Origin of the sequence: Streptomyces desertarenae, from assembly GCF_042681365.1 — a bacterium.
GTDB lineage: Bacteria > Actinomycetota > Actinomycetes > Streptomycetales > Streptomycetaceae > Streptomyces > Streptomyces desertarenae.
Window position 1 is genome coordinate 1 of record NZ_JBHUFU010000005.1, and the last position, 55,523, is coordinate 55,523.

Consider the following 55,523-nt stretch of genomic DNA (forward strand, 5'->3'; position numbering starts at 1 on the left):
TGCCCGAGCGGTTCGCCGGCCGGGACACCCCCGCCGCCCACCCCTCCGCCTGCCACTTCGCCGAAGAACGCGACGTGCTGACGGCCGGGGGGACGGCGTTGTGAGCGTGCGCCGGCCGGGTGTGCCGGGCAGCGGCGCACATGGTTTTTTCTGCGCTTATGTCGAGCGCCGGGAAAAGCTGTCAAGAGCTCAACAGGTCGTTTTCCGTGAATGACGTGGAGACGATATCGGCAATCAGTGGTCTAAACCAGTTTGACCTCTTGACCCGGGCCTCGGTCCATTGCGAAAGTCCCCGCATCCGAAAAGGTTTTCCGGCTGTCGGGGGGCGAGTACGAGATGGCCAGTGCGCAGCGCACCGTGCCGGCCGGCCGGTCGCCGGGGCAGTTGATGTGGCGGCGTTTCCGGCGTGATCGCACGGGTGTCGCGTCCGCCTGCGTCGTGGTGTTCTTCTTCGCCGTCGGACTGCTGGCGCCCGTCATCTCCCGGCTGTACGGCAAGGACCCGTACACCCGCTACGGGCAGGAGCGCGAGGGGCTGCTCAACGAGTACGGCTATCCGATCAAGCCCAACGGGGGCATCGACTCCGAGTTCTGGTTCGGTCTGGAGCCCGTCCTCGGCCGCGACGTGCTCACCCAGCTCGTGTACGGCATCCGCACCTCGCTCTTCATCGCCGTCGCGGTGACCGCGGCCACCGTCCTGACGGCCATGGTGCTGGGCGTGGTCGCCGGTTACCTCGGCGGCAAGGCGGACTACTTCATCGGCCGCACCATCGACCTGCTGATGGCCTTCCCCAACCAGTTGTTCTTCGTGGCGTTCATGCCCATCGTGGTGGCCCTCTTCGTCGACCCCACCGACGAGACGCCCACCTACATCAGAGTGGTGGCGCTGATCCTGGTGCTGTGGTTCCTCGGCTGGATGTCCCTGGCCAGAATCCTGCGCGGCGCCACCCTGGCGCTGCGCGAGCGGGAGTTCGTGGAGGCCGCCAAGGTCAGCGGGGCCTCGCCCTGGCGCATCGTCCGCAAGGAGCTGCTGCCCAACCTGATGACGCCCATCCTGGTGCAGGCGACCTACATGCTGCCCAACTTCGTCACCACGGCCGCAGCGCTCTCCTTCCTCGGCGTCGGCATCGTCGAGCCGACCCCCGACTGGGGCCGGATGTTCGCCACCGGCGCCGAGGTCTACCAGGACGACATCACCTACATGTTCTTCCCCGGGGGCGCGATGGTCCTGTTCATCGTGGCCTTCAACCTCCTGGGGGACTCGGTCCGGGACGCCTTCGACCCCCGGGCCGCACGTTGACCGCGCTCCGTCCGCGAGGCGGACAGGCAGGGGGCAGAGCCATGAGAAGCCATCGAATACGCGCACCGCGTGCCGTGGCCGCGGTGCTCGCCGCGGGAGCGCTGCTCCTGGGCGGCTGCAGCGCGGGCGGCGGCGGGGGCGGGGACGACCGCGGCGGGAACGAACCCGCCACGGAGCGGGCGGCGATCGGATTCGCCGACGCCGAGGCGTCCGCCGGCCCGGCCGAGGACGTCCCCGGCGCGCAAAAGGGCGGCACCCTGCGCGTCTACCAGCGCGACAGCTACTCCCACCTGGACCCGGCGCAGATCTACGTCCAGGACGAGATGGTGCTCGCCGCGTTGATCCACCGCAAGCTCACCCACGTCAAGCTCGCCAACGACGGCACCTACTCGGTGGTGGGCGACCTGGCCACCGACAGCGGCCGGCCCTCCGACGGCGGACGGACCTGGACCTACACGCTGAAGGACGGCATCAGGTTCGAGGACGGCTCGCCGATCACCTCCCGGGACATCCGGCACACCTTCGAGCGCCTCTTCGCCCCCTTCGTCACCCAGGGCCCGACCTTCGTCCAGCAGTGGATGGCGAACAAGACCGGCGCCGCCTACCGCGACCTGCTGCCCGAGGGGCCCTACGGGGGCGACCACCTGCCCGACTCCGTCCTGGAGACGCCGGACGAGAAGACGGTCGTCTTCCACTTCGCCGAGCCGCACAACGACCTGCCCTACGCCCTGGCCATGAGCGGCTACGCGGTGGTCTCCGCCGAGAAGGACACCCGGCAGAAGTACGACAAGGCCCCGCTCGCCAGCGGCCCGTACCGGATCGAGTCCTTCAAGTCCGGCAAGTCGATGAAACTGGTGCGCAACCCCGAGTGGGACCCGGAGACGGACGCCGCCCGCCACCAGTACGTCGACGGGTTCGACATCACCTTCAACCACCAGTACGAGGACTCCACCAAGCGGCTGCTCAACGACAGCGGCGAGGCGCGGACCGCCCTCAGCTTCAACAACGCCGTGGACGCCGGCAGCTACCAGCGGGTGATGCGCGAGGCGAAGGACCGCACCGTCTCCGGCTACCAGATCTTCGTCGCCCAGCTCGCGATCAACACCAGCCGCGTCGAGGACGTCAGGGTCCGGCAGGCCATCGCGTACGCCTTCCCCTCCAAGTCCTACCTGGCCCCGTACGGCGGTTCCTCCGGCGGCGAACTGGCCGGCGGCCTGATCAGCCCGCTGCTGCCCGGCTACGAGAAGGACTACGACCCGTTCGGCAAGCTGAAGAAGCCGGGCGGCGACCCCGAGAAGGCCCGCGAACTGCTGGAGGAGGCGGGCAAGGTGGGGACGAAGCTCACCTTCGCCTACCGGAACAACGACGAGGAGCAGAAGGCGTCCATCGCGGTCGCCGACGCCCTGGAGAAGGCCGGGTTCGACGTCCAGCGCAAGGAACTGCCCACGGACACCTACTACGACCTCATCGGCGACGTCGACAACGCCTACGACATCTACGTCAACAACTGGGGCCACGACTGGTCCAGCGCCTCCACCGTGATCCCGCCCCTGTTCGACGGCCGGGGGATCCAGGACGGCGGCTCCAACTACGCGCACGTCGACGACCCGGAGATCAACTCCAGGATCGACGAGATCCAGCGCATCGCGGACCCGGAGAAGGCCGCGAAGGAGTGGTTCGAGCTGGGCAAGTACATCCTGGAGGAGGTCACTCCGGCCGTCCCCGTCTACTACTTCAAGCAGACGCAGATCGCCGGCTCCAAGGTGGGCGGACTGGTCTACAACAACGACATGAGCAACCTCGACGTGACCAAGCTCTACGTCAAGCGGTAGTCGCGTCCCACCGCGGGGCGCGCCGGGTCCACGGGCCCGGCACGCCCCGCACCCCGCCGCACCGCCTCCCTGCTCCCCGCGTGAGGGCCGCAACCGACCATGCTGCGCTTCCTGGTGCGCCGGACACTCGGCGCCTCCGTCATCCTGCTGATCATCAGCGCCTGCACGTTCTTCCTCTTCTACGCCATCCCGCGCGATCCGGCGCTGCTCCACTGCGGAAAGACCTGCGACCCCGAGTCGCTGGAGATCATCCGCAGGAACCTCGGGCTCGACAAGCCGCTGACGGAGCAGTACTGGACGTACATGGCGGGCATCTTCGCCGGCCGGGACTTCGCCGTGGGCCCCTGTCCGGCGCCGTGCTTCGGCTACTCGTTCGCGAGCAACGAGCCGGTGTGGGGGACCATCGTCGACCGGCTGCCCACCACCGTCTCGCTCGCCCTGGGCGGCGCCGTGGTCTTCCTCGTCCTCGGTCTGGGCGCCGGGATGCTCGCCGCCTGGCGGCGCGGCGGGCTCACCGACAAGCTCCTCAGCTCGGTGTCGCTGGTCTTCAGCTCCCTGCAGATCTACTTCGTCGGCCCGCTGGCCATCGCCCTGCTGGTCTACCAGCTGGAGCTGTTCCGGCAGCCCGAGTACGTGCCGATCACCGAGAGCCCGGCCGACTGGTTCGCCGGGCTGCTCATCCCGTGGTTCGTGCTGTCGCTGATCTTCACCGCCCAGTACACCCGCATGTCCCGCTCGACCCTGATCGAGCAGCTCGCCGAGGACCACGTGCGGGCGGCCCGGGCCAAGGGCATGCCCGGCCGCACCGTCTTCTTCCGCTACGCCTGGCGCGGCTCGCTCATCCCCGTCGTGACCATCTTCGGCATCGACCTGGGCGCGCTGTTCGGCGGCGCGATGGTCACCGAGTTCACCTTCACCCTGCCCGGCCTCGGACGGCTGGCCGTGGAGTCGGTGCTCAACACCGACCTGCCCATGCTGATGGGCGTGATGCTGTTCGCCGCCACCATGATCATCGCCTTCAACATCCTGGTGGACGCGGTCTACGCGTTCATCGACCCGCGCGTACGACTGTCCTAGGAGGATCCCGCCGGTGACCACAGTGACCGAGACCGCGGGCCCCGGCGCCCCGCCGCCCGGCACGGACGCCTTCCTGTCCGTCCGCGACCTGCGCGTCCGCTTCTCCACCGAGGACGGCACCGTCCACGCCGTCGACGGGCTCTCCTTCGACCTGGCCCGCGGCCGGACCCTGGGCGTCGTCGGCGAGTCCGGTTCGGGCAAGTCCGTGACGGGCCTGTCCCTGCTCGGGCTGCACGACCGGCGCACCACGGAGGTCACCGGCCGGATCGTGCTGGACGGGCAGGAGGTGACCGGCGCCGGCGAGAAGGAGCTGCAGAGGCTGCGCGGCAACAAGGCGGCGATGGTCTTCCAGGACTCGCTGACCGCCCTGTCGCCCTACCACACCGTCGGGGACCAGATCGCCGAGCCGTACCGCCGGCACACCGGCGCCTCCCGGCGCGCGGCCCACCGGCGCGCGGTGGAGATGCTCGGCCGCGTCGGCATCCCCAACCCCCGGATGCGGGCCGGCGACTACCCGCACCAGTTCTCCGGCGGCATGCGCCAGCGGGCGATGATCGCCATGGCCCTCGTGTGCGACCCCGACCTGCTGATCGCCGACGAGCCCACCACCGCGCTCGACGTCACCGTGCAGGCGCAGATCCTGGACCTCCTGGCGGACCTGCAGGACGAGTTCGGCTCCGCGATCATCCTCATCACCCACGACCTGGGGGTCGTCGCCGAGACCGCCGACGAGGTGCTGGTGATGTACGCGGGCCGGGCCGTCGAGCGCGGCCGGGCCGACGAGGTCCTGCGCTCCCCGCGGCACCCCTACACCTGGGGGCTGCTGAGCTCGGTGCCGCGGCTGGACGGCGATGTGGAGGAGGACCTGGTACCCGTCCCGGGCTCCCCGCCGAGCCTGCTGGACCCGCCGTCCGGCTGCCCCTTCCACCCCCGGTGCGCCGTCACCGCGGAGGTCGGCGGCACGCGGTGCGCCGAGGAGCGGCCCGAGCCGCCCGACGTGCGCGGCGCCGCCTGCCACCTGACGGCGGACCGGCAGCGCACCCTCTTCGTCGAACGGACATCCCATGGACACGGCGCCGGCTGAGGTGAGGCAGCACATGACCGCGCAGACGGGACCCCTCCCGCACGAGGCCGCGCTCCCGGGCCCGGGCGTCCCGCCCGGGCGCGGCGAACCGCTGCTGGTCGCCGAGGGCCTGGCCAAGCACTTCCCGGTCATGGGGGGCTTCCCCTTCCGGCGGCAGGTCGGCACGGTCCGGGCGGTGGACGGGGTCGACCTCACCGTGCACGCGGGCGAGAGCCTGGGCCTGGTCGGCGAGTCCGGCTGCGGCAAGTCCACCACCGGACGCCTGCTGACCCGGCTCCTGGAGCCCACGGCCGGCCGGATCTCCTACCGGGGCCGGGACATCACCCACGCCGGGCGCAGGCAGCTGGCACCGGTCCGGACCGAGATCCAGATGATCTTCCAGGACCCCCACTCGTCGCTGAACCCCCGCCAGACGGTCGGCACGATCGTCGGCGGGCCCATGGAGGTCAACGGGATCGCTCCGCCGGGCGGCCGGGAGAAGCGGGTGCGGGAGCTGCTGGAGACCGTCGGCCTGAGCCCCGAGCACTACAACCGCTTCCCGCACGAGTTCTCCGGCGGCCAGCGCCAGCGCATCGGGATCGCCCGCGCGCTGGCGCTGGAACCCAGGCTGATCGTGGCCGACGAACCGGTCTCGGCGCTGGACGTCTCCATCCAGGCGCAGGTCGTCAACCTGCTGCGGCGGGTGCAGCGCGAGCTGGGCATCGCCTTCGTCTTCATCGCCCACGACCTGGCGGTGGTCCGGCACTTCTCCCAGCGCGTGGCGGTGATGTACCTCGGCAGGATCGTGGAGACCGGCGACCGCGAGTCGATCTACGCGCACCCGCGCCACCCCTACACCCGCGCCCTGCTCTCCGCGGTGCCCCGCGTGGCGCCGGCGGAGGGCGCCGGCGAGCGCATCCGCCTGACCGGCGACGTGCCCTCGCCGGTCGATCCGCCCTCGGGCTGCCGCTTCCGCACCCGCTGCTGGAAGGCGCGGGAACTGTGCGCCGAGGCGGAACCGCCGCTGGCGCGGCTGGACGGCGACCGGGAGGGGCACCTGACGGCCTGCCACTTCCCGGAGGGGGAGCCGGAGGGCGGGACCGGGGGCGCGCCCTCCGCCCCGGGGCCGCGGGAGGGCGGCGGCCGACCGGCCGGGTGACCGCAGGGCGGGCGCGGGGGCGCGCCCCCGCGCCCGCCGGACCCCTCAGGCCACGCCCAGCGACCGCTTGAGGAACGCCACCTGGAGCAGCAGCAGGTTCTCGGCCACCTGCTCCTGCGGGGTCATGTGCGTCACGCCCGACAGCGGCAGCACCTCGTGGGGGCGGCCCGCCGCCAGCAGCGCCGAGGACAGCCGCAGCGTGTGCGCGGCCACCACGTTGTCGTCCGCCAGGCCGTGGACGATCATCAGCGGCCGGTGCGGTCCGGCCGGTGCGGACAGCCCCTCGTCGGTGACCAGGGAGTTGGCCGCGTACACCGCCGGGTGCTCGTCGGGCAGGCCGAGGTAGCGCTCGGTGTAGTGGGTGTCGTACAGCCGCCAGTCCGTCACGGGGGCGCCCGCCACGGCCGCGTGGAAGACGTCCGGACGGCGCAGCACGGCCAGGGCCGCCAGGTAGCCCCCGTAGGACCAGCCGCGGATGCCGACCCGGTCCAGGTCCAGGGGGTGGCTTCCGGCCAGCGCGTGCAGCGCCTCCACCTGGTCCTCCAAGGTGGTGCCCGCCAGGTCCCCGGCGACCGCCTTCTCCCAGCCGGGGGAGTGGCCCGGGGTGCCGCGGCCGTCCGCGACCACCACGGCGAACCCCTGGTCGGCGAACCACTGCGAGGTCAGGTGCGCGTTGTGCGCGGCCACCACGCGCTGCCCGTGCGGACCGCCGTAGGGGTCCATCAGCACCGGCAGCGGCCCGTCGCCGTCCCGGTACCCGGTGGGCAGCAGCACGGCGGCGGGGATGCCGCGCCCGCCGGCCCGCAGCAGCCGGGGGCGGGCCGTCAGCACCGGCGTCTCCGCGTGGGAGGCGACCACCGCCAGCGGCTCCGGGGCGCCCTTGCCCGTCTCGGGCAGCCGCAGCGCCTCGGCGCGGGGTCCGGGACGGTCCGGGGCCGCGGTGGAGAGCACCACGGTGTCCCCGCCGCGGACGGCGGAGGCGACGTGCGCGCCGCCGGGGGAGACCCGCTCCCAGCCTCCCTGGTCGCCGCTGCCGCGGTACCAGACGCGGTGGACGGCGATCTCGCCCACCGGCGCCTCCCCGGGGGCCTCCGCCCCCGGGGAGGCGGAGAACAGCACGTCCTCCTCGCCGATGTCCAGCACCGCGCGGACGTGCAGCGCGGCCGAGGTCATCGGGCGGTCGCCGACGACCAGGACCCGGGCGCCGCCCTCGTCGGCGATCCGCACCAGGCGCCCGTCGGGCGTCCAGGCGGGCACCCCGGGGAACAGCTCCAGCCACGCCGGGTCCTCGTCGGCGTGGAGGGGCGTGGTGCGGCCGGTGGCGGTGTCCACGGCCAGGTACAGCTGGCTGCGCTGGTCGCGGGACTGGACCAGCAGCAGGGGCGGTCCGGCGGCCGACCAGTGGACGCGGGCCAGGTACGGGTAGCGGTCCCGGTCCCAGACGACCTCGGTGCGGCCGGCGCCGCCCTCTACGGCCCCTTCTCCGACGTCCACCAGATGGAGCGTCACGTCCGCGTTGGGGGTTCCGGCGGCCGGGTAGGGGACCTCGGCGGGCTCGCTGCCGGGGCGGGCGGGGTCGGCGATCCACCAGCGGTTCACGGGCGAGTCGTCCACCCGGGCGACCAGCATCCGGGTGCCGTCCGGCGACCACCAGAAGCCGCGCGAGCGGTCCATCTCCTCGGCCGCGACGAACTCCGCCAGCCCCCAGGTGACGCGGCCGCCGCCCGGGGACTCCTCGGGTCCGGCCAGCGCCCGGTCGGCCCCGCCGTCGGCGTCGGCCACCCGCAGGGCGCCGCCGGCGACGTAGGCGATCCGCCGCCCGTCCGGCGCGGGCCGGGGGTCCACCACCGGGCCGGGGACGGGCAGTTCGCGCACCGAGGCGGTCCGCAGGTCCGCGGTGAACAGCCGCCCCGACAGGGCGAACGCGGCCGTCTCCACGGCGGCGTCGGTGGCGTAGGCGACCACCCCGGCGGAGCCCTCGCGGCTCCGCTCGCGCCGGGCGCGCTCCTCCGCGGAGAGCTCCTCCCGCGCGCCGCCGAGCAGTGCGGCGGGGTCGGCCACCACGCGCTCCGCGGCCCCCTCCCCTCCCGCCCCGGGGCCGGAGGGGAGGTCCAGCACCCACAGCAGACCGGTCCGGTCGGTGCCCGAGCGGGAGCGGAGGAAGACGGCCCGCGAACCGTCCGGCGCCACGGTGAACGCGCGCGGCACCCCCAGGGAGAAGCGCTGCGTCCTGGCGTACTGGCGTGGAAACGACATGACCATGGGGCGAGCGTACGGCGTCGCCGCGGCCCCGGTCCGGTTCCTGTCCGGACCGGGTGCCGGACGGCCCGCCGCGCCCCGCAGGACCGGGACGTGGCCAAGGTCACACGGGTGTGCGCCCCTCTTCTGCACCCGTGCACCGACCCATGCCGTCTCACGGAAAGTTATGATCCGTTGCGCATGGTTCCAGGCTGGGTATGTAGCTCCCGACTGCCCAGTCGTACAAGCATCCTGATTCAGTGTCGACCGCGCGCTCTTGGAGGTGAACCGCCGTGGCACTCTCGATTTCGGCGGTGGTGCTGCTGGCGATCATCGTCTTCCTGCTGATCAAGAAATCAGGGCTGAAGACCGGCCACGCCGTGATCTGCATGCTCCTGGGCTTCTACATGGCCAGCTCGTCGATCGCCCCCACCATCAGCGAGCTCACCTCGAACGTCGCGGGCATGATCGGCAGCATCAAGTTCTGATGCCGGCGGCGTAGGCTCGGCCCCATGACCGAGCTTCCCGCGCGCCGCCTGATGCTGGTCCACGCGCACCCCGACGACGAGTCGATCACCAACGGCGTCACCATGGCGCGGTACGCCGCCCAGGGTGCGCTGGTCACCCTGGTGACCTGCACCCTGGGGGAGGAGGGCGAGGTCATTCCGCCGGCGCTGGCCCATCTGGCCGCCGACCGCGAGGACGCCCTCGGCCCCCACCGGATCGGCGAACTGCGGCACGCCATGCGGGAACTGGGCGCGGTCGACCACCGGTTCCTGGGCGGGCCCGGCCGCTACCGCGACTCCGGGATGTTCGGCACCCCCGCCAACGAGCGCGCGGACTGCTTCTGGCGGGCGGACGTCGACGAGGCCGCCGCGTACCTCGTGGCGGAGATCCGCCAGGTGCGTCCCCAGGTGCTGGTCACCTACGACCCGGACGGCGGCTACGGCCACCCCGACCACATCCAGGCCCACCGGGTGGCGATGCGCGCGGTGGAGCTGGCGGCCGACCCCGCCCACGCCCCGGGCGGCGGGGAGCCGCACCGGGTCGACCGCGTCTACTGGAACTGCGCGGCGCGCTCGGAGGTCGAGGCCGGCTTCGCCCGGCTGCGCGAGCCGGGCGGCACCCCCTTCCCCGACCTGGCCTTCCCCGGGGACGTTCCCGGAGTGGTGGACGACGACCGGGTGGCCGCCGTGATCGAGGGCAGCGACGCCGAGGCGTCGGCCAAGGCGGCGGCGATGCGCGCCCACGCCACCCAGATCGCGGTGGCCGACTCCTCCTCCGGACCGCCCTCCTCCTTCGCCCTCTCCAACGGGCTGGGCCAGCCGCTGCTGCGGACCGAGCACTTCCGGTTCGCCGACGGCACCGTCCCCCCCGAGCCGCTGCGCGACCTGTTCGAGGGACTGGTGTGCGCCCCGGACACCGCCGGAGGCGCCCGGTGAGCAGCAGGGGAGCGCGGATCGCGGCGTACGCCGGCCTGGCGGTGCTGGGCGGCGCGGTGGCCCTGGCCGGGGCGCTGGTCCAGGCGGGCTGGTTCCCGCTGGGCCTGCTGCTGGCCCTCGCCGGAGCCGTGGGCCTCTTCCTCGGAGGCGCCCGGCTGACCCGCACGAAGATCGGCGCGGCGGCCCCGGCGGGCGGATGGATGCTCGTGGTGGTGCTGCTGACCACCACGCGCCCCGAGGGCGACTTCCTGTTCGGCACCGGCGCGGGGGCGTACGTCTTCCTCTTCGGAGGGATGTTCGCCGCTGTGATGTGCGCCACGGTCGTACCGTCCGGGCACGTCCTCCAGCCGGACGCGAAGAGGCTGTGAAGATGCCGTGAAGCGGTCGGCGGCGATCGTCCGGCGGTCGACAACCGCCGTGGAATTGGCCCACAATCCGCGAGGCAGTATGCCGGTATGACCCCGTCATGGGCCGTGCCGGGGTGGTGATTCGGTACTCCCGGGGTCCATGGCGGCGACCCCAGATATGGTGGTGCGCGCCGGCTAGCCGCTCGTGCGAGCCGATCGGAACCATGGCGGGCGGCGAATCCAACCGGGAGATCCAGCTTTGAGCCGTGAAACTGACAGTCCGTCCTCCCATCCCCAGACGGGGGGCGGCGCCGCGTATCCGCAGGGAACCGAGCCTTACGGCACGCCGGCGGGCGGCGCGCCGGGAGAGTCCGCCGAGCGGTCCGGCGCGCAGTCGGGCGAGCCGAAGACCGAGACCACGCTGACCACCCGCATCCGGATCAACATCCCGGGCTCCCGGCCCATCCCGCCGGTCGTCGTGCGCAAGCCCGTGGGCGAGAGGGACGGTGACGCCGCGCAGCCCGGCGGTGTCCCCGGCGCCGCGCCGGACGCGCCGGGCGGCGGGGGCGGCGTCCCCCAAGGCCCGGGCACCCCGGCGGGGGGCGTCCCGCGCACGGCCGGGACGGCGAACGGCGCTTCCGCGGCGTCGGGCCCGTCCGCGGCGAACGGCACCTCCGCCAACGGCGGTGCCAAGCAGACCAGCTCCTGGTTCGCGCCCCGCAAGCCCCCCACGCCGAGCGGTGGTCCGGGCGCCTCCGGCGCCCCGGGCGGCGCGGCCGGTCCGGGCGGCCCGGGAGCGGGCGCCCGCGCCGGGCTGCCGGGGCAGCGCACCGACACCCCGCCGCACGGCTTCCCCGGCCCCACAGTCCCCACGGAGGGCACCGGTCCGCTCGGCGTGGTCCGGGACGGGCCGGCCGCGGGTCCGGGCGGTACTCCGCCGCACGGTTTCCCCGCCGCGGGTCCGGGCGGTACTCCGCCGCACGGTTTCCCCGCCGCGGCCCCGCCGCCCCCGGCGGCCGGCGGCCTCCGGGGCCCCGACGGTCCGACCGCCGGCCCGGCCGCCGGCGACTCGCTGCTGCCGCCCGGATTCCAGCAGCAGCCGGACGCACCCGGCCCCTCCGGCCACCCGGACACGGGGCAGCACCCCGTGCCCGGGGTCGGCACCGCGCCCGAGCCGCCGCAGGCCGGGGGCCCCTCGCTCGACCTCGGCGGTCCGGCCCCCGCCCACCGGGAGCACGTCTCCGGCGACACCCTGGTCAGCGGTATTCCGCGGGTCCCGGCCGACGCCGGCCGGCCCTCCGACCCCTCCGACCCCTCCGACCCCTTCGACGACCACGACGGCCGCGAGGAGCAGGCGGACCACGGGGACCGCGACGAACCCGAGCCCCGTCCCGCCCCCGCCCGGCGCGGCCGCTCCAAGCTGGTGCTGCTCGGCGTGGCCGCCGTCGGGGCGCTCGGCATCGCCTACGGGGCCGGGCTGCTGCTGGACCACGCCGACGTCCCCAACGGCACCACCGTGCTCGGGGTGGGGATCGGCGGCACCAGCAAGGAGGAGGCGGTGGACAAGCTCGAGTCCGTCCTCGGCGAGCGCGCCGAGCAGCCGCTGGTCCTCGACGTCGAGGGGAAGCGGACGACGCTCAAGCCGAGCGTGGCGGGCCTGGCCTTCGACACCGAGACCACCGTGGACGAGGCCGCCGGACGGGACTACAACCCCGTCTCCGTCATCGGCTCGCTCTTCGGCGGCACCCGCGTGGCGGAGCCGGCCCTCACCGTCGACGAGGAGAAGCTGGCGGCGGCGCTGAAGGGGCTGACCGCCCAGGGCTCCGGCGGAGTGCAGGAGGGCATGGTCACGTTCACGGACGGCAAGGCCGTCGGCGTCCCCGGCAAGCCCTACAAGCAGGTGGACGTCGCCAAGAGCACCGATCTGCTGGAGGACGCCTACCGCAAGCAGATCGCCACCGGCTCGGAGGCCGCCGTCACCCTGCCGGTCTCCCTGAAGCAGCCCCGGATCGGCCAGGAGGAGATCGACCGGGCCATCCGCGAGTTCGGCAGGCCCGCCATGTCCGGCCTGGTCACCGTCCGGGCGGGCGACCGGTCGATCCCGTTCAGCCCCGAGCGGTCGCTGCCGAAGTTCCTGTCGATGAAGCCGGTCGGCGACAAGCTCGTGGACACCTACGACCTGAAGGTGCTCGAACAGCTGTACGGCAGCACCTTCGACGGCGTCCTGGTCGCCCGCGGCAACGGCACCAAGACCCCGGTCACCCCGCAGGACGTCGCGGGCGCGCTGCGCGAGGCGCTCCGGCAGACCGACCCGGCCAAGCGGGTCGGCGTCATCGAACTCGACCCGCAGTAGCCCGGCCCGCAGGGCCCCGGCCGCTCCGCCAGGCGGCCGGGGAAGGCGCAGTGTGCGGCCCGCGTCCGGCTAGTTGAGCCGGGCGCGGGCCGCACGCGCCTCGCGGCGCACCGCCTCGGCGGCGTTGGGTTCCATCGCCGCCACCATGTCGGCGTACTGCTCCAGTTCCCGCGCGCCGCCCGCGAAGTCGCCCCGCTCGACCAGCAGCCGCGCCCGCTCGTGGCGCAGCCGGGCCGGGTGGTGGGGCAGCAGCAGCGACAGCTCCACCGCCCACAGCCGCACGTCCGTGTGCTCGGGACGGGCCGCCGCCCACGCGCGGATGTTGTTCAGCACGCGCAGCACGATCTCCAGCGGGCCGGCGGGCTGCAGCATCGCCTCCGTCGGCGCCGTGCCCGCCACCAGCAGTTCCACCTCCCCGTCGGACATCGGCAGCCCGCCCGCGAAGGGGTCGGCCAGCACGTGCTCACCGCGCGGATCGCCGAAGCCCACCACGAAGTGCCCCGGCAGCGCGACTCCGTACACCGGGGCACCGGCACGGCGCGCCACCTCCATCCACACCACCGACAGCAGGATCGGCAGCCCGCGCCGCCGCCGCAGCACCTCGCCCAGCAGCGAGGACTCCAGCCGGCGGTAGTCGGCGGGCGTGCCGTGGAAGCCGCACCGCTCGCCGAGGAGCTCCTCCAGGGCGCGCGCCCACTCCCGCGGGGAGCGCGCCGGACGGTACGGCAGCAGGCCCGTCAGCCGGTCCAGTTCGATCTGGGCCTCGTCCACGCCCTTCCCCGCCCAGGCCGGGTCGGCCTCGGCGTTGATCAGCAGGCACAGCAGCGCCAGATCGGGCCGCGCGGCCCGCGCCGCCTCGGCGAAACGCTCCCGCACCGCGCCGTCGTCGTCCGGAAACCCTCCGTCCATGGAATCCTCCCTACCCGCTGTGCCCGCGGTACCCGACGCCCGGGCCCCGCCCCCTTCCCCGCTCCCCGCCGCCCCGCTTCCCGCCCCGCCCGCGCCGCACCGGTCCGCGCCGGCGCGGACCGGACGTCAGCCGCGGGGGGCGCGGCGGTAGTGGTAGGCGTGGTGGTCGGCGAAGCCCAGCCGGTCGTAGAGCGCCAGCGCCGCGGTGTTGTCCGGTTCGACCTGGAGGTACGCCGCCGAGGCGCCCTCGGCCAGCGCCGCCCGGGCCAGCTCCGCCATCACCGCCGTCGCCAGCCCCTCGCGCCGCCGTCCGGGCGAGACCTCCACGGCGGCGAAGCCGGCCCACCGCCCGTCCACCACGCACCGCCCGATGGCCGCCGGGCCGTCCCCGGGACGCTCCCCGGGCACCCGGGCGAACCACACGGACGGGCCGCCGCCCAGCACCTCCAGCGCCGCCCCGGCCGAACCGGCCGAGGAGCCGCGGTGGTACGCGCCCAGCCAGTCCTCGTCGGGCCGCCGCGCGAGCCGCACCCGCGGGTCCGGCGCGCGGTCGGCCAGCGGGGCGAGCGCGCCCGTGCGCACGAGCGCGAAGCGCTCGGCCGTCCAGCCGCGCCGCTCCAGTTCGGCGGCGAGCAGCTCGTCGCTGTCCCCGCCGCCGGTGGTGACCTGGACCAGCGCGGGCAGTCCGCGCTCGGCGTACCAGCGCACGGTCCGGGCCAGCGCCTCGTCCAGTCCGCCCTCCGGGTCGCCCAGGGGGAGGACGGAGTTGGCGCGGCCGGTGAAGCCGCCGGACGCGCGCAGCGTCCAGCCGCCCAGCCGGGCCGTCTCCACCGCGGGCCAGCCGCGCGCCGCGACCTCCACCAGCTCCCGCACGTCCGCCGCCGGGCCCCTGCGGCGGGCCGGGGCGGCCGGCACGACCTTCCCCGCGACCAGGTCCGACGCCGCGATCCGCACGCCCTGCCCGCCGCGCCGGGTGACGGAGAGCACACCGTCCGTCCACGATGTGAGAACACCGACGGTGTCGGTGAAGGCCGGGCCCCCGTCCGCGGAACCGGTCAGACTGCGCACCGAGACGCGTTTTCCCACGTCGTCGGGGCCGATGCGCACCCTCAGCCGTCCGCCCACGGTGAACTCCACGGTTGTGACCACCCCTCCTGTTCGTCTCCTGCCCCGGAACGGAGATACTAGGTGCGGGCATCGACGACGCCGCGCTCCCGCGCGCCATGCGGCTCAGCCACAACCGGACCGGCTGCCGCGCCCTACCGAGGAGGAACGACAGCGTGACCTACGTCATCGCGCAGCCTTGTGTGGACCTGAAGGACAAGGCATGCATCGAGGAGTGCCCCGTCGACTGCATCTACGAGGGCCAGCGGTCCTTGTACATCCACCCGGACGAGTGCGTCGACTGCGGGGCCTGCGAGCCGGTCTGCCCGGTCGAGGCGATCTTCTACGAGGACGACGTCCCGGAGGAGTGGAAGGACTACTACAAGGCCAACGTCGAGTTCTTCGACGAGCTGGGCTCGCCCGGCGGTGCCAGCAAGCTCGGCCTGATCGAGCGCGACCACCCGTTCGTCGCCGCCCTCCCGCCGCAGGAGCACGACGAGTGACGCGGGAGTGACCCCGCGCCCCCAGCACTGATCCGGTCCCGCACGGCCCCGCGCCGTGCGGGACCGGGTCTTTCCCGGAAAGAGAGCGAGCAGCAGTGCCACCCCTGTCCTCCCGCCTGCCGGTCTTCCCGTGGGACCGGCTGGAGCCGTACAAGAAGACCGCGTCCGAACACCCGGACGGCATCGTGGACCTCTCCGTGGGCACTCCGGTCGACCCGGTGCCCGGCGTGGTCCGCGAGGCGCTCGCCGCCGCCGCCGACAGCCCCGGCTATCCGACGGTGTGGGGCACCACCGAACTGCGGGACGCGATCGTGGGCTGGAGCGAGCGGAGGCTGGGCGCGCGGGGGCTGGCGCACACCCACGTCCTGCCGGTCGTCGGCTCCAAGGAGCTGGTGGCCTGGCTGCCGGTCCAGCTCGGCATCGGCCCCGGCGACACGGTGGCGTACCCGCGGCTGGCGTACCCGACGTACGAGGTGGGGGCGCGGCTGGCGGGCGCCGAGCCGGTCGTCTACGACGCGCCGCGCGAGGTGGACCCCGAGGGCCTGCGGCTGCTGTGGCTGAACTCGCCCTCCAACCCCACCGGCCGGGTGCTGCCGAAGGAGGAGCTGAGGGCCACCGTCGCCTGGGCGCGCGAGCACGGGGTGCTCGTCTTCAGCGACGAGTGCTACCTGGAGCTGGGCTGGGACGCCGAGCCGGTCTCCGTCCTCCACCCGGACGTCTGCGGCGGAAGCCACGAGGGGATCGTCGCCGTCCACTCGCTCTCCAAGCGCTCCAACCTGGCCGGCTACCGCGCCGCCTTCCTGGTGGGGGACGAGGCGATCCTGGCCGAGCTGCTGAGGGTGCGCAAGCACGGCGGGATGATGGTGCCCGCCCCGGTGCAGGCCGCCACGGCGGCGGCGCTCGGCGACGACGCGCACGTGGCCGAGCAGCGCGAGCGCTACGCGGCACGGCGCTCGGCGCTGCGCACCGCCCTGGAGGCCGCCGGCTTCCGCATCGAGCACAGCGAGGCGTCGCTGTACCTGTGGGCGACGCGGGACGAACCCTGCTGGGACACGGTCGGCGAGCTGGCCCGGCGCGGCGTGCTGGTGGCGCCCGGCGACTTCTACGGCCCGGCGGGGGAGCGGCACGTGCGGGTCGCCTTCACGGCCACGGACGAGCGCGTCGGCGAGGCGGTGCGGCGGCTGACGGCCTGATCGGTCCGTGCCGCCCGCCCGCCCGCCCGCCCGCCTGCCCGCCCGTCCGCCCCGGCCGCCCACGGCCGGGGCGGACGCGGACACGGCGGGGGCCCGGGAACCGATGCGGTCCCCGGGCCCGGGCGCGCGGAGGGGTGCGGACGCCGCGCGGAGCCGCCTGCGGGCGTGCCGCGGCGGTGTGCCGGGCGGCCGGCCCCGGCCTGCGGGATCAGGCCAGCGGCAGGCCCTTGACCGGCAGCTGGCCGACGACCGGGAGGGATTCCGTCAGCGAGCCGGCGGACGCGGGCAGGCTCTTGGCGGCGGGCAGCTTGCCCTTGCCCTTGCCCTTGCTCTTGACCGTTTCGGCGGCGGGCTTGGCGGTCTCGCCCGCGAGGGAACCGGCGGTCCCCACCGCGTCGCCGGCGGTCTTCTGCACGGCCGGGACGGCGGTCCTGCCCGCCGAGCCCACGGTCTTGCCCGCGGCGGGAACGGTGTCCTGGACGGCCTTGCCGCCGGTCCTGGCGACCTGCTTGCTGGTGCTGCGCGAGGTGTCGTCGATGGTGTCGCCCAGGTGCGCGCCGTCCAGGTTGCTCACGCCGCCCAGGTGGTTCGCGGTGGGCAGGAGCTCGGCGGCGTTCGCGGAACCGGTCGCACCGACCGCGGAGGCGGCTCCCGCTGCGACCAGCAGCGCGGTCCGTGCGATCCGGCGCGAGAGGGGGAGGGACATGTTGCTCCTTCGACGGAGAAAGGCTTGCTGGGAAGTCCCCGCGGACGGTGGGTCGGCGGGGCGTCGTTGCGCATCCGGCCGGGGCGGCGCCCCTCGGACGCTGTGCCTATCGGGCCGGACACCCCGGAGGTTGCGGTCGCCCGGGTAAAGGATTGGCAATGCGCGGCCCGTTCCGGACGGTGCGCGGGGAGGCCCGCGGACCGGTGCGGGCCGGTGCGGCAAAGCGCCCGAACAGGGTGTGAGCTGGAAGTTCTCCGGAGGCGGTGAACGGTGCGCGCGGCGCGGCCCGCGGTGCGCGAGGCGTTTTGCCGGCGAACGGAATGCGCCCGTCCGAGTGACGTCCGAAGTGCGGCGTGATGACGCGGCCGCGGCGCCGGCGGTGCGGCGCCGCGGCGCCCTCGCTTGCGGGACGGCGCCTACCGGACGGTGGAGATGACGACCTCGTCGCGGGACGCGCCCTCGGCCGGCCGCCAGCCCTCGACCGCCCGTCCGGCCTCCCAGACCCGCCCGCCGTAGGAGACCCGCTCGATCCCCAGCTCCAGGGAGTGGGCCACGGCCCAGTGCGCGACCTCCCAGCCGCGGCGCCCGGCCTCCTCCGCGGTGCCGCGCGCCGGGGAGCGCACGGGCACCGAGACGACCGGGCCGGGCGCGCTGCGCCCGCCGCCCGTGCCGGCGGCGTCCGGCAGCACGTCCGCACCGAACTCGCGGACCAGCCGCTGCCGCACCTGTCCCGGACCGCCCGTGCCGTCGGCGGCCCGCTGCCCGGGCACGCAGTTCAGCGCGGCGGCGCGGCGGCCGGTGAGGGCGGCGGCCAGCATCGCCGCGCGGGACTCGTGCTTGGCGTAGGCGTCGGGGAACCCGCTGCGCTGCACCCGCTGCGCGGCGACGGTCAGCGGCAGCCGCGAGTAGCCGGGGATCTCCACCAGGTGGTCGTAGAACTTCCCGGCCGAGTACACCGGGTCCATGATCTGCTCCGCGGTGCCCCAGCCCTGGGAGGGCCGCTGCTGGAACAGCCCCACGGAGTCCCGGTCCCCGTAGTCGATGTTGCGCAGCGCCGATTCCTGCATGGCGGTGGCCAGGGCGATGGTCACGGCCCGCTCGGGCAGTCCCCGGGCGGAGGCCACGGCCTGGATGGTGGAGGCGTTGGCGGCCTGCTGGGGCTCGATGACGTACGGGTCGCCGCTCCCCTCGGGGGTCACGGTGCAGCGCGCCTGTCCGGTCCCGCCGGGGTCGTGACGCACGAACAGGTACCCGGCGAGCCCGAGCAGCACGGTGCACGCCGCGGCGAGGCGCAGGGCTCTGCGGCGGCGCGGGGTTCGCGGAGTCGGTGCACGCTCGGACACGCGACAAAGGTACCGGTGCCCGCCGCGTGCGCGTTCCGGCCGGGGGAGTGCGCGCGGTGGGGGAGCCCGGGCGGGGGTAGGGTCGGGCCCATGGAGCGTGCCCTGGAGACCACCACCGGAACCGAGGACGGCGCCGGTTCCGGAGCCGGCGACGGCGACGGCGGCCTCGACCTGACCCTGGACGCGGTGCGGCTGACCGCGCGGCTGGTCGACATCCCCTCGGTGAGCGGTGACGAGAAACGGCTCGCGGACGCGATCGAGGCCGCGCTGCGGACCCTGCCGCACCTGCGCGTGGACCGGTACGGCAACAACGTCGTGGCCCGCACCGCACTCGGCCGGGCCGAACGGGTCGTCCTCGCCGGGCACATCGACACCGTGCCGGTCGCCGGCAACCTGCCCTCCCGGCTGGAGGGCGGCGAGCTGTGGGGCTGCGGCACCTCCGACATGAAGGCCGGGGTCGCCGTCCAGCTGCGCATCGCCGCCACCGTGCCGGCCCCCAACCGCGACCTGACCTTCGTCTTCTACGACAACGAGGAGGTCGCCGCGGACCTCAACGGCCTCGGCCGGCTCGCGCAGGCCCATCCCGACTGGCTGGCCGGGGACTTCGCCGTGCTGCTGGAACCCTCCGAGGGACAGGTCGAGGGCGGCTGCCAGGGCACCTTGCGGGTCAGGCTGCACACCGCGGGGCAGCGCGCGCACTCCGCGCGGAGCTGGACGGGGGAGAACGCCATCCACGCCGCCGCGCCGATCCTCGCCCGGCTGGCCGGGTACGAGCCCAGGCGGCCGGTGGTGGACGGGCTGGAGTTCCGCGAGGGGCTCAACGCGGTCGGCATCGAGGGCGGTGTCGCGGGCAACGTCATCCCGGACGCCTGCACCGTCACCGTCAACTACCGCTACGCGCCCGACCTCACCGAGGAGCAGGCGCTGGAGCACGTCCGCGAGGTGTTCGCGGACTGCGGGGTGGTCCGGTTCGAGGTGGACGACAGCTCCGGCCCGGCGCGCCCCGGCCTGGACCACCCGGCCGCCGCGGCCTTCGTGGCGGCGGTGGGCGGCGAGGTGCGTCCCAAGTACGGCTGGACGGACGTCTCCCGGTTCAGCGCGCTGGGCGTGCCCGCGGTCAACTACGGGCCCGGCGACCCCAGTCTGGCGCACAAGCGGGACGAGCGGGTGGAGACCGCGCTGATCCCGCACTGCGAGGAGCGGCTGCGGGCCTGGCTGACGGCCTGACCCGCACCGTTCCGCCCCGCCGGCGCTTACCGGCCGCACGGGCGGGTATCGGCTGATCCGCCGGGTCCGTGCCGACGGCGCGGGCCCCGGCACGGGCCGGCTGCCGGTGCGCCCCGGAAAGTTCCGTTCCGCTTCATCCGGGCCTGCGTACCCTGGCGGCCTGTACGTCGGCGTCGACAAGGGAGTCACAGCATGGCCAGTGCGGAGGAGTTCGGGCAGCGGCAGGCACCGCGGGAGCAGCGCCTCGGACCGGTGGTGCGCCGCCGCGGCCAGGTCCAGAGCAGCACCACCGACCAGCGGCTGCTCGACACCGCGGGCCCGTCGGAGTGGCTGCACCAGGACCCCTGGCGGGTCATGCGCATCCAGTCGGAGTTCGTCGAGGGCTTCGGCACCCTGGCCGAGATCGGACCGGCCATCAGCGTCTTCGGCTCGGCCCGTACCCCCCAGGGCTCGCCCGAGTACGAGGCCGGGGTGAACATCGGCAGAGCCCTGGCCGAGGCCGGCTTCACGGTGATCACAGGCGGCGGGCCGGGCGCCATGGAGGCCGCCAACCGGGGCGCGGCCGAGGCCGGCGGCACCTCGGTGGGGCTGGGCATCGAGCTCCCCTTCGAGCAGGGCCTGAACCCCTACGTCGACATCGGGGTCAACTTCCGCTACTTCTTCGTCCGCAAGACGATGTTCGTCAAGTACGCGAGCGGATTCGTCGTCCTGCCCGGCGGGATGGGCACCATGGACGAACTGTTCGAGGCGATCACCCTGGTGCAGACGCAGAAGGTCACCCGCTTCCCGATCGTGCTGTTCGGCACGGACTACTGGCGGGGCCTGGTGGACTGGCTGCGCGACACCGTCGTCGCGGGCGGCAAGGCGGGCCGGCACGACCTGGAGCTGTTCCACCTCACCGACGACGTCGACGAGACGATCGCGCTGGTCACCAAGGAGGCCGCCGTGGGGTCGCCGGGCGAGTCCTTCCAGCCGGTGGACCCGGACTGAGGCGCCGTGCCGCCCCGGGGCGGCGCCGCGCCGCCCCGGCCGCCCCCTCCGCCCGGGCCCGGCTCAGGCCAGGCCGCGGCGTGCCACGGCGGGCGGCCGGTGGCCCGCGACGGAGGCGACCATGTCGAGCACCTGCCGGGTCTCGGCCACCTCGTGGACGCGGTAGACCCGCGCCCCCAGCCACGCGGAGACCGCGGTGACGGCCAGGGTGCCGGTCAGCCGCTCCTTCACCGGCCGGTCCAGGGTCTCCCCGACGAAGTCCTTGTTGGAGAGCGACACCAGCACCGGCCAGCCGGTGGCCACCATCTCCCCCAGCCGGCGGGTCACCTCCAGCGAGTGCCGGGTGTTCTTGCCGAAGTCGTGGCCGGGATCGATCAGGACCGCGTCCCGCCGCACCCCCGCCGCGACCGCCCGCTCGGCCAGGGCGACGGTGTCGCGCAGCACGTCGGCCATCACGTCGTCGTACGCCACCCGGTGCGGGCGGGTGCGCGGCCTGGCGCCGCCGGTGTGGGTGCACACCAGCCCCGCGCCGTACCGCGCCGCCACCTCGGCGAGCTTCGGGTCCACCCCGCCCCAGGCGTCGTTGAGGAGGTCGGCGCCCGCCTCGCAGACCGCCTCGCCGACCTCGTGCCGCCAGGTGTCCACGCTGATCACCACGTCCGGCCAGCGCCGCCGCACCTCGGCCACGAACCCGGCCGTGCGGCGCACCTCCTCCTCGGCGGAGACCTCCTCGCCGGGCCCGGCCTTCACGCCCCCTATGTCGATGATGGCCGCGCCCTCCGACACCGCCTGCTCGACCCGGTCCAGCGCGGGGCCGTCGCGGAAGGTGGCCCCCCGGTCGTAGAAGGAGTCCGGAGTCCGGTTCACGATGGCCATGACCACCGTCTCGTGCTCGCCGAACTCGCGCCGTCCCAGCCGCAGCATCCGCCGTCCTCTCCTCGTGGCCCACCGGCCCCTCGGCCCGTGGTCCCGCGACCCCGTGGTCCGCCGCCGACCCTAACCGCCGGCGTCCCGTGACACGATCGGGGGAGACCTGTACCTACCGTGTACCGGCCGGCCGCCCGTGCGCGGCCGGCCGGCGCAGCAGCCGGCGCATCCGCCGCCGGCGCGAGGACCCCGGGGAGATGGCGTGTTCTGGTTTCTGCTGATCGCGTTGGTCGTGGTGGTCGCCGCGGTCGCGCTGGTCGTGGTGGGGGGCGGCGACGGACCGGGCCGCACCGCGGTGGACGGGCTGGCCGACGCCGCGCCCGACCGGACCGTCGCCTGGCTGCCGCCCGACCGCCCCCTGAACCGGTCGGACCTGGAGGAGCTGCGGCTGCCGCTGGCCGTGCGCGGCTACCGCATGGAGGAGGTCGACGACGTCCTGGACCGGGTCGGCGCCGAACTGGCCGAGCGCGACGCCAGGATCGCCGAGCTGGAGGCGTCGCTGGCGGGTGCGCAGGCGGTGGCCACGGGCCGCCGGGACCTGTTCGACAAGCCCGGCGGCGAACCCTTCCAGGAGCCCCGGTGACCGCCTCGGGGGCGCTGCCCGGCCCCGACGGAAGGCCGCGCTGCCCCTGGGGCCTGGCCACCGAGGACTACACCGCCTACCACGACACCGAGTGGGGCCGCCCGGTCCACGGCGACGACGCGCTGTTCGAGCGGCTGTCGCTGGAGGCGTTCCAGTCCGGGCTGTCGTGGCTGACGATCCTGCGCCGCCGCGAGGGGTTCCGGGCGGCCTTCGCGGGCTTCCGCATCGCCGCGGTGGCCCGGTTCACCGACGCCGACCGGGAGCGGCTGCTCGCCGATCCCGGCATCATCCGCAACCGGGCGAAGATCGACGCGACCCTGGCCAACGCCCGGGTGCTGGCCGGGTGGGAGCCGGGGGAGCTGGACGCCCTGGTGTGGTCCCACGCCCCCGACCCGGCCGGCCGGCCCGTCCCGCGCACGCTCGCGGACGTCCCCGCGGTCACGCCGGAGTCCACGGCGCTGTCGAAGGAGCTCAAGAGGCGCGGCCTCCGCTTCACCGGGCCCACCACGGCCTACGCCCTGATGCAGGCGTGCGGTCTGGTCGACGACCACCTCGCCGACTGCTGCGTCCGCGCCGCCGCCCCGCCGCCGCCCCGTCGGGACGGGACGGCCGGCGGGGCGGCGGTGTCCGGGGCCGGCGCGCGTCAGCGGCCCCGGTAAACGGGCTTCTCCTTGGCGACGAACGCCTCCACCGCGGCCCTGTGGTCCTCCGTGGCGCCCGCCCGGCTCTGGAGCTCGGCCTCCTTCTCCAGGGTCTCGGCCAGGGAGTGGGACGAGCCGTGGGCGAGGGACTCCTTGAGCGCGGCGTAGGCGGCCGTCGGCCCCTGGGCGAGCCGGCGGGCCGCGGCCTCGGCCTCCTCGGCGAGCCGGTCGGCCGGGACGACCCGGTTGGCGATGCCCAGCTCCAGCGCCTCCTGCGCCTTCACGCTGCGGGGGAAGAGCAGCAGGTCGGCCGCGCGGCCCGGGCCCACCAGCCGGGGCAGGGTCCACGAGACCCCGGAGTCGGCGGTGAGCGCCACCCCGGTGAAGGAGGTGTTGAAGGAGGCGGTGTCGGCGACCACGCGGTAGTCGGCGGCGAAGGCGAACCCCGCCCCCGCTCCGGCCGCCACGCCGTTGACGCCCGCCACGACCGGCTTGGGCATCCCCGCGATCGCCAGGGTGATGGGGTTGTAGTGCTCCCGCACGGTGTCCAGCGCGCCGCCGCCGGACCGCCGCAGCGTCTCGACGTGCTCCTTGAGGTCCTGCCCGACGCAGAACGCCCGGCCCCGCCCGGTCAGCAGCACCGCCCGTACGGCCGGATCGCCGGCCGCCTCGCACAGCGCGTCCCGCAGCGCCTCCTTGAGCGCGGTGTCGAGGGCGTTCATGGCGTCGGGGCGGTTGAGGACGACGGTCGCGAGACCTTCGGACACTTCGTAGACCACGTTGTCTGACATGGGGCACAGCATGGCAAGGGACGGCCGCGGTGGGCACACGGCCGGGGATGTGACCTGCGTCAAACGGCGCCGGCCCGGAGCGCGGGGGGAAAGAGCGCAGTATTGCAGCCTGATCGCCGAATTGGGTGGTTTTGCGGAAGCGCGTTGCGCAAGGGATACCGAACGATGTTGGTCACGGGGTCGTGTGATGCGGGATAATGACCGGGAAGCAATGTGTTCGACGCCGGCGACACCTGGGTTGCCGGCTGAGATCAGCTGGTTTCAGGAAGGGGAACGAGCATGGCGGCCATGAAGCCGCGGACGGGCGATGGCCCGCTCGAGGTGACCAAGGAGGGGCGGGGCATCATCATGCGCGTTCCGCTCGAAGGCGGTGGACGACTCGTCGTCGAGCTGACCCCTGACGAGGCGGATGCACTCGGCGAAGCTCTGAAGAAGGCCTGCGGCTGAGGGGCCCTCGAACGCCCTCTGCCGGCACACCGCCTTTGCCGTCGCCGCCCCCGGAGCCCACGGGCTCCGGGGGCGGCGACGTTTCGCGGCCCGGAGGACCCCGGAGCTCACGTCTCCCGTTTGACCGCGCACAGCAGCCCGTCGCCCACCGGGAGCAGCGAGGGCAGCAGGACGGTGCTGTCCCGGACGGTGCGCAGCAGCTCGCGCAGGCGCAGGACCTCGGCGGGCTGGGCGGAGGTGTCGACGGTGCGCCCGTCGGCGAAGACGCCCTCGAAGCAGACCAGGCCGCCGGGGCGCAGCAGGCGCAACGATTCGCCCAGGTACTCCAGGCACTCCGTCCGGTCGCCGTCGCAGAACACCAGGTCGTATCCGCCGTCCGCGAGCCGCGGCAGCACGTCCAGGGCCCGGCCGGGGATGAAGCGGGCGCGGTTGGAGGCGAAACCCGCGGCGCGGAACGCCTGGCGGGCGATCTGCTGGCACTCCGGTTCGGTGTCCACGGTCGTCAGCACGCCGTCCGGCCGCATGCCGTGCAGCAGGTGGAGGCCCGAAACCCCGGTGCCGGTGCCGATCTCGGCCACGGCCTTGGCGTCCACGGCCGCCGCCAGCAGGCGCAGGGCCGCGCCGGTGCCGTCCGACACCGGGCGCAGGCCAGCCTCCTGGGCCCGGTCGCGGGCCCAGCGCAGCGCCGCGGAGTGCTCGACGTGCTCGGCGCCGTACGCGTCGGCGAAAGCCCAGCTCGTCTGCCGGTTGCCGGTAATCGCCCTCTCCTGTCCCCGTGTTCCACGCAACCGTGACTGTATCCGCTGCCCTCGGGAACCCGCAGATGGGACTGCGCGTTGGTCCATGACGTGACCGTGCGTGCGAGGCGGGGGCCGTGGACGGCGCCGGGCCAAAAGGCGGCCAAAGAAGCTTATCCGGAGCTAACGGGCGAGGTGGCTATGGTAGGGGCTCCACTGGACACCACCAGAGCCGACAGGGGAGGTGCGGCTGCGGCCGGCGGCCGGCGGGGAGTGCTCGGGCGCCTCCGCAGGTTCCCCGGCGAGCCGAAATCCGTGAACGACACCGCTGACGACCGCCGCGCCGCCGACTCCGCGACCACCGCGACCTTCGCCACCGACGCGGACGCCCCGGCGTGGACGCCTCCGACCTGGGAGGAGATCGTCAGCACCCACAGCGCACGGGTGTACCGCCTCGCCTACCGCCTCACCGGCAACCAGCACGACGCGGAGGACCTGACGCAGGAGGTGTTCGTCCGGGTCTTCCGCTCGCTGTCCACCTACACCCCCGGCACCTTCGAGGGCTGGCTGCACCGCATCACCACCAACCTCTTCCTGGACATGGTGCGGCGCAAGCAGCGCATCCGCTTCGACGCGCTGGCCGACGACGCCGCCGAGCGGCTGCCCAGCCGCGAACCCTCGCCGCAGCAGCACTTCAACGACACCCACTTCGACGCGGACGTCCAGCAGGCCCTGGACACCCTCGCCCCGGAGTTCCGGGCCGCGGTGGTGCTGTGCGACATCGAGGGCCTGTCCTACGAGGAGATCGCCGCGACGCTCGGCGTGAAGCTCGGCACGGTCCGCAGCCGCATCCACCGCGGCCGCTCCCACCTGCGCAAGGCGCTCAGGCACCGTTCCCCCGAGGCACGTGCCGAGCAGCGCGCGCTCACCGGAGTCGTGCCCGCGGCCGCGGGCGGGGAGGACGGCGCGGAGTGAGCGGCACATACGGCGGCGCCCCCGACCTCGAACCCACTCCGGCCGAGCAGCACCTGGGGGACCGCCTCGCGGCCCTGGTGGACGGCGAACTGGGACACGAGACGCGCGAACGCGTCCTCGCGCACCTGGCCACCTGCCCCTCCTGCAAGGCCGAGGCCGACGCCCAGCGCAGGCTGAAGAGCGTCTTCGCCGACACCACCCCCCCGCCTCCCTCGGAAAGCCTCCTGGCCAGGCTCCAGGGGCTGCCCGCGGGGCTGGCGGAGGGCCCGCCGGAGCCGGGCGGACCGGCGGGCCGCCCCAGGCCCGCCTGGGAGTTCGAGTACCTGCCCTCCGGCGGCGCGCTCACCCCCGGGAAGGGCTTCCGCATCCACGAGGCGGACCGCTCCCCGTCACGCGGGCGCCGCTTCGCCTTCGCCGCGGCCGGGGCCGTCTCCCTGGCGGCCTTCGCCCTCGGGGGCGCGCTCACCTCCACCACGACGTCCGGCGGGACCGCGACGGCCGTGGGCGGACCGGGCGGCACGGCGGCGGGCCCGCTGCGCACGGCGGCGGTCGGCGCGGAACGCGGCGGTGAGCGCAGCGGTGAGCGCGGGGCGCGGCAGGAGGGCGCCGGCGCGTCGGGCGGCTCCGCGGAACGGAGCCTTCCGGCATCGGCGCGTCCGTCCGCGCGGTCCGTGCCGCCGGCGGCCGCGCAGCCCGGGCCGCGGCAGTCGCCGCGCGCGGAGGAGGGCCACACCACACAGCAGCACACGCTGATGACGGTGCCGGTGCTCGACGCCACGCCGACCCTGCACCCTCCGCTGATACGCCCGGTGCAGTACCAGGCCCAGCTGCCGGTGGCCGGGCCGCAGGAGCCGGCGGAGCCGTCGGCGCAGCCGTTCGCCGCCGTGCCCTCCCCCTCCGCCTCGGCGGTGGAAGCGGGCACGGGCGCCGTGCTGCCCAACATCCCGCCCAACCGCTGACGCCCGGCCGGTGACGCCGGGGCGCCCGCCCTCCCGGCGGGGCGCCGGGGGAGGACCCCGCGCCCGGGGGCGCCACCGGCGCCCCCGGCGGGTCTGCCCGCGACCGGCGGCGGCCGCCTGGTTCAATCGTGGCGATGCGGTGCGAACCGCGCGCGGCACGGCGCGGGGGTAGGCGGGGAGGACATGGACGAGGGGAAGGCCGGCGGGCCGCAACCGACGTGGTGGAGCCGTCCGGGCGGGGCGTCGGGTCCCCGCCCGGCGGACGACGCGCGCCCGGCGGAGCCCGCACCGCGCCCGCTGGACGGGCACGACCCCTACGGCACGCCGCCCCGCGGCGGCCCCGGCCCCTGGGCCCCGGCCCCGCCCGTCCGGCGCCCCGCGGTGACACCCCCGTACGGCACCCTGCTGCCGCCGCAGCCCCAGACGCAGGAGCGGACGGACCCGCAGGACCGGCCCCGGACCGGGGCGGCGTCCGAGCCGCGGCCGGCGGGGGCGTTCGCGCGGTACGACCCGTGGGCCCCGCCTCCCGCGGCGCCGCCCGCCGACGGGCCCTCCCCGGCCCCCGGAGCGCCGTCCGGCGGCCCCCGCCGGGGCTGGGCGGCCGCCGCGGCCGTCGTGCTGGCCCTGGTCGCGGGGACGGTCGGCGGCGGCCTGGGGGTGTACCTGGAGCGGCACGGCGCGATCGGCACCGTGGAGCTGTCCCAGGCGCCCGCGGAGGACACCGGCCGCTCCCCGGACAGCGTGGCCGGGATCGCCGCGCGGGCCCTGCCCGGCGTGGTGACGGTCCACGTGAGCGGCGCGACCGAGCAGGGCACCGGCACCGGGTTCGTCCTCGACCACCGCGGCCACATCCTCACCAACCACCACGTGGTGGGGTCCGCCGGGAGCGGCGGCGTCCGCGTGACCTTCCACGGCGGCGAGACGGTCGCCGCCGAGATCGTCGGCACCGACGGCGGCTACGACCTGGCCGTGCTGAAGGTCGACGGGGTGACGGGGCTGCGGCCGCTGCCGCTGGGCAACTCCGACTCGGTCAGGGTCGGCGACCCGGTCGTGGCGATCGGCTCGCCCTACGACCTGGCGGGCACGGTCACCGCGGGGATCATCAGCGCCAAGGAGCGCCCCATCACCGCGGGCGGCGACCACGGCGGTGCCGGGGGCAGCGACGTCAGCTACGTCGACGCCCTCCAGACCGACGCCCCGATCAACCCCGGCAACTCCGGCGGCCCCCTGATGGACGCCAGGGGCCGGGTGATCGGCATCAACAGCGCGATCCGCTCGGCCGGCCGCGGCCTGCCGGAGTCCGGCGGGGGCAGCATCGGCCTGGGCTTCGCCATCCCCGTCAACCAGGCCAAGCGGGTGGCCGAGGAGCTGATCGGCACCGGCCGCGCCACCCATCCGGTGATCGGCGTCACGGTCGACATGGAGTACTCCGGCGACGGCGCGCGCGTGGGCGCGGGCCCCGGCGGGGAGGGCACGCCCGTCGTCCCGGGCGGACCGGCCGACAGGGCGGGCGTGCGGGCCGGGGACGTCATCACCGCGGTGGACGGGACCCGGGTGCACAGCGGGGAGGAGCTGATCGTGAAGATCCGCAGCCACCGCCCCGGCGACCGGCTGGAGCTCACCGTCGAGCGGGACGGAAGGGAGCGGCCGGTGACCGTCGTGCTGGGAACGGCGACCGGTTCGTGACGCCCGCTGTTCGCGCCGCCGACTCCCGTCCGGTCGCCGGGCCGGGTACCGTGACTGTGGCCGCACGGGTCGTGGATGCAATTGAGGGAGCTGAACGGTGTTCTTCGACATAGGACCCCTCGAGCTGATCGCGCTCATCGTCCTCGCGGTCCTCGTCTTCGGCCCCGAGAAGCTCCCGAAGGTGATCCAGGACACCGCGCGGTTCGTCCGCAAGGTCCGCGAGTTCTCCGACAGCGCCCGGGAGGACATCCGCAGGGAGCTGGGCCCGGAGTTCAAGGACTTCGAGTTCGAGGACCTCAACCCCAAGAACTTCGCCCGCAAGCACCTGCTGGAGAACGAGGACCTGGGGCTGAAGGAGATCCGCAACGGCTTCGACCTGCGGCAGGAACTCGCCGAGGTCACCGACGCCGTCAACGGCCGGGAGGTCACCGCGGGCACCCCGGACGCCCCCGCCGCCGGTTCGGCGAAGGGCCCCTCCGCCGCGGGCGGCACACCCGACCGCTTCCGCAAGGAGGCGCCCCCGGCCGGGAGCGAGCCGCCGCCGTTCGACGCCGACGCCACCTGAGACGGCCCCGCACCGCTCCGGGCGGTGAACCGGGAGGGCCACCTCCCGTAGTGCGCAGCCGGTCCTGTCCGGACGGGCGCACGGGGATGGCTATCCTCCCTGTGTCCGGGGTCGGGCCGCCCGAGGGGGGCGGGCCTCCCACCACACGGGGCACACGAGGAGGCTGCGCGCAGATGGAGACGACGGGCCGGGTAGGACCGCAGGAGGCGCCCGCGTCCGGGGCGGACCGGGTGGTCGACGGCTACCTGATGGCCGGCTTCCCCTGGTACGGGCTCGACGAGGCCTTCACCGGCCCGCGCTGGCTGATGCGCGTGGGAGCCGCCGCCGACGGCACGGTCGAGCACGGCTCGACCGGCCACGGGGACGAGCCCTCCTTCCGCGCCGAGTCGGGCCCGGACACCCTGCGCTTCACCGTCGTGGTGACGGTCGCCGCCCGGCCGGTGCGCAGCAGCCCGGACGGCACGGGCGTGCTGGAGGCCACCTCGGTCTCCTCGGCCGCCTGGCTGGCCGGATCGGGCCTGCTGTCGTGCACCTGGCCCGCCCGCATGGAGCGCGGGCTCAGACAGCAGTGGCTCGACCAGCAGACCGCGATCGCCTGGGAGCTGGCGGACGACCTGGACGGCCCCGACTGGTCCACCCTCTCGCTCCCGGTGGACGGCGTCCCGACCGACTTCCGCTATCGGGAGTCGGAGTACGGGTGGGTGCTGGCCGGGCCGACCACCGAGGGCGTCCACATCGGCGCGTACGGGCGGGGGATGAGCGCCTACGGCCTGGGCTTCTCGGTGATCAAGGACATCTCCTCCTACCGCCACTGAGCCGCCGCCCGGCTCGGGAGCCGGGCGTGGGGCGGCCGCCGGGAGCGGAGGAGCGGCGCGCCCGCCGGCACGCCGCCCGCGACCGCCGCCCGGGGATCAGAACTTGTTGCGCGGTGTGATTCCCAGCGACATGCCCGCCAGACCGCGCTGCCGCCCGCCCAGCTTGCCCGCGACCGCGCGGATCGCCGAGCCGGCCGGGGACTCCGGGTCGGTCAGCACCACCGGCCTGCCCTCGTCACCGCCCTCGCGCAGCCGCACGTCGATCGGGATGGAGCCGAGGACGGGGACGGTGGTGCCGGTCGTCCGGCTCAGGCCGTCCGCCACCCGCTGGCCCCCGCCGGTGCCGAAGACGTCGACCATCTCGCCGCAGTGCGGGCAGGGCAGCCCGGCCATGTTCTCCACCACGCCCACGATCTTCTGGTGGGTCTGGACCGCGATGGAGCCGGCGCGCTCGGCGACCTCGGCCGCCGCCTGCTGCGGCGTCGTCACCACCAGGATCTCGGCGTTCGGGATGAGCTGCGCCACCGAGATGGCGATGTCGCCCGTGCCCGGGGGCAGGTCCAGCAGCAGCACGTCCAGGTCGCCCCAGTAGACGTCGGCGAGGAACTGCTGGAGCGCGCGGTGCAGCATCGGCCCGCGCCACACCACCGGGGCGTTCCCCGGGGTGAACATGCCGATCGAGATGACCTTCACGCCGTTCGCGGACGGCGGCATGATCATGTTCTCGACCTGGGTGGGACGGCCGTCGGCGCCCAGCATGCGCGGCACCGAGTGGCCGTAGATGTCGGCGTCCACGACCCCGACCTTCAGCCCGTCGGCCGCCATCGCCGCCGCCAGGTTGACCGTCACGGAGGACTTGCCGACGCCGCCCTTGCCGGAGGCGATCGCGTACACCCGGGTCAGCGAGCCCGGCCGGGCGAAGGGGATCTCGCGCTCGGCCTGCCCGCCGCGGAGGGTGGAGGCCAGCTCGCGGCGCTGCTCGTCGCTCATCACGTCCAGGGAGACCGTGACGCCGGTGACGCCCGCCACCCGGCCGACGGCCTCGGTCACGGAGGAGGTGATGGTCTCGCGCATCGGGCAGCCCGCGACCGTCAGGTAGACCGTGACGGCGACCGACCCGTCCCCGCCGATCTCCACCGACTTCACCATGCCGAGGTCGGTGATCGGGCGGTGGATCTCCGGGTCGTCGACGGTCGCGAGCGCGGCGCGGACCGCCTCCTCGGTGGGGGCTCCGCCGGGAGCAGCGGACGTGTCAGTAGCCATGCCCCGATGGTACGGCCCGGCGGCGGCCCTACCGAAGGCGGCGGACGAGACCCGGGTCACCGCCGCCGGCACCCGGCGTTCAGCGCTCGCGGTCGGGCGGCGGCTCGACGGGGCCGCGCTGCTCCAGCTCCCTGAGGAGTTCCTGGAGCTCGGAGCGGATCCAGTCCCGGGTGGCGACCTCGCCCAGGCCCATCCGCAGCGCGGCGACCTCCCGGGTGAGGTACTCGGTGTCGGCGATGGACCGCTCGTTCTGCTTGCGGTCCTGCTCCAGGTTGACGCGGTCCCGGTCGTCCTGCCGGTTCTGGGCCAGCAGGATCAGCGGGGCGGCGTAGGACGCCTGGAGGGAGAGGACCAGGGTCAGGAAGATGAACGGGTACTCGTCGAAGCGCAGCGACCGCGGCGCCACGGTGTTCCACACCACCCAGGCGATGATGACGAACGTCATCCAGACGATGAACCGCCCCGTCCCCAGGAAGCGGGCGATCCGCTCCGACAGCTGCCCGAAGGCCTCCGGGTCGTACTCCGGCAGCAGGCTGCGGCGCGGCACCATCGGCTGGTCCAGCCGCGTGCGGGCCGCCCGGCCGGTGACCGGCGGAAGGCTCCGTTCGCGCTCCCGGCGCGCCATGCGCTCGTCCCGCTCGCGCTCCCTACCGGCCATCTGCGGACCCCCGCGCGCCGAGTGCGTTCCGTGCGTGCTCCGCGCCCTGGGTGCCCTGCACGCCCCGGGCCGTGAGGACCTCGTGGGCGGCCGCCTCGCGCCAGTCCTCCGGCAGCAGGTGGTCCAGCACGTCGTCGACCGTGACGGCCCCCAGCAGCGACCCGCTCTCGTCCACCACCGGCGCCGCCACGATGTTGTACGCGGCCAGGTAGCTGGTCAGGGTGGACAGCGGGGTACCCGGCGGCAGCGGCCGCAGGTCGTTGTCGACGATCGAGCCGACGAGCGTGCCCGGCGGTTCCCGCAGCAGCCGCTGGAAGTGCACCACGCCCAGGTACTTCCCGGTCGGGGTCTCCTCCGGCGGCCGGCACACGTACGCCTGGGCGGCCAGCGGCGCGGGCAGGTCCGCCACCCGCACCCGGGCCAGGGCGTAGGCGACGGTGGCGTCGGGCCGCAGCACGATCGGCTCGGTCGTCATCATGCCGCCGGCGGTGCGCTCCTCGTACGTCAGCAGCCGCCGCACCGGGGCGGCGTCCCTCGGCTCCATCAGGCCCAGGAGCCGCTCCTTGTCCCCCTCGGGCAGCTCGGAGAGGAGGTCGGCGGCGTCGTCGGGGTCCATCGCCTCCAGGACGTCCGCGGCACGCTCCTCCTTGAGCTTGCCGAGGATCTCCACCTGGTCGTCGTCGGGCAGCTCCTCCAGCACGTCCGCCAGCCGGTCGTCGTCCAGCGCGGCCGCCACCTCGGCCCGGCGCTTGGGCGACAGGTGGTGCAGGACGTTGGCGAGGTCGGCCGGGCGCAGCCGCTCGAAGGTGGCCAGCAGGTTGGCCGCCCCCTGCTCCTCCTCCGCCAGCGAGAAGCCGGTCACGGCCGACCACTCCACGGTCAGCGTCTCCCCGCGCCGCCTGCGCAGGCCCCCGCCACCGCCGCCGCGCCGCACGAAGACCTTGTCGATCAGCCAGTCCCGGCGCCCGGTGAGCTGGGTGAGGCCGACGTCGAGGACGGTGGCCTTCTCGCCCGTCTCGACCAGCGTCACGTGCCGGTCCAGCAGTTCGCCCAGGACCAGGGTCTCGGTGGGGCGCTGCTCGAAGCGCCGCATGTTGACCACCCCGGTGGTGATCACCTGGCCCGACTCGACCCCGGTCACCCGGGTCATGGGCAGGAAGACGCGCCGCCGGCTGACCACCTCGACGACCAGTCCCAGCACGCGCGGCGGAAGACCGCCCACGCGCAGCATCGCCACCACGTCCCGTACGCGGCCGACCTGGTCCCCCACGGGGTCGAAGACGGCCACGCCGGACAGGTGGGAGACGAAGACCCGCGGGGTGCCCAGCGCCATGCCTGCCCTCCGCTCCTCACTCGTGCCTCACTCGTGCGTGTCGCGCGACGTGGTGCCGTGTACCCGCGCCGGCCGAGGGTCCGCACCCGGATCCGGCCGGGAACCGCGCCGGCTGCGGTCCGGGCCGCGACCGGATGCGGCTCCCAGGCTAACGCGCCAGGTCCGCGCCGGTGCGGCGGCCTCGGCCGGACGGCCGCCTTCCGTACGGGGTGCCCGCCACCGGTAAGGTGCCGTCCTGCCCCCGACATCAGGAGGAAGAGCGGACGTGACTGCGTGGACCCTCGGTGTTCGTGCCAGGAGTGCGGCGGTGGCCGGGGCGGTCTGCGCGGTGCTGCTGGCCGTCCTCGCGGGCTGCGGGTCGGAGGACCCGGACAAGGGGACCAACGGGGTCGGCAAGCTCTCCCCCGGCAAGATCGAGGACCGGGCGCGCAAGGCCGCCGAGGCGGCGGACTCGGTGCGGCTGTCGGGCAGCGTGGTCAGCAAGGGCCGCACCTACCGCCTGGACATGCGGCTGAGCGGTGACGGCGGCCTGGGCGAGGTCGCGGCCAAGGGCGGCTCGCGCTTCGAGCTGCTGCGGGTGGGCGAGGACCTCTACCTCAAGGCGGGCACCGACTTCTGGAGCCGGCAGGGGGAGGGCGGGGAGCAGCCCTCCGAGACGGACCTGGCCGCGGCCCGCAAACTGGAGGACAAGTACGTCAAGGTGCCCTCCGGCGACCCCGCCTACGACCAGCTCAGCGGCTTCACGGACAAGGACGTGCTGCTGGACGGGCTGCTCAGCCTCCAGGGCGAGCGGGAGACCGGCGACCGCGGCGAGGTGGAGGGCGTGCGGACGATCGAGGTGCGGGCCGCGGGCGGTGCCGGCGGGGTGCTCAGCGTCGCCCTGATCGGGAAGCCCTACCCGCTGCGCCTGGAGCGGGGCGGGGACGCGGGCGTGGTCCAGCTGACGGAGTGGGACAAGGAGTTCACCCTGCGGGCCCCCGGCAAGGACCAGGTCGTCGACTACGGGAAGAGGATCTCGGCCGCGGAGTGAGCGGCCGGGCTCAGCCCCCGGCCCCGCGGCGGCGGCCGCGGCGCAGCAGCAGCTTCGGCAGCCCGGCGGGGGCGGGGCGGCGCGTGGTCGCGGGCGTCGGCAGCGGCACGGCGGTGTGCGGGCCGTCCGGCGGCGCCTCCGGCCCCTCCAGCAGCGGGCCGGCGGGCTCCAGGCGCAGCACCCGGCACTCGCGCTCCCAGCGGTCGGCGATCACGCCCGCGTCCGGCGCGTTGAGCCGCTTGCCCGCCAGCTCGGCCACCGCGGCCCGCCACTCCTCCCCGCCGGGGGCCGGCTCCACCACCCGGGCCGGCCAGACCACCAGGCGGCCGCCCTTGTCCTTGCTGCGGGCGGTGACCGTGGCGGTGCCGCCGCCGACCAGGCCCAGGCCCGCCAGCGGCTGCTCCGCCGGGCCGTCGCCGACCAGGCAGACGGCCCCCTCGTGCCAGACGTGCCACAGGGGGCGCTCGGGCCCGCGCGGGCCGCGCACCCACACCAGGGCGGACTTCTTCGCCGACTCCTCGATCAGTGCCAGGTCGAGCGCCGGTACGGACGCGGGAACGGACGGATTGGCCATGACCGCGACCCTACCGCCGCGCCGCCGCCCGGGCGCGCCTCCCCGCGGCGGCCCGGGCGGGGGTCAGTACCGCCGCCGCCCCACGCGCCTTACGCTGGTGGGCGGCGGCGCGGAGCGGTGGACGCCCCGAACGCCGGGCCCCGGGCGGGGCCGCCCCCGGGACCGGCCCCGGGGGGAAGCGGGACCCGGGGGGACCGGGGTCCGAGGAGCCCGCGGCCCAGGGCCCGGGAGCAGGGAGGAGCACCGTGCGCGCCGTCAGGACGACATTCGCCGCCCCGGGCCGTACGCAGGACGGCCCGTCCGTGCCCGCCGGGCGGCCGGGCCACGGCCTGGACCTGTTCCTGCTGGCGGTGGCCGTCTCCGGCATCTCCCTGTCCGCCCCTCTGATAGCGGCCACCGCCGCCCCGGCCATGGCCATCGCCTTCTGGCGCAACGCGATGGCGGCCGGCGTGCTCACCCCGCTGGCCCTGCTCCGCCACCGCGCCGAGCTGCGCGCCATGGGCCGCAGGAACGTCCTGCTGGCCTCGGCCGCCGGGGCGCTGCTCGCCCTGCACTTCGGGCTCTGGCTGCCCAGCCTCCACATGACCTCGGTCGCCTCCTCGACCGCGCTGGTGACCACCACACCCATCTGGACCACCCTGCTGCTGCGGCTGCGCGGCCGGAACTCGCCCGCGCTGGTGTGGGCCGGCACGGCCGTCGCCTTCGCCGGGGTGGTGCTCCTGACCGGCGTCGACCTGACGCTCTCCCCGCGCGCCCTGGCCGGCGACGCCCTCGCGCTGGGCGGCGGCATGGCGGCGGCGGGGTACGTGCTCCTGGGGGCCGAGGTCCGCCGCACGGTCTCCACGACCGCGTACACCTACGTCTGCTACACCACCACGGCGGCGCTGCTGCTGGTGGCGTGCCTGGTCTCGGGGGCCGACCTCGGCTCGGGGTACGACGCGGAGACCTGGATCAAGCTGGCCGTGCTCACCCTCACCGCGCAGCTGCTGGGCCACTCCCTGATCAACCGGGTGGTGCGCGGGCTCGGCCCGTCGGTCACCTCGACGGCGATCCTGCTGGAGACGCCGGGCGCGGCCCTGATCGCGGCGCTCTGGCTGGGCCAGACCCCGCCCGCCGCCGTCTACGCGGCGCTGGCGGTGATCCTGGTGGGCCTGGTCCTGGTCGTCAGGGGCAACGGCGCCGCCCGGCGGCGGGCGGGCTGACGGCCCGTCCCGCCGGGCGGCCCGCCTAGAGCCAGCCGTTGCGCTTGAAGCCGCGGTGGATGACGTAGCAGATGCCGGCGATCACGGCCATGACGGTCGGGTAGCCGTACTTCCACCGGAGTTCGGGCATGTAGTCGAAGTTCATGCCGTAGATCCCGGCGATCATCGTCGGGACGGCGAAGATCGCCGCCCACGAGGTGATCTTCCGCATGTCCTCGTTCTGGGCGACCGTCGCCTGGGCGAGGTTCGCCTGGAGGATGGAGTTGAGCAGGTCGTCGAAGGAGAGCACCTGCTCGTTCACCCGCGTCAGGTGGTCGGCGACGTCGCGGAAGTACTTCTGGATGTCGGGGTCGATCAGCCGCATCGGCCGCTCGCTCAGCAGCTGCATGGGCCGCAGCAGCGGGGAGACCGCCCGCTTGAACTCCAGCACCTCGCGCTTGAGCTGGTAGATCCGGCCCGCGTCGCCGCCGCGGCGGCCCCGCCCGGCGTTCTCGGAGAAGACCTGGATCTCGACCTCGTCGATGTCGTCCTGCACCGCGCCCGCGACGGCCAGGTACCCGTCCACCACCTGGTCGGCGATGGCGTGCAGCACCGCCGAGGGGCCCTTGGCCAGCAACTCCGGGTCGTCCTCCAGGCGGTGGCGCAGGGAGCGCAGCGAGCCCTGGCCGCCGTGCCGGACGGTGATGATGTAGTCCCGGCCGGTGAAGCACATCACCTCGCCGGTCTCCACCACCTCGCTGGTGTCGGTGAGCCGGGCGTGCTCGACGTAGTGGATCGTCTTGAAGACGGTGAACAGCGAGTCGTCGTACCGCTCCAGCTTCGGGCGCTGGTGGGCGTGGACGGCGTCCTCGACGGCGAGCGGGTGGAGGCCGAACTCGCGGGCGATGCCGGCGAACTCCTGCTCGGTGGGTTCGTGCAGGCCGATCCACACGAACGCCCCGTCGCCGCCACCCTCCTCGGAGCGCAGGGCGCGCAGCGCCTCGCCGGGCGAGACGTGCCGGGCGTCGCGGCGGCCGCCGCGGTAGACGGCGCAGTCCACCACGGCGCTGGTGCCGCCTGTGCCACCGCCCGCGGCGTCGCAGGCGTAGGGGGAGCGGCCGCCCCGGCGCAGGGCGGGGCGGACCGCGGCGCGCAGGTCACGGATCATCGACATGCTGGGCTCCTTCGCGTGCCGAGCCGCCGCCCGACGGGCGCAGCGCTGCCCGGAATGGGGACCTACGGGGGCGGACGTCCGCCGGAGGTCTGCAAAGCGGGCACCACGCGAGCCGTGCGGGCGTACGGCGTTCGCTGAGAACGTCGGTCGAGCAAGAGAGGCTCACGCGCTCTTCCGCGAAGCCGGTCCGGAGGAGGAAAAAAGAGGGGACTTCCGGTGTTTCACCGCGAGAAGGCGGGGGGAGGTAGGCGGAAGACCCTCGGAGACCTCAGAGGAGGGGACGTGGCTGCCGGGCGGAAGAGCGGCTGGTACTGCACGGTCGACTCGGATCCATCGCAGCCCCACCTCCTCCGGCCGGTCCCCCTCGGGGGAAGATGTGTACACGCCTTGACCAGCAGTCAACGGTAGCACCCGCGGAACACCCCCGGTTCCGTCCGGGGCCTTTCGTGTGCCCTCTTTGCCTGATCAATACACGATCTATGCTCGCCGTATGGCACACGTTCTGGAACTGGTCGAGGCGCGGCTGCGCAGCGCCCTCGGGGAACCCGACGCGCGGGCGGCGGTGACGTTCCTCGGCACCGACCGGATCGAGGTGCTGCGCTTCCCCGTCCCCGACGGCGACGGCGGCCCCCTGGTGAGGTACGCCACCCTGGGCATGTCCGCCGCCCCCATGACCGACCCCTCCGCCGTCCTGGCCGATCCCGAGCGGGGCCCGCGCGCCGAACTGGTGCTGACGGTGCGTGCGGGGGAGGCCGACACCGACAAGGTGCTGCGCCCGCTCGCGGTGCTGGCCGCCTCCCCGCAGGTCGAGGGCGTGGTCGTGGCCCCCGGCGCCTCCCTGGACCTGGGCGAGCCGCTGTGGCCGGGCGCGCCCTTCACCTCCGTGCTGGTCGCCGAGGCCGGCGGCCTGGTGGAGGACCTGGAGCTGGACGCGCCCCTGGAGCCGGTGCGCTTCCTGCCCCTGCTGCCGATGACGCCCAACGAGGCGGCCTGGAAGCGGGTGCACGGCGCGGCGGCGCTCCAGGAGCGCTGGCTGACGCACGGCACGGACCTGCGCGACCCCCGGCGCGTGTCCGTTCCCCTGACGGAGTGACGGACTGACGGGCCGGCGGACCGGCGGACCGGCGCGGGGCGGGGGCGGACCCGGGCGGTGCCGGCCGGGGCGGGCGCTCCGTACGAGTGATCGTCCTTGACGGAAGCGCGCCCGGGGAGGACCGTGGCTCCATGAGGGGCGAACCCACTTGCCCGAAGTGCGGCGGCCGCGTCAGGGCGCCCGGTCTCTTCGCCGACTCCTGGCAGTGCGCCGTCCACGGGCCGGTGCACCCGCTGCAGCCGGTCCTCCCGCCGAGCGTCGAGGCGCTCGGCGTGGTGCTCCACCGCGCCCAGGTGCCGGTGTGGATGCCCTGGCCGCTGCCGATCGGCTGGCTGTTCACCGGGATCGCCTACGCGGGCGACGACCGCGCCGGCGGGCGGGCCACCGCCGTCGCCTGCTCCGGTCCCGGACCGCTGGGCGGCCCCGGCGAGCTGCTGCTGGTCGCCGAGGAGCTGGGCGTGGGGCTCGGGGCGCGCTACGCCGGGGTCCCCGGCCCCGATCCCGGTCCGCTGATCGACGTGGCCCGGCCCCCGCACGCCAAGGTCCTGGCCGCCGGACGGCCCACCCCGCTGTGGCTGGTCGAGGACGCCCCCCGGGACCGCGCGGTGTTCGCGGGCGAGGCGCGCGGACTGTGGCTGTGGGCGATCGTCTGGCCCGAGCGGTCCGGAATGCTGATGTACGACGAACTGGTCCTCACGGACCTGCGGGAGGCGGGCGCGGAGGTGGAGCTGGTGCCCTGCGGCGCGCTCTCGCCCCAGCTGCTGGGCGGCCCCGGGAGCTGAGGTCCCGGCCCCTCCCCGCCGTCGGCCCCTCCCCGCCGCCGGCCCCTCCCCGCCGCCGGGCCGTCCCGGCCGGCGGACCGCGGGCGGGGCACGCGCGGAACTGTTCTACCCTGGAGTGTCCGTCCGAGCCGTCCGAGCCGTCCGCCGTGGGAGGGGGAGCATCCGCCGTGCGCATCGACCTGCACACCCACTCCACCGCCTCGGACGGCACCGACACCCCCGCCGCGCTGGTGCGGGCCGCCGCGGAGGCCGGGCTGGACGTGGTGGCGCTCACCGACCACGACACGGTCGCCGGCCACGCCGAGGCGATCGCGGCCCTCCCCGCCGGCCTCACCCTCGTCCCCGGCGCAGAGCTCTCCTGCCGCCTGGACGGCGTGAGCCTGCACATGCTGGCCTACCTGTTCGATCCGGACGAGCCGGAGCTGGCGCGCGAACGCGAACTCGTCCGCGACGACCGCGTCCCGCGCGCCCGGGGCATGGTGGCCAGGCTCCGCGAGCTGGGCGTGCCCATCACCTGGGAGCGGGTCGCCGAGATCGCCGGGGACGGCTCCGTGGGCCGTCCCCACATCGCGACGGCGATGGTGGAGCTGGGCGTCGTCGAGACCGTCTCCGACGCCTTCACCCCCGAGTGGATCGCCGACGACGGGCGGGCCCACGTCGAGAAGCACGAGCTGGACCCGTTCACGGCGATCCGGCTGATCAAGGGCGCGGGCGGGGTCGCGGTCTTCGCCCACCCCCGGGCCGCCAAGCGGGGGCGGTGCGTGCCCGAGAGCGCCATCGCGGAGCTGGCCGCCGCCGGGCTCGACGGCATCGAGGTGGACCACATGGACCACGACGCCGCCACCCGCGACCGGCTGCGCGGCCTCGCCCGCGACCTCGGCCTGCTGACCACCGGCTCCAGCGACTACCACGGCACCCGCAAGACGTGCCGGCTCGGCGAGCACACCACCGACCCGGACGTCTACGCCGAGATCGCGGCCCGGGGATCAGGCACGCGGCCCGTCACCGCCTGATCCCGGCCGGCCGCCGCGCCGGCCGCGCTCCACCGCTCACCCCTCCGCCCCCAGACACCACGCAAGGCACCACCGTGTTCGACATCGCTGTCTTCGGGTCCGTCTTTGTCACGCTTTTTGTGATCATGGACCCGCCCGGCATCATCCCGATCTTCCTCGCCCTCTCCTCCGGCCGCCCGGCCAAGGTGCAGCGGAAGATGGCCCTCCAGGCCACCGCCGTCGCCTTCGGGGTGATCGCCGTCTTCGGCCTCCTCGGCCGGCAGATCCTCGCCTACCTGCACGTGTCGATCCCCGCCCTGATGGTCGCGGGCGGCCTCCTGCTGCTGCTGGTCGCCCTGGACCTGCTCACCGGCAGGGCCGACGAGCCGACGCAGACCAAGGACGTCAACGCGGCGCTCGTCCCGCTGGGCATGCCCCTGCTGGCCGGACCCGGCGCGATCGTCTCCGTCATCCTGGCCGTGCAGAGGGCCGACGGGCCGGCCGGCCACCTCTCGGTGTGGACGGCCATCGTCGCGCTGCACGTGGTGCTGTGGCTGGTGATGCGGTACTCGCTGCTGATCATCCGCGTCATCAAGGACGGCGGCGTGGTGCTGGTGACCAGGCTGTCCGGAATGCTGCTGTCGGCGATCGCCGTCCAGCAGATCGCCAACGGCGTCACGCAGTTCGTCCGGGGCGGCTAGAACCGCTCCGCCGCGCCGGACTCCTCCGCGCCGCCCGCGCCGGCCGGTGCGGAGGCGCGGCCGCGGCACTCGCCCCAGAAGGCCGCCATCGCCTCGGCCGTCTCGGCGGGCCGCTCGGCGCCGGGGGAGTGCTCGGCGCCCTCGACCACCGTGCGGCGGGCACCGAGCCGCCGCGCCATCTCGTCCATCAGCGGCACCGGCCAGGCGTAGTCCACCGCCCCGGACAGCACGTGCTTGGGCAGGGGCACGGCCGCCAGCGCGTCCACGCGGTCCGGCTCGGTCAGCAGCCGGCGCCCGGTGGCGACCAACTGCTCGGGGACGTTGGCCAGCCAGCGCCGGCGCAGGAACTCCCGCACCTCGGGCGGGGTGCCGTCGTCGGCGGCCTCCGGCGGGTCCAGATCGCGCATCGCACGCCAGACCGTCTCCATGTCCAGTACCGCCAGCGCCTCGACCAGCCGGCGGGTGCGGGCGTGCTGCGCGGCGGCGATGGCGGCGGGACCGGAGCTCATGATCGTCAGCGAGGCGAAGGGGGCGGCGTCCGCCAGCACGGCGGCCCGGGCCACCAGCCCGCCCATGGAGTGCCCCACCAGGTGGACCCCTCCGCCCAGCGCCGCCGCCTGGGCCAGCACGTCCCGGGCCAGCTCCTCCTGGGCGTAGGCGGCCTCGTCGCGCGGGCCGCCGGTCTCGTACTGCCCCCGGCCGTCCACGGCCACCACCCGGTAGCCCCGCCGCGCCAGCGGCCCGAGCAGGGCGATGAAGTCCTCCTTGCTGCCGGTGAACCCCGGCACCAGCAGCGCCGTCCCGGCACGGGCCTCCCCCGCGTCGTGCACGGCGAAGTCGCCGCGGGAGGTGGCGAGGCGGTACGCCCGCGCGCCGGGCGGCAGGGTCAGGGTCGGCGGCTTGCTCATGGGGCGAGGCTAGCGACCCCGACCGGCGGCCCGCACACCGGCGCGGCGGAGCCGGCCGCCTGCGGCGGGGAAGCGGGAACGCCCCCGCCGCGGGTGCGGCGGGGGCGTTCCACGGAGCGCCGCACGCCCCCGGCGGGGCGCGCGGACGCGATCAGCTCTCCTGGGCGGGCTCCTGCGCCGCCCCCGCGGCGGCGCCGCTGCGGGTGCGGCGGCGCCTGCGCGGCCTGCGGGCCTCGCCCGCCGGCTGCTCGGCGGCCGGGGCCTCGGTCTCCGGGGAGGACGCGGCGGACCGGGTCTGCGCCGCCTGCGCGGACGCGCCGCCGCGGGTGCGGCGCCTGCGCGGCCTGCGGGCCTCGCCCGCCGGCTGCTCACCGGTGGGGGCGGCCGGCTCCGCCGCGGCGTCGCCGCCGGAGGCGTCCGGGCCCGCGTGCTCCACCGGCGCGCCGCTGCGGGTGCGGCGGCGCCTGCGCGGGGTGCGGGTGCGCGGCGCGGCCTCCTCCACGGGACCCCGGCCGCGTCCGCGGCCGCGGCCGCCGGTCTCGCCCAGGTCCTCGACCTCCTCGGCGTCGAGTCCGGCGCGGGTGCGCTCCGACCGCGGCAGGACCCCCTTGGTCCCGTCGGGGATGTCCAGCGCCTCGTACAGGTGGGGCGAGGTGGAGTACGTCTCCGGCGGGTCGTTGAAGTCCAGCTCCAGCGCCTTGTTGATCAGCTGCCAGCGCGGGATGTCGTCCCAGTCGACGAGCGTGACGGCCGTGCCCTTCCGGCCCGCGCGGCCGGTGCGGCCGATGCGGTGCAGGTAGGTCTTCTCGTCCTCGGGCGTCTGGTAGTTGATCACGTGCGTGACGCCGTCCACGTCGATGCCGCGGGCGGCCACGTCGGTGCAGACGAGCACGTCGATCTTGCCGTTGCGGAAGGCGCGCAGCGCCTGCTCGCGCGCTCCCTGGCCGAGGTCGCCGTGGACCGCGCCCGCGGCGAAGCCGCGACGGGAGAGCTGGTCGGCGACGTCGGCCGCCGTCCGCTTGGTGCGGCAGAAGATCATCGCCAGTCCGCGGCCGGTGGCCTGGAGGATCCGGGAGACCATCTCCACCTTGTCCAGCGAGTGCGCGCGGAAGACGTGCTGGGCGGTGTTGGCGACCGTCGCGCCCTCGTCGTCCGGCGAGGTGGCGCGGATGTGGGTGGGCTGCGACATGTAGCGGCGGGCGAGGGAGATCACCTGGCCCGGCATGGTCGCGGAGAACAGCATCGTCTGCCGCTTGGCGGGCAGCTGCTGGATGATCTTCTCGACGTCCGGCAGGAAGCCCAGGTCGAGCATCTCGTCCGCCTCGTCCAGCACCAGCGTGCGGATGTGCGCCAGGCTGAGCTTGCGCTGGCCCGCGAGGTCCAGCAGCCGGCCCGGGGTGCCGACGACCACGTCGACGCCCTTCCTCAGCGCCTCGACCTGCGGCTCGTAGGCGCGGCCGCCGTAGATCGCCAGCACTCGGACGTTGCGGACCTTGCCCGCGGTGAGGAGGTCGTTGGTGACCTGCTGGCACAGCTCGCGGGTGGGGACGACCACGAGCGCCTGCGGGGCCTCGGTGAGCTGGTCGGGCGTGGCCCGGCCGGCCTCGACGTCGGCGGGGACGACGACGGAGTCCAGGAGCGGCAGCCCGAAGCCGAGCGTCTTGCCGGTGCCGGTCTTGGCCTGGCCGATGACGTCGGCGCCGGACAGGGCGACCGGCAGGGTCATCTCCTGGATGGGGAACGGGGACGTGATGCCGACGGCTTCCAGGGCTTCGGCTGTCTCGGGAAGGATCCCGAGCTCTCGGAATGTGGTGGTCAGGATGCTTGCCTCTTCCGTGAGACGCGGAACGGGGGAGCTGGGGCGCACCCCGGCGGGGCGGGGTGGGGTGTACCGCGCCGGGCATCGGCCGCCTTCTTCGGCGGCCTCACCCTGCGGCGCGGGACCACGGGCCCTCGCTCAAGCGCTCGTACCGCGCGAGCGGGCCCCTCACCGCGGTCCGGGCGGAACACGGGCTCCGTGGTCCGGAGCCGTCGTTCCGCGTACGGTCCGCGCGGAGGGCGGTCGTGTCGGAGCCGATCGGGCCACCGACCGGGCATCCGCTGCGGGCCCAGGGGGACGTCCCCGGGGACCAGACAACACACAGTATGCGGTGAACCCGCTGTCAGGAAGCGGGCTCAATATCACTGTACCCCCTGATCGCGCATACGCACCGGGTCGATCTCGGCCATGAGGGGGCGCACAAGGGGCGCGCGGCCCGCTCCGGGGGACTCCCGGGCAGGTGGGAGGCGCTGCCGGAGGGCTATTGTGCGGAGCATGGAGACGTCTGACACATCCCCCGCCGGAGCCGAGGGGCCCAGGGACGGGGCGCCCGTGGACATCGCCGCGCAGGACTGGGCCGGGGCGAGCGCGACCCCGCAGTACCGGGCTGCGGTCGTGGACCTGCTGGGCGCCCTGGCCTACGGTGAGCTGGCCGCCTTCGAGAGGCTCGCGGAGGACGCCAAGCTGGCCCCCAGCCTCGCGGACAAGGCGGAGCTGGCCTCGATGGCGTCGGCGGAGTTCCAGCACTTCGAGCGGCTGCGCGACCGGCTGGCCCGGATCGGCGAGGACCCCACGGCCGCGATGGAGCCCTTCGCCGCGGCACTGGACGAGTTCCACCGCCAGACCGCGCCCTCGGACTGGCTGGAGGGGCTGATCAAGGCGTACGTCGGCGACTCGATCGCCTCGGACTTCTACCGCGAGGTCGCCGTCCACCTCGACTCCGACACCCGTGCCCTGGTGCTGGCGGTGCTGGACGACACCGGGCACTCCGGCTTCGCGGTCGAGAAGGTGCGCGCGGCCATCGAGGCCGACCCCCGGGTCGGCGGCCGGCTCGCCCTGTGGGCCCGCAGGCTGATGGGCGAGGCGCTCTCGCAGGCCCAGCGGGTGGTGGCCGAGCGCGACGCGCTGTCGATGATGCTGGTGGGCGGGGTGACGGCGGGCTTCGACCTGGCGGAGGTCGGCCGGATGTTCTCCCGGATCACCGAGGCCCACACCAAGCGGATGGCGGCGCTGGGACTGGCGGCCTGAGGGCCGCCCGGCGGCGCGCCGGCCCGGCCGGCCGTCAGGCCGCGCCCACGCGCGGGCGGCCGCGGGCCGGCGCGCCGCCGGGCCGGACCAGCAGTGACAGCAGGGCCGCCGAGACCAGCACGGCGACCGCGAGGACGGGGAGCGCGTGGCCGGGCCCGAGCACCACGCGGGCGATCACGCCGCCGCCGAAGGCGGCCGCCGGCCCGGTGGCCAGCACCAGCGCCCGGTCGCGGAACCGGTCGGGGAAGCGGCGGGCGGCGACGAGGGCGGCGGCGAGGCCGAGGAGCACGGAGCCGATCACTTCCCAGGGCATGGGACCTCCCGCGGGCCGATGGTGGAGTGCACGGAGTGCGCACGTCGGGCTACTCGGTCCTACCCCGTGCCCCCCGCGTGCGAAACGGCGGCCGGGCGGGGAATCCCCGCCCGGCCGCCGTGCGTGCCCGCCGGGCCGCGTGCGCCGTCGCGCGCCGTGGGGCGCGGGCTCAGATGGCGCCGAAGCCCACCTTGCGGCCGCTGGGCTCGCCGATGTCCACGTAGGCCAGCCGGTCGGCCGGGACGACGACCCGGCGGCCGTGCTCGTCCGTGAGGCTGAGCAGCTGCGACTTGCCGGTCAGCGCCTCGGCCACGGCCTTCTCGATCTCCTCGGCCGTCTGCCCGCTCTCCAGAACGATCTCGCGGGGCGCGTGCTGCACCCCGATCTTGACCTCCACGGCTATGTCCCTCCGAACGGTTCGGTGTTGTCCCCGGCCCGGGCCGGGGCGGAGTGCGCGGCCGGCCGCGCCGTTATGCCAGCAACATTAGCCCGCGGCGGGACGCCGGGCCGTCCGGGACCGCACGCCGACAGCGAACAACGCCGGCGGGCACCGCCCCGGGCGGCGGCCGGAGCGGCGGTCAGCCGTGCATCGGGAAGCCCGCGATGCCCCGCCAGGACAGCGACGAGATGAGCCTGGCGGCGGCGTCGCGCGGGATCCGCTGTCCGTCGCTCAGCCAGTACCGCGCGGTGATCTGCGCCATCCCGCACAGCCCGACGGCCAGCAGCATGGCCTCGTCCCGGGGCAGGTCGGTGTCCTCGGAGATGACCTCGCTGACCGCCTCGGCGCAGTCCAGGCTGACCTTGTCCACCCGCTCGCGCACGGCCGGCTCGTTGGTCAGGTCGGACTCGAACACGAGGCGGAAGGCACCGCCCTCGTCCTCCACGTACGCGAAGTAGGCGTCCATGGTCGCGGCGACCCGCTGCTTGTTGTCACTGGTCGAGGCGAGTGCCGCGCGCACCGACTGGACCAGCGCCTCGCAGTGCTGGTCCAGCAGTGCCAGGTAGAGGTCGAGCTTGCCGGGGAAGTGCTGGTACAGCACCGGCTTGCTGACCCCCGCCCGCTCGGCGATGTCGTCCATGGCCGCGGCGTGGTAGCCCTGGGCGACGAACACCTCCTGCGCGGCACCGAGCAACTGGTTGCGTCGGGCCCGGCGCGGCAGACGTGTGCCCCGCGGACGTGCCTCGGTCTGCTCGACGGCTGTCACGCTCGCCTCCTGTGGTCTCCCTGGAACGACTCCCGGGCAGGGACCCGGAAGGGGACCGGGGAAGGGGTCGTTCCGCGCGCTGTGCGCTTGCGTCCGCCATCCTACTTTTGGGTAAACCTCCTGTGCGTGCCGCGAGCGCAGAAATCCGTTGTCCGGACGTGCGACGCATCGGTTCAGCGGTAGTCGTCCTCGTCGAGTTCGACCACGAGGGCCTGCTCGGCGGCGTCCGCGGGGTTCACCTCGGGGGAGTCGGGCCCGAGCAGGGGGACGTCCCGGCGCGGCAGCACCTCCGCGTGCTGCTCGGCGGCGTCCGCCTCGGGCGCCTCGACGCCGAACCGCTCGGCCGCCGGGGCGTCCTCCTCGTCCTCGAAGTCGTCGAAGGTCTCGGGGTCGGTGGGGTCAACAGGCATGACGGTCCTCTTTCCAGGCAGGAGGGGTCCCACACGGGTCCGGGAGGAGAATTCCCGGGACCGGAACGGTGTGACCCCGAACACGTGAGGGCGGCAGTGATCGTCTCGTAACATTGCCCCCATGTCATCGACCGAGCAGCCGGGGCCGGCCACCGCGGCCCCGTTCGAGGTGCCGCCCCACGGCCGCGCGCGGGCCGTGGAGGGCGAGGACCTCAGATCCGTGTCGCTGCCCGGTCTGACGCTCTCGGTGCGCAGGCGCCCGGCCGCCCGCGAGGGACTGCACCCGGCGCTGTACGTCCACGGGCTGGGCGGCTCGTCCCTGAACTGGTCCCTGCTGATGCGCGAGCTGGCCGACACGGTCGACGGGGAGGCCCTGGACCTGCCGGGCTTCGGCCACTCCCCGCCCCCGGACGACGGCGACTACTCCCTCTCCGGGCACGCGCGGGCCGTCATCCGCCACCTCGACGCCTCCGGGCGCGGGCCCGTGCACCTGTTCGGCAACTCCCTGGGCGGAGCGGTGGTCACGCGGGTCGCGGCCGTCCGCCCCGACCTGGTGCGCACCCTCACCCTCGTCTCGCCGGCCCTGCCCGAGCTGCGCCCGCAGCGCACCGCGATACCCATCGGCCTGCTGGCGGTGCCGGGCGCGGTCGCCCTCTACCACCGGATGACCCGGCACTGGACGGCCGAGCGGCGCACCCGCGAGGTGCTGACCCTGTGCTACGGGGACCCGTCGGCGGTGGCACCGGAGGACTTCCGGGCCGCGGTGGAGGAGTACGAGCGGCGGCTGGCGCTGCCCTACTTCTGGGACTCGCTGGCCCGGTCCGCGCGCGGGCTGGTCAACGCCTACACCCTCGGCGGCCAGCACGCGCTGTGGCGGCAGGCCGAGCGGGTGCTGGCGCCGACGCTCCTGGTGTACGGCGGCCGCGACCTGCTGGTCTCGTTCCGCATGGCGCGCAGGGCGGCCAGGACCTTCCGGGACTCCCGACTCCTGGTGCTCCCGGACGCCGGACACGTCGCCATGATGGAGTACCCGGAGGCGGTGGCGGACGCCTTCCGGGATCTGCTGGGAGACACCGACACGGGCAGGGGTTGACGAGGCGTGGGACGTCACAGCCGCCGGGGCAGGCCGGCCACCGCGGCCGAGGAGCAGCGGCGCGCACCGCACGAGGAGTCCCCCAGGCCCCACCCGGCCCAGACCCCGCCGCACGGCGTGCCGGCCGGACGCGGCCCGGCCGGACCGGGAGCCGCCGCCCCCGCCCCCCGGCGCCGCGGACCCGGGGTCCGCGGCGGGCACCCCGAGCACCGCGAACCGGGCGGCGCCTGGGGCGTGCCGCCGCAGCGCCTCGGCACCCCGGGTGCCGCGGACACCGCTCCCGCCGCCCCCGCCGCTGCGTCCGGCGACGCCGCGCACGACACCGGCCGGGTGCCCCGGCAGGAGTACCTCCGGGCCTTCGACGACGGGATCTTCGGCACGCCGGCGGCGTCGGCTCCGACGGGGGCGTCCGGATCCGCCCGGGACGGCGGCTCCGCGCCGCCGGCGCCGTCCGCGCCGGGCGGTGCCGGTGACGGCACCGCGGGCGGCGGGAGCGCCGAGGACGGAACCGACGGCGGCGGGACCGACGGCGACCGGGCCGGGAGCGCGGACGCGGACGGCGCGGGCGCCGCGCCCCGGACCGGCCGCGCCGCCCGGCGGAGGCAGCGGGGCGGCCGGGGACGCACCGTCACCGGGGTGGCCGCCGCGGCCGTGACCGCCGTGCTCGCCGTCGCGGTGGCCGGCCAGGTGGCCGACGGGCGGGACGCCGTCGGAAGCCGGATCGCGGCCGGAGGGGACGGGGCGCGCGTGGGGGTGCCGGACGCCTCGCGCTCCGACAGCCGCCCGACGCCGTCGCGCCCCTCCGGGACCGCGCCGTCCCCCGCGCCCTCCTACGACGAGCTGATGGGCCGGCTGTACGACCTCGACCCGGACCACGAGGGCTCCGGGCGGCTCGTGGCCGTCCCCGGCGGGGACGAGGCCCCCGGCTCCGGTGAGCGGATCCGCTACCGGGTGGACGTCGAGGAGGGGCTGCCGCTGGACGGCGAGCTGTTCGCCGAGGCCGTCCACCGCACGCTCAACGACGAGCGGAGCTGGAGCCACGGCGGCGCCCGCACCTTCGAGCGGGTCTCCGGGGACGGCGAGGCCGACTTCGTGATCACGCTCGCCGGCCCGGCCACCACCGCCCGGTGGTGCGCCAGGTCGGGTCTGGACACCACGATCGACAACGTGTCGTGCGACTCGGCCGCGACCGAGCGCGTCATGATCAACGCCTACCGGTGGGCACGGGGCGCGGAGACCTTCGGGCCGGAGCGGATCCGGGAGTACCGGGAGATGCTCATCAACCACGAGGTGGGCCACCGGCTGGGCCGGGGGCACGTCGGCTGTCCGCGGGACGGCGCCCTGGCCCCGGTGATGATGCAGCAGACCAAGTACCTGACGGTGGGCGGGGCGACGTGCCGCCCCAACGCCTGGCCCTTCCCCGACGCGTGAGGGCGGGATCCCGCCCGCGGGGGCCGCGCACCGGGACGTCCGCGCCCCGGGGGCCGTGCGCCGCCGGGCGCTCCGCGCCGGCCACTAAACGATCGAACGCCCAACCGCACCGGAAGTCACGGTAGTTCACCCCTTCCGGTGGTGCGGCGGACAACCGTCCGCCGTGTCGCCCCACCTCGCGCATAACGTCTTCCCCCGGTGCCACGGGACGGCCGGTGGCCAGGACCTACGAGCGGGGGTGGACGCGTGCGCATCGCACTGCTCACCGAGGGTGGCTACCCGTACCCGGGCGGTGACGCGGCCGCGTGGTGCGACCGGCTGGTGCGCGGACTGGGCGGCCACGGGTTCGAGGTCTACGCGCTCGGTCGCGACGAGCGGCAGCGCGACGGGGCCTGGTCCGCCCTCCCGGAGAACGTCCTGCGGGTGCGCACCGCACCCCTGTGGGGTCCCCCGCACGGCGCGGACCGGCGCCACGGACGGTACGGGCGGCGGGAGAGACGGCGGTTCGGCGAGCACTTCGCCGCGCTGGTCCGCGCCGTGTGCGCGGCACCGGACGGCGGGCCGGAGGCGGACGGCGCCGAGGCGGACCGTTTCGCCGGGGGCCTCCACGGACTCGCCGCGCTCGCCCGCGAGCACGGCGGACTCGCCCCCGCGCTCCTGTCCGAACCGGCCCTGCGGCTGCTGGAGGACGCCTGCCGGGCCCGCGGCGCGCCGCACGCCGTGCGCACCGCCCGCGTCACCGACCTGCTCACCGTCGCCGAGCAGCTGGAGCGGGTGCTGCGCCCGCTGGCCACCGACTGGTACGGCGAGGACGGACTGGCCGCGGCCGACGTCTGCCACGTGGTCGGCGCCGGACCGGCCGCCCTGCCCGGCCTGCTGGCCAACCGCCTGCACGGGACGCCGCTGCTGATCACCGAGTACGGGGTGCGGCTGCGCGAGCACTACCTCGCCAGCGCCGCGCGCGCCGTCGCACCCGGCGCCGTGGAGGCACCGGTGCGCGCCCTGCTCGCCGCGTTCCACCGGCGGCTGGCGCACGAGGCGTACCGCCGGGCCGAACTGGTCACCTCAGGCAACGCCCACGCCCGCCGCTGGCAGCTCAGGTGCGGCGCGGACCGGAGCCGGCTGCGCACGGTCCACCCGGGGATGGACGCGCCGGAGCTGGCGGGGATCGAGGAGGACACCGGACGGGACCGCCCCGACCCGCTGCTGGTGTGGGTCGGGCGGGTGGAGCCCGCCAGGGACCTGGTCGGCCTGCTGCACGCCTTCGCCCGGCTCCGCAGGACGGTGCCCGGTGCCCGGCTGCTGATCGCCGAACGCCCCGGCGGTGCCGGCGCCGCGGGCGGGCGCCGTCCGCAGGACGCCGCGTACCTCGGCCACTGCCGGGCGCTGGCCGCCCAGCTCTTCCCCGACGAGGCGGCCGACTCCCACAGCGCGGGCGAGAACCCCGTCTGCTTCGCCCGGCTCGGCGACCCCGAGGCACCCGGGCTCGCCGAGGTCTACGCCGCCGCCGACATCGCCGTGCTCTCCAGCGTGGTGGAGGGCTTCCCGGTCTCCCTCGCGGAGGCGATGCTCGCCGGGCGGGCCACGGTCTCCACGGACGTCGGCGCGGTGCGCGAGGCCGTCGGCGGCACGGGGCTGGTGGTGCCGCCGCGCAACCCCAGCGCCCTGGCGAGCGCCTGCGCCGCCCTGCTGGGCGATCCCGCCCGGCGGGCCCGGCTGGGCGCCGCCGCCCGGGCGCGGGCCGTGGAGCTGTTCACCGCCGAGCAGAACCTCACGGCGTTCCGCGGCCTCTACCTGGAACTCCTCTCGCGCAGTCCCCGGGCCGCCGAGCCGGTCGCCCGCCCCCGCCCCTTCGCCCTGCCGCCGGAGGCGCACCTCCCCGGCCGGCGGAACGCCGCGGCGCCCCTCCCCGTCCGCGCCCCGGCGCGTCCGCCCGGCACCGGCCGGGGCCCCGGTGCCGACGGGCGGGGCGCCCGCACCCCGAGCTGGGCGCGCGCGGCGGCCGCCGCGGCGGGGGAGGGGGCGCGGTGAGCGGCCCGGTGAGCCCCGTGCGGTCCGCCGATCCGGTGCGCCTCCTGCTGCACCGGCACGGGGAGCTGTGCAGGGGGGCCGTCGACCCGCTGGAGATCGCCGCGGCCCTGGAGGCGCACGGGATCACCGACCGCACCGCGGCGCGCTTCCGGCACCGGGACGTCTTCTCGCTCGCCGAGGAGCTGTACGCCCGCACGCCCCGCGACGACGGCCCGCTTGCCGCGGGGGTGCCGGCGGGGTCGGTGCCGGAGGAGGCGGTGCCGGAAGAGGCGGTGCCGGAGGAGGCCGCCGCGCGACAGCGGCCCGCCCGGCGCCGCACCCGGTGGGCGCGCGCGGCCCGGACGGTCCTGCTGCCCGTGCTGCCCGGCGGGCTGTGCGCGGCCGCGTTCGCCCTCCCGCTCCCGGCGGGGCTCCCGCCGGCCGCGGTGGCCGCCGCGGTGGTGGTGTCGGCCGTGGCACTGTGCCTGCGCGGCACCGGTGCGACCGCCGCCGCCGTGCTCGCCTGCTGCTGGCTCACCGGCCACGTCCTCCTCGGCGACCGCCTGCCGGCCGCGGCCCTGGGCGGGGCGGGCGGGGTGCCTCCGCCGTCCGGGCCGCTGCTGTCCGAGCGGTGCCTGCCGCTGGGCCTGGCCCTGGCCGTCGCCCCCGCCGTCTGGTGCGCCCGCTGGTTCGCCGCGCGGGCGCGGCGGCAGCTGGCCGCCGGACGGAGCCTGGCGGAGTTCGCCGCCCGCACCCGTCCGGCGCTGACCGCGGCCGTCTCGGTGTTCGCCGCCGCGCTGCCCGCCGCGCTGGCCGCCGCCCACGCCGTCGTGGACGGCGGACCGGGCCCCCTCGCGGTCCCCGGCGGCGGCCCCGCCGCGTCCGCCACCCCCCTGGTCGCCGCGGCCGCCCTCGGCATGCTCCTGTTCACCGCCCTCCTGCTGTCCGCCCACGGTTTCGCCCGTGCCGCCGCACGGGGCCTCACCGCGGCCTGCGTCCTGCAGGCCGCGGGGCTCGCCACCGCCCTGGCCGCCCGGCTGCCCGCGCTGGAACCGCTGAGCCGACCCGTGCGGGCCCTGGTGGAGGCCTGGGGGCCGGCCGCGGTGTCCGCCGCGGCCTGCGCCTGCGCGGCCCTCGCCCTGCTCGCCGTCGCCGCCGGATCCCTCACCGGCGCCTCCGCCCACCACCGGAGCGGTCCCTGACGGACGTGCCCGGCGCCGGCCCGGTGCCGGGTCCCCGACCTGCCGGCGCACGCCCCGGCGTGCACGGCGCACCACCGATGAAGGAGCACACCCCACATGACCGTTCCGCGCGCCACCGGCGTCACCGCACCTGCGCGGGAGGACGCCCGATGAGAGTGCTGCTGATCGGAGCCAACGGACACCTGGGCCGCCACGTCGCCGACCGGCTGCTCGCCGACCCCGCCGTCCAGCTCACCGCGCTCGGCCGGGGCGACGACGCCGACGTCCGCTTCGACCTGTCCACCGGCAGTCCCGGTGCCCTCACCCGCTTCCTGGACGCCGTCCACCCCGGTGTCGTCGTCAACTGCGCCGGTGCCGTGCGCGGCAGCGCCCGCGACCTGATCCGGCACAACACCGTGGCCACCGCCACCGTCTGCGAGTCCCTGCGCCGCAGCGGCTGCGGCGCGCGGCTGGTCCACGTCGGCTGCGCCGCCGAGTACGGGCCCTCCCAGGCGGGTTCCTCCACCGGCGAGGACGCGGTGCCGCGCCCCGGCAGTCCGTACGGCGTCAGCAAGCTCGCCGCGAGCGAACTGGTGCTGGGCTCCGGGCTCGACGCCATCGTGCTGCGCGTCTTCTCGCTGACCGGCCCCGGCACCCCCACCGGCTCGCCCCTGGGGCGGCTGGCGGAGGCGATGCGCCGGGTGATGCAGCAGGGCGAGGGCGAGCTGCGGCTCGCCGGCCTCGGCGTCCAGCGCGACTTCGTGGACGTGAGGGACGTGGCGCGGGCGGTGCACGCCGCCGCCCTCTCGGCGGCCCAGGGCGTGGTCAACATCGGCAGCGGGCGCGCGGTGCGGCTGCGCGAGGTGGTCTCCGTGCTGGCCCGGGTCGCCGGACACACCGGCCCGGTGCACGAGGTGGACGAACACCACCCGGGCGCCCCCCAGATGCCCCCCTACCCCGACGGCTGCGGACCCTGGCAGCAGGCGGACGTCCGCAGCGCACGCGACCGGCTCGGCTGGCGGCCCCGGATCGGGTTGGAGGAGTCGCTGGCGGACATCTGGATGGAGGCGGCATGCCGTATCTGACCAGTTCCGGCAGACGGTGCCCGGCGGCCGGGGCCCCGGGGCGGCTCGGCGTCGGGGTGCCCGGTTACGCCCACCCGCTGGTGGCCCCGGCGGAGTGGGCGGAGCTGGCCCGGCCCGGCGTCCCGGTGCACTGGGCGGTGCTCAACGTGGCGCGCGGGCCGGGCACCTGCCCCGACCCGTACTGCGCGGCGGCGGTGTGCCGGCTGGGGGAGGCCGGGGTGCGGGCCCTGGGCCACCTGGACCTGCGACACGGCACCCGGGACTTCGGCGACCTGGTGCACGACGCGCACCGCTACCTGGACTGGTACGGGGTGGACGGCTTCTACCTGGACCGCTGCCCGGCCGGCCGCGCCGACCTGCCGGACGTGGAGCGGGTGGTGGCCGTGCTGCGGGCCCTGGGGACGGACCTCCACCTCGTCCTGGGCCACGGCGCCCACCCCTTCCCCGGCTACGCCGAGGTGGCCGACCAACTGGTGACGTTCTCCGGCCCGTGGACGGACTACCGCTGGTCGCAGGCGGCGCCGTGGACGGCGGACCATCCGCCGGACCGTTTCTGCCATCTGGTGCACGGGGTGCCGCGCACCCACCTGGACGAGGCCGTCCGCATCGCACGCTGGCAGGGCGCGGGCACCGTCTGGTTCACCGACCGCACCCGGCGGGGGCGACAGGGCGAGGCGGCGGACCCCTGGGAGGCGATGCCCGGCTACTGGGACGAGATCGTCTCGCGGCTCGGACCGGGTGTCTCGGAATGAGATCGGGCGTGGCAGTGTTACGGGAGGAACAACCGTCCACCGACCAACCCTGTTGAGGTCCCCGTGTCGCTGCCACCCCTGGTCGAGCCGGCCTCCGAACTCACTGTCGACGAGGTCCGCAGATACTCGCGTCACCTGATCATCCCGGATGTCGGGATGGACGGGCAGAAGCGGCTGAAGAACGCCAAGGTGCTGTGCGTGGGTGCGGGCGGACTCGGCTCGCCCACCCTGATGTACCTGGCCGCGGCGGGTGTGGGCACCCTCGGCATCATCGAGTTCGACGAGGTCGACGAGTCCAACCTCCAGCGCCAGATCATCCACAGCCAGTCGGACATCGGCCGTCCCAAGGCCGAGTCCGCACGGGACACGGTGCTCGGGATCAACCCGTACGTGACGGTCAACCTCCACCAGGAGCGGCTGGACTCCTCCAACGTGATGGAGATCTTCGGCCAGTACGACCTGATCGTGGACGGCACCGACAACTTCGCCACCCGCTACCTGGTCAACGACGCGTGCGTGCTGCTGAACAAGCCGTACGTGTGGGGCTCGATCTACCGGTTCGACGGGCAGGCGTCGGTCTTCTGGAGCGAGCACGGTCCGTGCTACCGCTGCCTGTACCCCGAGCCCCCGCCGCCCGGCATGGTCCCCAGCTGCGCCGAGGGCGGCGTACTGGGCGTGCTGTGCGCGTCCATCGGCTCGATCCAGGCCACCGAGGCGATCAAGCTGCTCGCGGGCATCGGCGACCCGCTGGTCGGGCGCCTGACCATCTACGACGCCCTCGAGATGTCCTACCGGCAGGTCAAGATCCGCAAGGACCCGGAGTGCGCGGTCTGCGGCAAGAACCCGACGGTCACCGAGCTGATCGACTACGAGGCGTTCTGCGGCGTGGTCTCCGAGGAGGCCCAGCAGGCCGCCATGGGGGCGACCATCACCCCGCAGCAGCTCAAGCAGTGGATCGACGAGGGCGAGAACATCGACATCATCGACGTTCGCGAGCCCAACGAGCACGAGATCGTCGCCATCCCGGGCGCCCGGCTCATCCCGAAGAACGACTTCCTGATGGGCAACGCCCTGGGCGAGCTGCCGCAGGACAAGCGGATCGTCCTGCACTGCAAGACGGGTGTCCGCAGTGCGGAAGTCCTCGCGGTGCTGAAGAACGCGGGCTTCTCGGACGCCGTCCACGTCGGCGGCGGCGTCATCGGCTGGGTCACCCAGATCGAGCCGGAGAAGCCGGTCTACTGAGAACTCCCTGTGGCGGGGTGCGGCGGCGCGCCGTGCCCCGCCGCAGTGCTGCCGGGACGCGGCCGTCGCCCGTCGTCAGGCCGGTCGGCCGGCACCGTGCCCCCTCCGGTGCCTGCCGTTCGGCGGTTGTCCTC

General features: G+C 75.2%; 54 protein-coding genes. 35 read left to right on the forward strand and 19 right to left on the reverse strand.

The annotated features are described in order from the left end of the window. Positions 1-336: 336 nt before the first annotated feature. From ACFSJS_RS09860 to ACFSJS_RS09880, 5 genes are all read left to right on the forward strand, one after another. On the forward strand, positions 337-1,299 hold the full coding sequence (locus ACFSJS_RS09860) for an ABC transporter permease (protein WP_380898956.1): 963 nt from the start codon (positions 337-339) through the stop codon (positions 1,297-1,299). 41 nt (positions 1,300-1,340) lie between these two features. Next, entirely contained in the window at positions 1,341-3,131 is a 1,791-nt protein-coding gene (locus ACFSJS_RS09865; RefSeq protein WP_380898957.1) for an ABC transporter substrate-binding protein, read from the forward strand. Positions 3,132-3,230: 99 nt separating this feature from the next. Beyond that, a complete protein-coding gene (locus ACFSJS_RS09870; protein ID WP_380898958.1) occupies positions 3,231-4,208 on the forward strand; it encodes an ABC transporter permease in 978 nt (325 codons plus the stop codon). A gap of 13 nt (positions 4,209-4,221) precedes the next feature. After that, a complete protein-coding gene (locus ACFSJS_RS09875) occupies positions 4,222-5,292 on the forward strand; it encodes an ABC transporter ATP-binding protein (RefSeq protein ID WP_380898959.1) in 1,071 nt (356 codons plus the stop codon). Positions 5,293-5,422: 130 nt separating this feature from the next. After that, positions 5,423-6,430 (forward strand): ABC transporter ATP-binding protein, encoded by a 1,008-nt coding sequence (locus tag ACFSJS_RS09880; RefSeq protein WP_380899248.1) that lies wholly within the window; start codon positions 5,423-5,425, stop codon positions 6,428-6,430. 45 nt (positions 6,431-6,475) lie between these two features. On the opposite strand, the gene ACFSJS_RS09885 is transcribed toward ACFSJS_RS09880, so the two are convergent. Beyond that, the gene (locus tag ACFSJS_RS09885; protein ID WP_380898960.1) at positions 6,476-8,686 is read right to left on the reverse strand and encodes a S9 family peptidase; all 2,211 of its coding nucleotides are present in this window, start codon (positions 8,684-8,686) and stop codon (positions 6,476-6,478) included. Positions 8,687-8,961: 275 nt separating this feature from the next. On the opposite strand from ACFSJS_RS09885, the gene ACFSJS_RS09890 reads away from it, so the two are divergent. The 4 genes from ACFSJS_RS09890 (at position 8,962) to ACFSJS_RS09905 (ending at position 12,810) form a co-directional block, all read left to right on the forward strand. After that, on the forward strand, positions 8,962-9,156 hold the full coding sequence (locus tag ACFSJS_RS09890; RefSeq protein ID WP_162466322.1) for a hypothetical protein: 195 nt from the start codon (positions 8,962-8,964) through the stop codon (positions 9,154-9,156). Positions 9,157-9,180: 24 nt separating this feature from the next. Continuing rightward, the gene (mshB, locus tag ACFSJS_RS09895) at positions 9,181-10,110 is read left to right on the forward strand and encodes an N-acetyl-1-D-myo-inositol-2-amino-2-deoxy-alpha-D-glucopyranoside deacetylase (protein WP_380898962.1); all 930 of its coding nucleotides are present in this window, start codon (positions 9,181-9,183) and stop codon (positions 10,108-10,110) included. After that, positions 10,107-10,478, forward strand: a complete 372-nt coding sequence (locus ACFSJS_RS09900; RefSeq protein ID WP_380898964.1) for a DUF6113 family protein — start codon at positions 10,107-10,109, stop codon at positions 10,476-10,478. Before mshB ends, ACFSJS_RS09900 begins: the two co-directional genes overlap by 4 nt. A gap of 238 nt (positions 10,479-10,716) precedes the next feature. Continuing rightward, positions 10,717-12,810, forward strand: coding sequence for a peptidoglycan binding domain-containing protein (locus ACFSJS_RS09905; RefSeq protein WP_380898966.1), 2,094 nt, complete (start codon positions 10,717-10,719; stop codon positions 12,808-12,810). A gap of 69 nt (positions 12,811-12,879) precedes the next feature. On the opposite strand, the gene ACFSJS_RS09910 is transcribed toward ACFSJS_RS09905, so the two are convergent. Beyond that, positions 12,880-13,719, reverse strand: coding sequence for a transglutaminase family protein (locus tag ACFSJS_RS09910; RefSeq protein ID WP_380898967.1), 840 nt, complete (start codon positions 13,717-13,719; stop codon positions 12,880-12,882). 126 nt (positions 13,720-13,845) lie between these two features. Beyond that, a complete protein-coding gene (locus ACFSJS_RS09915; RefSeq protein WP_380899249.1) occupies positions 13,846-14,856 on the reverse strand; it encodes a GNAT family N-acetyltransferase in 1,011 nt (336 codons plus the stop codon). A gap of 143 nt (positions 14,857-14,999) precedes the next feature. Between ACFSJS_RS09915 and fdxA the strand changes: the two genes are divergently transcribed. Together fdxA and dapC are read left to right on the forward strand one after the other, a co-directional pair. After that, a complete protein-coding gene (gene fdxA / locus ACFSJS_RS09920) occupies positions 15,000-15,326 on the forward strand; it encodes a ferredoxin (protein WP_162466324.1) in 327 nt (108 codons plus the stop codon). 95 nt (positions 15,327-15,421) lie between these two features. Beyond that, the gene (gene dapC, locus ACFSJS_RS09925; protein ID WP_380898968.1) at positions 15,422-16,519 is read left to right on the forward strand and encodes a succinyldiaminopimelate transaminase; all 1,098 of its coding nucleotides are present in this window, start codon (positions 15,422-15,424) and stop codon (positions 16,517-16,519) included. Between the two features lie 208 nt (positions 16,520-16,727). Here the strand turns inward: dapC and ACFSJS_RS09930 are convergent, their stop codons facing one another. Together ACFSJS_RS09930 and ACFSJS_RS09935 are read right to left on the reverse strand one after the other, a co-directional pair. Further along, positions 16,728-17,225: an ATP-binding protein gene (locus ACFSJS_RS09930; RefSeq protein WP_380898969.1), complete on the reverse strand. Its 498-nt coding sequence runs from the start codon at positions 17,223-17,225 to the stop codon at positions 16,728-16,730. A gap of 416 nt (positions 17,226-17,641) precedes the next feature. Next, complete coding sequence (locus ACFSJS_RS09935) at positions 17,642-18,568, reverse strand: VldE C-terminal domain-containing protein (RefSeq protein WP_380898970.1); 927 nt, start codon at positions 18,566-18,568, stop codon at positions 17,642-17,644. A gap of 90 nt (positions 18,569-18,658) precedes the next feature. On the opposite strand from ACFSJS_RS09935, the gene dapE reads away from it, so the two are divergent. Then, positions 18,659-19,795, forward strand: coding sequence for a succinyl-diaminopimelate desuccinylase (gene dapE, locus ACFSJS_RS09940; protein ID WP_380898971.1), 1,137 nt, complete (start codon positions 18,659-18,661; stop codon positions 19,793-19,795). 192 nt (positions 19,796-19,987) lie between these two features. Beyond that, positions 19,988-20,785 (forward strand): LOG family protein, encoded by a 798-nt coding sequence (locus ACFSJS_RS09945; RefSeq protein WP_380898972.1) that lies wholly within the window; start codon positions 19,988-19,990, stop codon positions 20,783-20,785. 63 nt (positions 20,786-20,848) lie between these two features. Here ACFSJS_RS09945 and folP read toward each other — a convergent pair whose 3' ends face one another. After that, positions 20,849-21,709, reverse strand: a complete 861-nt coding sequence (folP, locus tag ACFSJS_RS09950) for a dihydropteroate synthase (protein ID WP_380898973.1) — start codon at positions 21,707-21,709, stop codon at positions 20,849-20,851. A gap of 205 nt (positions 21,710-21,914) precedes the next feature. Between folP and ACFSJS_RS09955 the strand changes: the two genes are divergently transcribed. Both ACFSJS_RS09955 and ACFSJS_RS09960 read left to right on the forward strand, forming a co-directional pair. Next, positions 21,915-22,295, forward strand: a complete 381-nt coding sequence (locus tag ACFSJS_RS09955) for a DivIVA domain-containing protein (RefSeq protein WP_380898974.1) — start codon at positions 21,915-21,917, stop codon at positions 22,293-22,295. After that, positions 22,292-22,954: a DNA-3-methyladenine glycosylase I gene (locus ACFSJS_RS09960; RefSeq protein WP_380898975.1), complete on the forward strand. Its 663-nt coding sequence runs from the start codon at positions 22,292-22,294 to the stop codon at positions 22,952-22,954. Before ACFSJS_RS09955 ends, ACFSJS_RS09960 begins: the two co-directional genes overlap by 4 nt. Here ACFSJS_RS09960 and chcB read toward each other — a convergent pair. Next, the gene (gene chcB, locus ACFSJS_RS09965) at positions 22,939-23,727 is read right to left on the reverse strand and encodes a 2-cyclohexenylcarbonyl CoA isomerase (RefSeq protein WP_380898976.1); all 789 of its coding nucleotides are present in this window, start codon (positions 23,725-23,727) and stop codon (positions 22,939-22,941) included. The genes ACFSJS_RS09960 and chcB overlap by 16 nt on opposite strands. A gap of 279 nt (positions 23,728-24,006) precedes the next feature. Here chcB and ACFSJS_RS09970 point away from each other — a divergent pair, with 279 nt between their 5' ends. Then, a complete protein-coding gene (locus ACFSJS_RS09970; RefSeq protein WP_014137929.1) occupies positions 24,007-24,174 on the forward strand; it encodes a DUF3117 domain-containing protein in 168 nt (55 codons plus the stop codon). A 107-nt stretch (positions 24,175-24,281) separates the two neighbouring features. Here the strand turns inward: ACFSJS_RS09970 and ACFSJS_RS09975 are convergent, their stop codons facing one another. Continuing rightward, positions 24,282-24,962, reverse strand: a complete 681-nt coding sequence (locus ACFSJS_RS09975; protein WP_380898977.1) for an O-methyltransferase — start codon at positions 24,960-24,962, stop codon at positions 24,282-24,284. A 150-nt stretch (positions 24,963-25,112) separates the two neighbouring features. Between ACFSJS_RS09975 and sigE the strand changes: the two genes are divergently transcribed. The 5 genes from sigE to ACFSJS_RS10000 all read left to right on the forward strand — a co-directional run bounded on the left by sigE (position 25,113) and on the right by ACFSJS_RS10000 (position 29,911). Further along, on the forward strand, positions 25,113-25,886 hold the full coding sequence (gene sigE, locus ACFSJS_RS09980; protein ID WP_380898978.1) for an RNA polymerase sigma factor SigE: 774 nt from the start codon (positions 25,113-25,115) through the stop codon (positions 25,884-25,886). Continuing rightward, positions 25,883-26,845, forward strand: a complete 963-nt coding sequence (locus ACFSJS_RS09985) for an anti-sigma factor family protein (RefSeq protein WP_380898979.1) — start codon at positions 25,883-25,885, stop codon at positions 26,843-26,845. The genes sigE and ACFSJS_RS09985 overlap by 4 nt, the downstream gene beginning before the upstream one ends. A 183-nt stretch (positions 26,846-27,028) precedes the next feature. Continuing rightward, positions 27,029-28,531, forward strand: a complete 1,503-nt coding sequence (locus ACFSJS_RS09990; protein WP_380898980.1) for a S1C family serine protease — start codon at positions 27,029-27,031, stop codon at positions 28,529-28,531. Positions 28,532-28,628: 97 nt separating this feature from the next. After that, positions 28,629-29,096, forward strand: coding sequence for a sec-independent translocase (locus tag ACFSJS_RS09995; RefSeq protein ID WP_380898981.1), 468 nt, complete (start codon positions 28,629-28,631; stop codon positions 29,094-29,096). A 173-nt stretch (positions 29,097-29,269) separates the two neighbouring features. Then, complete coding sequence (locus ACFSJS_RS10000; RefSeq protein ID WP_380898982.1) at positions 29,270-29,911, forward strand: hypothetical protein; 642 nt, start codon at positions 29,270-29,272, stop codon at positions 29,909-29,911. A 96-nt stretch (positions 29,912-30,007) separates the two neighbouring features. On the opposite strand, the gene ACFSJS_RS10005 is transcribed toward ACFSJS_RS10000, so the two are convergent. The 3 genes from ACFSJS_RS10005 to ACFSJS_RS10015 form a co-directional block, all read right to left on the reverse strand. Further along, positions 30,008-31,174 (reverse strand): Mrp/NBP35 family ATP-binding protein, encoded by a 1,167-nt coding sequence (locus tag ACFSJS_RS10005; RefSeq protein WP_380898983.1) that lies wholly within the window; start codon positions 31,172-31,174, stop codon positions 30,008-30,010. A 79-nt stretch (positions 31,175-31,253) separates the two neighbouring features. Continuing rightward, complete coding sequence (locus tag ACFSJS_RS10010; RefSeq protein ID WP_380898984.1) at positions 31,254-31,832, reverse strand: DUF1003 domain-containing protein; 579 nt, start codon at positions 31,830-31,832, stop codon at positions 31,254-31,256. After that, positions 31,822-33,165, reverse strand: coding sequence for a magnesium transporter MgtE N-terminal domain-containing protein (locus tag ACFSJS_RS10015; protein ID WP_380898985.1), 1,344 nt, complete (start codon positions 33,163-33,165; stop codon positions 31,822-31,824). The genes ACFSJS_RS10010 and ACFSJS_RS10015 overlap by 11 nt, the downstream gene beginning before the upstream one ends. Before the next feature lie 265 nt (positions 33,166-33,430). On the opposite strand from ACFSJS_RS10015, the gene ACFSJS_RS10020 reads away from it, so the two are divergent. After that, the gene (locus ACFSJS_RS10020; protein WP_380898986.1) at positions 33,431-34,195 is read left to right on the forward strand and encodes a hypothetical protein; all 765 of its coding nucleotides are present in this window, start codon (positions 33,431-33,433) and stop codon (positions 34,193-34,195) included. 10 nt (positions 34,196-34,205) lie between these two features. On the opposite strand, the gene ACFSJS_RS10025 is transcribed toward ACFSJS_RS10020, so the two are convergent. After that, positions 34,206-34,769 (reverse strand): hypothetical protein, encoded by a 564-nt coding sequence (locus tag ACFSJS_RS10025; RefSeq protein WP_380898987.1) that lies wholly within the window; start codon positions 34,767-34,769, stop codon positions 34,206-34,208. A gap of 245 nt (positions 34,770-35,014) precedes the next feature. Between ACFSJS_RS10025 and ACFSJS_RS10030 the strand changes: the two genes are divergently transcribed. Continuing rightward, positions 35,015-35,971 carry a DMT family transporter gene (locus tag ACFSJS_RS10030; RefSeq protein ID WP_380898988.1) on the forward strand — a complete coding sequence of 319 codons (957 nt, stop codon included), beginning with the start codon at positions 35,015-35,017 and terminating at the stop codon, positions 35,969-35,971. Between the two features lie 25 nt (positions 35,972-35,996). Here ACFSJS_RS10030 and corA read toward each other — a convergent pair whose 3' ends face one another. After that, positions 35,997-37,124 (reverse strand): magnesium/cobalt transporter CorA, encoded by a 1,128-nt coding sequence (gene corA, locus ACFSJS_RS10035; RefSeq protein WP_380898989.1) that lies wholly within the window; start codon positions 37,122-37,124, stop codon positions 35,997-35,999. Positions 37,125-37,614: 490 nt separating this feature from the next. On the opposite strand from corA, the gene ACFSJS_RS10040 reads away from it, so the two are divergent. From ACFSJS_RS10040 to ACFSJS_RS10055, 4 genes are all read left to right on the forward strand, one after another. Next, on the forward strand, positions 37,615-38,217 hold the full coding sequence (locus ACFSJS_RS10040; RefSeq protein WP_380898990.1) for a suppressor of fused domain protein: 603 nt from the start codon (positions 37,615-37,617) through the stop codon (positions 38,215-38,217). Between the two features lie 131 nt (positions 38,218-38,348). After that, positions 38,349-38,999, forward strand: a complete 651-nt coding sequence (locus ACFSJS_RS10045) for a DUF6758 family protein (protein WP_380898991.1) — start codon at positions 38,349-38,351, stop codon at positions 38,997-38,999. 167 nt (positions 39,000-39,166) lie between these two features. Beyond that, a complete protein-coding gene (locus ACFSJS_RS10050; protein ID WP_380898992.1) occupies positions 39,167-40,012 on the forward strand; it encodes a PHP domain-containing protein in 846 nt (281 codons plus the stop codon). Positions 40,013-40,086: 74 nt separating this feature from the next. Further along, positions 40,087-40,692 carry a MarC family protein gene (locus ACFSJS_RS10055; protein ID WP_380898993.1) on the forward strand — a complete coding sequence of 202 codons (606 nt, stop codon included), beginning with the start codon at positions 40,087-40,089 and terminating at the stop codon, positions 40,690-40,692. Here the strand turns inward: ACFSJS_RS10055 and ACFSJS_RS10060 are convergent. Then, positions 40,689-41,600 (reverse strand): alpha/beta fold hydrolase, encoded by a 912-nt coding sequence (locus ACFSJS_RS10060; protein WP_380898994.1) that lies wholly within the window; start codon positions 41,598-41,600, stop codon positions 40,689-40,691. The genes ACFSJS_RS10055 and ACFSJS_RS10060 overlap by 4 nt on opposite strands. A gap of 151 nt (positions 41,601-41,751) precedes the next feature. Next, positions 41,752-43,326 (reverse strand): DEAD/DEAH box helicase, encoded by a 1,575-nt coding sequence (locus ACFSJS_RS10065; protein ID WP_380898995.1) that lies wholly within the window; start codon positions 43,324-43,326, stop codon positions 41,752-41,754. 588 nt (positions 43,327-43,914) lie between these two features. On the opposite strand from ACFSJS_RS10065, the gene ACFSJS_RS10070 reads away from it, so the two are divergent. Beyond that, a complete protein-coding gene (locus tag ACFSJS_RS10070) occupies positions 43,915-44,667 on the forward strand; it encodes a ferritin-like fold-containing protein (protein WP_380898996.1) in 753 nt (250 codons plus the stop codon). Between the two features lie 34 nt (positions 44,668-44,701). On the opposite strand, the gene ACFSJS_RS10075 is transcribed toward ACFSJS_RS10070, so the two are convergent. The 4 genes from ACFSJS_RS10075 to ACFSJS_RS10090 all read right to left on the reverse strand — a co-directional run bounded on the left by ACFSJS_RS10075 (position 44,702) and on the right by ACFSJS_RS10090 (position 46,595). Further along, positions 44,702-44,980 (reverse strand): hypothetical protein, encoded by a 279-nt coding sequence (locus tag ACFSJS_RS10075; RefSeq protein ID WP_380898997.1) that lies wholly within the window; start codon positions 44,978-44,980, stop codon positions 44,702-44,704. Between the two features lie 169 nt (positions 44,981-45,149). Then, the gene (locus ACFSJS_RS10080) at positions 45,150-45,377 is read right to left on the reverse strand and encodes a DUF3107 domain-containing protein (RefSeq protein WP_380898998.1); all 228 of its coding nucleotides are present in this window, start codon (positions 45,375-45,377) and stop codon (positions 45,150-45,152) included. A gap of 181 nt (positions 45,378-45,558) precedes the next feature. Further along, positions 45,559-46,185: a TetR/AcrR family transcriptional regulator gene (locus ACFSJS_RS10085; RefSeq protein WP_380898999.1), complete on the reverse strand. Its 627-nt coding sequence runs from the start codon at positions 46,183-46,185 to the stop codon at positions 45,559-45,561. 173 nt (positions 46,186-46,358) lie between these two features. After that, positions 46,359-46,595: a hypothetical protein gene (locus tag ACFSJS_RS10090; protein ID WP_380899000.1), complete on the reverse strand. Its 237-nt coding sequence runs from the start codon at positions 46,593-46,595 to the stop codon at positions 46,359-46,361. A gap of 121 nt (positions 46,596-46,716) precedes the next feature. Here ACFSJS_RS10090 and ACFSJS_RS10095 point away from each other — a divergent pair, with 121 nt between their 5' ends. The 7 genes from ACFSJS_RS10095 to moeZ all read left to right on the forward strand — a co-directional run bounded on the left by ACFSJS_RS10095 (position 46,717) and on the right by moeZ (position 55,389). Beyond that, positions 46,717-47,688, forward strand: a complete 972-nt coding sequence (locus ACFSJS_RS10095; protein WP_380899001.1) for an alpha/beta hydrolase — start codon at positions 46,717-46,719, stop codon at positions 47,686-47,688. A gap of 6 nt (positions 47,689-47,694) precedes the next feature. After that, complete coding sequence (locus ACFSJS_RS10100) at positions 47,695-49,119, forward strand: DUF3152 domain-containing protein (RefSeq protein ID WP_380899002.1); 1,425 nt, start codon at positions 47,695-47,697, stop codon at positions 49,117-49,119. A gap of 246 nt (positions 49,120-49,365) precedes the next feature. Further along, on the forward strand, positions 49,366-51,150 hold the full coding sequence (locus ACFSJS_RS10105; protein WP_380899003.1) for a DUF3492 domain-containing protein: 1,785 nt from the start codon (positions 49,366-49,368) through the stop codon (positions 51,148-51,150). Continuing rightward, positions 51,147-52,331 carry a hypothetical protein gene (locus tag ACFSJS_RS10110; protein ID WP_380899004.1) on the forward strand — a complete coding sequence of 395 codons (1,185 nt, stop codon included), beginning with the start codon at positions 51,147-51,149 and terminating at the stop codon, positions 52,329-52,331. The genes ACFSJS_RS10105 and ACFSJS_RS10110 overlap by 4 nt, the downstream gene beginning before the upstream one ends. A 149-nt stretch (positions 52,332-52,480) precedes the next feature. Continuing rightward, a complete protein-coding gene (locus tag ACFSJS_RS10115; protein WP_380899005.1) occupies positions 52,481-53,395 on the forward strand; it encodes an NAD-dependent epimerase/dehydratase family protein in 915 nt (304 codons plus the stop codon). Continuing rightward, positions 53,383-54,147 (forward strand): spherulation-specific family 4 protein, encoded by a 765-nt coding sequence (locus ACFSJS_RS10120; protein WP_380899006.1) that lies wholly within the window; start codon positions 53,383-53,385, stop codon positions 54,145-54,147. The genes ACFSJS_RS10115 and ACFSJS_RS10120 overlap by 13 nt, the downstream gene beginning before the upstream one ends. Positions 54,148-54,210: 63 nt before the next feature. After that, complete coding sequence (gene moeZ / locus ACFSJS_RS10125; RefSeq protein ID WP_380899007.1) at positions 54,211-55,389, forward strand: adenylyltransferase/sulfurtransferase MoeZ; 1,179 nt, start codon at positions 54,211-54,213, stop codon at positions 55,387-55,389. Positions 55,390-55,523: the final 134 nt, after the last annotated feature.

What these genes read in the sequence shown, in the direction of transcription:
- ACFSJS_RS10065 (WP_380898995.1), bottom strand. Translation starts at nt 43,326, where the DNA reads ATGACCCTGCCGGTCGCCCTGTCCGGCGCCGACGTCATCGGCCAGGCC.
- ACFSJS_RS10070 (WP_380898996.1), top strand. Translation starts at nt 43,915, where the DNA reads ATGGAGACGTCTGACACATCCCCCGCCGGAGCCGAGGGGCCCAGGGAC.
- dapE (WP_380898971.1), top strand. Translation starts at nt 18,659, where the DNA reads ATGGAGCGTGCCCTGGAGACCACCACCGGAACCGAGGACGGCGCCGGT.
- ACFSJS_RS09880 (WP_380899248.1), top strand. Translation starts at nt 5,423, where the DNA reads ATGGGGGGCTTCCCCTTCCGGCGGCAGGTCGGCACGGTCCGGGCGGTG.
- ACFSJS_RS09945 (WP_380898972.1), top strand. Translation starts at nt 19,988, where the DNA reads ATGGCCAGTGCGGAGGAGTTCGGGCAGCGGCAGGCACCGCGGGAGCAG.
- ACFSJS_RS10010 (WP_380898984.1), bottom strand. Translation starts at nt 31,832, where the DNA reads ATGGCCGGTAGGGAGCGCGAGCGGGACGAGCGCATGGCGCGCCGGGAG.
- ACFSJS_RS09870 (WP_380898958.1), top strand. Translation starts at nt 3,231, where the DNA reads ATGCTGCGCTTCCTGGTGCGCCGGACACTCGGCGCCTCCGTCATCCTG.
- corA (WP_380898989.1), bottom strand. Translation starts at nt 37,124, where the DNA reads ATGTCGATGATCCGTGACCTGCGCGCCGCGGTCCGCCCCGCCCTGCGC.
- ACFSJS_RS10060 (WP_380898994.1), bottom strand. Translation starts at nt 41,600, where the DNA reads ATGAGCAAGCCGCCGACCCTGACCCTGCCGCCCGGCGCGCGGGCGTAC.
- ACFSJS_RS10015 (WP_380898985.1), bottom strand. Translation starts at nt 33,165, where the DNA reads ATGGCGCTGGGCACCCCGCGGGTCTTCGTCTCCCACCTGTCCGGCGTG.
- ACFSJS_RS10040 (WP_380898990.1), top strand. Translation starts at nt 37,615, where the DNA reads ATGGCACACGTTCTGGAACTGGTCGAGGCGCGGCTGCGCAGCGCCCTC.
- ACFSJS_RS10090 (WP_380899000.1), bottom strand. Translation starts at nt 46,595, where the DNA reads ATGCCTGTTGACCCCACCGACCCCGAGACCTTCGACGACTTCGAGGAC.
- mshB (WP_380898962.1), top strand. Translation starts at nt 9,181, where the DNA reads ATGACCGAGCTTCCCGCGCGCCGCCTGATGCTGGTCCACGCGCACCCC.
- chcB (WP_380898976.1), bottom strand. Translation starts at nt 23,727, where the DNA reads ATGTCAGACAACGTGGTCTACGAAGTGTCCGAAGGTCTCGCGACCGTC.
- ACFSJS_RS10075 (WP_380898997.1), bottom strand. Translation starts at nt 44,980, where the DNA reads ATGCCCTGGGAAGTGATCGGCTCCGTGCTCCTCGGCCTCGCCGCCGCC.
- ACFSJS_RS10005 (WP_380898983.1), bottom strand. Translation starts at nt 31,174, where the DNA reads ATGGCTACTGACACGTCCGCTGCTCCCGGCGGAGCCCCCACCGAGGAG.
- ACFSJS_RS09970 (WP_014137929.1), top strand. Translation starts at nt 24,007, where the DNA reads ATGGCGGCCATGAAGCCGCGGACGGGCGATGGCCCGCTCGAGGTGACC.
- ACFSJS_RS10045 (WP_380898991.1), top strand. Translation starts at nt 38,349, where the DNA reads ATGAGGGGCGAACCCACTTGCCCGAAGTGCGGCGGCCGCGTCAGGGCG.
- folP (WP_380898973.1), bottom strand. Translation starts at nt 21,709, where the DNA reads ATGCTGCGGCTGGGACGGCGCGAGTTCGGCGAGCACGAGACGGTGGTC.
- ACFSJS_RS10095 (WP_380899001.1), top strand. Translation starts at nt 46,717, where the DNA reads ATGTCATCGACCGAGCAGCCGGGGCCGGCCACCGCGGCCCCGTTCGAG.
- ACFSJS_RS09990 (WP_380898980.1), top strand. Translation starts at nt 27,029, where the DNA reads ATGGACGAGGGGAAGGCCGGCGGGCCGCAACCGACGTGGTGGAGCCGT.
- sigE (WP_380898978.1), top strand. Translation starts at nt 25,113, where the DNA reads ATGGTAGGGGCTCCACTGGACACCACCAGAGCCGACAGGGGAGGTGCG.
- ACFSJS_RS10025 (WP_380898987.1), bottom strand. Translation starts at nt 34,769, where the DNA reads ATGGCCAATCCGTCCGTTCCCGCGTCCGTACCGGCGCTCGACCTGGCA.
- ACFSJS_RS10115 (WP_380899005.1), top strand. Translation starts at nt 52,481, where the DNA reads ATGAGAGTGCTGCTGATCGGAGCCAACGGACACCTGGGCCGCCACGTC.
- ACFSJS_RS09860 (WP_380898956.1), top strand. Translation starts at nt 337, where the DNA reads ATGGCCAGTGCGCAGCGCACCGTGCCGGCCGGCCGGTCGCCGGGGCAG.
- ACFSJS_RS10000 (WP_380898982.1), top strand. Translation starts at nt 29,270, where the DNA reads ATGGAGACGACGGGCCGGGTAGGACCGCAGGAGGCGCCCGCGTCCGGG.
- ACFSJS_RS09930 (WP_380898969.1), bottom strand. Translation starts at nt 17,225, where the DNA reads ATGTCCCTCCCCCTCTCGCGCCGGATCGCACGGACCGCGCTGCTGGTC.
- ACFSJS_RS09910 (WP_380898967.1), bottom strand. Translation starts at nt 13,719, where the DNA reads ATGGACGGAGGGTTTCCGGACGACGACGGCGCGGTGCGGGAGCGTTTC.
- ACFSJS_RS09865 (WP_380898957.1), top strand. Translation starts at nt 1,341, where the DNA reads ATGAGAAGCCATCGAATACGCGCACCGCGTGCCGTGGCCGCGGTGCTC.
- ACFSJS_RS10120 (WP_380899006.1), top strand. Translation starts at nt 53,383, where the DNA reads ATGCCGTATCTGACCAGTTCCGGCAGACGGTGCCCGGCGGCCGGGGCC.
- ACFSJS_RS09885 (WP_380898960.1), bottom strand. Translation starts at nt 8,686, where the DNA reads ATGTCGTTTCCACGCCAGTACGCCAGGACGCAGCGCTTCTCCCTGGGG.